This window comes from Streptomyces albus subsp. chlorinus, assembly GCF_013302895.1.
Taxonomy (GTDB): domain Bacteria; phylum Actinomycetota; class Actinomycetes; order Streptomycetales; family Streptomycetaceae; genus Streptomyces; species Streptomyces chlorinus.
The window spans coordinates 4,494,048-4,543,851 of sequence record NZ_VJOK01000001.1 but is presented as its reverse complement, the minus strand read 5'-3'; the positions used below and the strand labels follow the sequence as shown (position 1 = coordinate 4,543,851).

Genomic DNA, 49,804 nt, shown 5'->3' with positions numbered 1-49,804 from the left:
GTCCGCCCCGTGGCCCCGCAGCCGGCCGTGGCGCCGCAACCGGCCGTGGCGCCGCAGCCGCCCGTCGTCTCTAGAGCGCGCAGCCGACCGTGACCGGCTCGTTGGTGAGGGTGACGCCGAACGCCTCCCGTACCCCGTCGCGCACCTCGCGGGCCAGCGCGAGCAGGTCGGCGGTGGTGGCCGAGCCGCGGTTGGTCAGGGCCAGGGTGTGCTTGGTGGAGATGCGGGCCGGGCCGGTGCCGTACCCCTTGGTGAAGCCCGCCTTGTCGATCAGCCAGGCCGCCGAGGTCTTGGTGCGCCCCTCCCCCGCCGGGAACGCGGGCGGCGCCGCCTCGGGACCGAGCCGCTCCCGCACGCGGTCCACGAAGGCGGCGAACTCCGCGTCGTCCAGGATCGGGTTGGTGAAGAAGGACCCGGCCGACCAGGTGTCGTGGTCGTCGGGGTCGAGCACCATGCCCTTCCCGGCGCGCAGCCGCAGCACGGCCTCCCGCGCGGCGGCCGCCGGCACCCGGTCGCCGGGCTCGACGCCGAGCAGCCGCGCGGTCTCCGCGTACCTGATCGGTGCCGAGAGTCCCTCCGCGTCCTCCAGCGCGAACCTGACCCGCAGTACGACATGGCGCGAGGGGTCGGCCTTGAAGCGGCTGTGCCGGTAGGAGAAGCCGCACTCGGCGTTCGTGAGGGTGACGGTCTCACGGGTGTGCCGGTCGTAGGCGACGACCTCGGTGAGGGTGCTGGAGACCTCCTGGCCGTAGGCGCCCACGTTCTGGACGGGCGTCGCGCCCGCCGAGCCGGGGATGCCCGCCAGGCACTCGATGCCCGCCAGGCCGGCCTCGACGGTGCGGGCGACCGCGTCCGACCAGTTCTCGCCCGCCGCCAGTTCCAGAGTGGTGCCGAAGAGCGCGAAGCCCCTCGTGGCGATGCGCAGGACGGTGCCGTCGAAGCCCTCGTCCGCGATGACGAGGTTGCTTCCGCCCGCGATGATCAGCAGCGGGGTGCCGCTGTCGTCGGCCTCGCGGACCGCCGCGATCACCTCGTCGTCGGTGGTCGCGGTGATCAGCCGCTTGGCGGGCCCGCCGAGGCGCAGCGTCGTCAGCGGGGCCAGCGAGACCAGGGGGACACCGGAGTCAACATGGAGTTCCTGCACGCGGTCCAGAGTACGGGGGCGCCGCCACCGCACCCGTCCCAGCCCTCGGACCGGCCACTCCGGCCACTCCGGCTGCTCAGGCCAGCTTCACCACGGCGCGGGACATGCCCAGCACCTTGGTGCCCGCGCTGGTGACCGTCAGGTCGACCTGCACCGTACGGGCCTCGTCGTCCAGCTTCTTGGCGACCTTGGCCGCGACCTCGATGACGGCACCGGTGTCGTCGTCCGGGACCACGACCGGCTTGGTGAAGCGCACGCCGTACTCCACCAGCGCGCCGGGGTCACCCGTCCAGTCGGTGATCACCCGGGCCGCCTCGGCCATGGTGAACATGCCGTGCGCGATTACGTCGGGCAGGCCCACGGACTTGGCGAACCGCTCGTTCCAGTGAATGGGGTTGAAGTCCCCGGAGGCACCGGCGTAGCGCACCAGCCGCTCGCGGTCCACCGGGAAGCTGCGGGCCGGCAGTTCGGTGCCCGGCTCGATGTCGGCGTAGGCGATCCGCGCTGTCATCCCCGTCACTCCCCTTCCACTGTTTCCGCTGTTTCCGCCGCGCGCGCGACCAGCGTGCAGCGCACGGTCACCACGCTCTCACCCGCCTGGTCGTGGACGTCACCGCGGATGTCCAGCACCTCGTTGCCCGCCAGCGACTTGATGGAGTCGATCGTGGAGGTGACCGACAGCACGTCCCCGGCGCGGACGGGACGATGGTGGACGAACCGCTGGTCGCGGTGGACCACCCGGGACCAGTCCAGACCCAGCTTCGGGTCCCGCACCACGCGCTCCGCCTCCTGGAACGTGATGGAGAAGACGAAGGTGGGCGGCGCGATCACGTCCGGGTGACCGAGCGCGGCGGCCGCCTCCGCGTCCGTGTAGGCGGGATTGTCGTCACCGATGGCCGCCGCGAATTCGCGGATCTTCTCCCTGCCGACCTCGTAGGGCCTGCTGGGCGGGTACGTCCGCCCGACGAAGGACTGATCGAGTGCCATCGGCGGCGCCTCCTACGGCAGTGGTGGCGGATTCACGGCGGCCCGGCACGGCGGCCCGTGCGGGGCGGTCACACAAAAGGCTCGCCGGCGGACGACCTTGCTGACAGGTGCCCCTGACAAGCTGACGGGCGTCCCTGACAAGGGGTCACGGCGAGACGATCACGGTGTCGGATCCCGGCGAGGTGAGCTTGGGGCGAGCTTGACGAGGAGACCACGCCGCGGGATCACGGTGAAGAGCTGCGTCCGGTGCCCGGACACAGGACGAGGCCGACCCCGCCGGGCGGGGACGGCCTCTGCGCTCGGGAGAAGTCAGCGCGTCTCGCGGTGCACCGTGTGGCGGTTGTCCCGCGGGCAGTACTTCTTCATCTCGATACGGTCCGGGTTGTTACGCCGGTTCTTCTTGGTGATGTAGTTCCGCTCCTTGCACTCCACGCAGGCCAGCGTGATCTTCGGGCGGACGTCTGTGGCAGCCACGTTGAGTGCTCCTTGACGAACGAACGGATTTAACACAGAAAGAGTAGCCGATCGAAGGACAGACCCCCACAACCGGCTACTGTCGGTGAAGTAGCGGTGACCGGACTTGAACCGGTGACACAGCGATTATGAGCCGCTTGCTCTACCGACTGAGCTACACCGCCACGATGCGGCGACCTCCCGACGGAAGATCTCTCACATCAGAGCCCCAAAACGGAATCGAACCGTTGACCTTCTCCTTACCATGGAGACGCTCTGCCGACTGAGCTATTGGGGCGAGCGATGAAGACATTACACGCCCCGCCGCCAAACGTGAAATCGGTATGGGCGCCGCCCGCGTGGCCCGGCGCCGCCGCGCCGCGCGAGGTCGCACACATGCGCCACGCATACGCCACGCGTGCGCCGGACGGGCGCCGGACGGGCGGCCGGACCGAGCGCCGCACGAGGCCACCGCCTGCCGTCCTACCCGCGTGTGCCCTGCGCCGCACCAGGTCAGCACCGGGTGCTCCGGCCCGGATTCCCGACCCGTCACCACCGCGCTGCGGCCCCTCCGTTCCGGCACCGGCCCCCCTTCCCGGCCCCGCCCGCACCGCGTCCCCGGCCGCCCCAACGGGCCCGGGCACCACACCGGTACGACTATTCGTCTCCTCCCCGCCGCCACTCACCACGCGTCCTACTCTCGTCTCCACATGCGACGTGGGAGCCAGATGACCGACAGCGAGCCGCAGGAGCCGGGGAAAGCGGGACGGGATTCCCCCGACGCCTCCTCCCGGAATTCCGCCCGTCCGGCGCACTCGCTCGTCCTGTGCGGCGCCCGGCTCGTGGACGGCCGCACCGTGGACGTACGGCTCGTCGGCGAGCGCATCGAGGCGGTCGGCACGGCGGGCAGTCTCGGGCACGCCCAAGAGGGCGGCACCCGTATCGACCTCTCCGGCTACCTGCTGCTCCCCGCGCCCGCGGAACCGCACGCCCACTACGACACCGCGCTCACCGCCGACCCGCCCGACCTCGGCCGCCCCGGAAGACCCGGCAAGCACGGCAAGCACGGCAAGCCCGCAAGACCCGACGCCGACCCGGCCGGCGAGGACGTACAGCGCCGCACCACGGAGGCCGCGCTCCTCCAGCTGGGACAGGGCGCCACCGCGGTGCGTACCCATGTGCACATCGGTGACGTCGCGGGGCTGCGGTCCCTCGAAGCGGTGCTCCAGGCCCGCAGGGCGCTGCGCGGACTGGCCGACCTGACCACCGTGGCCGTACCCCGGCTGCTGACGGGGGCCGCGGGCGCCGAGGGGCTGGCCATGCTGCGGGACGCGGTGAAGATGGGCGCCACGGCCGTCGGCGGCTGCCCCGACCTGGACCCGGACCCCGGCGGCTATGTCGAGGCGGTGCTCCAGGTCGCGGCCGAGCACGGCTGCCCCGTCGACCTGCACACCGACGGCTCCGACCCGGCGCGGCTCGCCCGGCTCGCCGCGGCGGCCGGCGGGCTGCGGCCGGGCGTCACCATCGGTCCCTGCGGCGGCCTCGCGCGGCTGCCGCAGCAGGTCGCCCAGCGCGCGGCGGACCAGCTGGCCGCCGCCGGGGTGACCGTGGTGTGCCTCCCCCAGGGCAACTGCGGGGTACTGGAGCGGCCCACCCCCACCGCGCCCTCCCGGACGGCACCCGTACGCGTGCTGTCAGCGGCGGGCGTCGCCGTCGCGGCCGGCAGCGGGGCCCTGCGGGACGCCGCCAACCCGGTCGGCAGGGGCGACCCGCTGGAGGCCGCCTACCTGCTCGCCTCCCACGGCGAGGCCCGCCCGCACCGCGCCTACGAGGCGGTCAGCACGCGGGCCCGGGCCGCGATGGGGCTGCCCGAGGTACGCGTCGAGGCCGGCTTCCCCGCCGAACTGCTCGCGGTACGCGGCACCGAACTGGCCGGAGCGCTCTCGCTCGCCTACAGCCGCATCGTCGTCCACCGGGGGCGCGTGGTGGCACGCACCAGCGCGGTACGCGAGTACTGCGACCTGGTCGGCACCCGCGAACTGGGACTCCCCCGCCAGTCGCAGGGCTGAGACCGGCAGGTTCCCGGAGGGCGCCGGCGGGTTCTCGCAGGGTGCCGGCGCCGGCGGGTTCCCGCAGGGGGCCGGGACGGACCAGGTGCCGGAGGCGCGCGTGCCGGGCGGACGTCCCGGGTGGGCATCCCGGTGCGGGCACGGGGCGGGCGACGGTGGGCATGTGGCCCGCCGCCGGGGGCCGGGCCAGGCATCGTACGGTCTCGCGTGGCCCGCCGCCGGCGACCGGGCGAGGCGTCGTACGGTCGGAGTATGCGCACAGTCATCGCTGGTGGACACGGTCAGATCGCGCTGCGGCTGGAGCGGCTGCTCGCCGGGCGCGGAGACGGAGTGGCGGGCCTCGTGCGCCGCCCGGAGCAGGCGAGCGACCTGCTGGCGGCGGGCGCGGAACCCGTCGTGTGCGACCTGGAGGAGGCGAGCGTCGAGGAGGTCGCACGGCATCTGGAGGGCGCGGACGCGGTCGTGTTCGCGGCCGGAGCGGGACCGGGCAGCGGCAGCGCCCGCAAGAAGACGGTGGACCACGCCGCGGCCGTCCTGTGTGCGGACGCCGCCGAGGCGGCGGGCGTACGCCGCTACCTGATGGTCTCCGCGATGGCGGCCGACGCCTCCCTGGAGGGGACCCCGGAGGGCATGGACCCGGTCTTCGCCGACTACCTGCGCGCGAAGGGCGCCGCCGACGACGACCTGCGCGCCCGCGAGGGCCTCGACTGGACGGTGCTGCGCCCCGGACGGCTCACCGACGGCCCGGGCACGGGCCGGGTGCACCTGGCACCCGGGACCGGACGCGGCGAGGTGACCAGGGACGACGTGGCAGCCGTCCTGATGGCCCTGCTGGACGAGCCCCGCACCGCCGGGCTGACGCTGGAACTGGTGGGCGGCCGCATGCCGATCCCCGAGGCGATCGACGAGGTGGCCGGGGTGGCGGGGAGCTGACGCCACGGGACGCCGCAGGGCATACGAAACGGCCCCTGACCAGCTCTTCCAGCTGGTCAGGGGCCGTTTCCGTCTCCTGTGGCGGCGCTAGGATTCGAACCTAGGAAGGCTGAGCCGGCAGATTTACAGTCTGCTCCCTTTGGCCGCTCGGGCACACCGCCTGGGATTGCTGCCCGACACCCGCCCGGGGCGGTGCGCCGTGGCAACGAGGTAAACCATACCCGATGGCCGGGGGTGGTTCGCCACCCGGTTCGACCGGCCGCGGCGCGGACCTGCGGCAGGTCCCGGGGCTTGGCGGGAACGGTGCGGAAGCCCTGCCGGGCGAGGGTGCGGGGGCCGTACGGGAAGAGCCGGGGCGACGCCGCCGGTGAGGCGCCGGGGGCGCGGTCGCGGGTGGCTAGGCTTTGCGCACGGCCTTCCGGGCCGTTTTCTGCCGGATCTATGTACGAGGAGCCAACTCACCATGGCCGACTCCAGTTTCGACATCGTCTCGAAGGTCGAGCGGCAGGAGGTCGACAACGCGCTGAACCAGGCCGCGAAGGAGATCTCCCAGCGCTATGACTTCAAGGGTGTGGGCGCTTCGATCGCGTGGTCGGGCGAGCGGATCGAGATGCGGGCCAACTCGGAGGAGCGGGTGAAGGCCGTGCTCGACATCTTCCAGTCCAAGCTGGTCAAGCGCGGTATCTCCCTCAAGGCGCTGGACGCGGGCGAGCCGCAGGCCTCCGGGAAGGAGTACCGGATCTCGGCCTCCCTCCAGGAGGGCATCTCGCAGGACAACGCGAAGAAGGTCGCGAAGGTGATCCGGGACGAGGGCCCCAAGGGCGTCAAGGCCCAGGTGCAGGGCGACGAGCTGCGGGTCACCTCCAAGAGCCGCGACAGCCTTCAGGAGGTCATCTCCCTGCTCAAGAGCAAGGACTTCGACTTCGCGCTGCAGTTCGTGAACTACCGCTGAGGACGCCGCGGACGCCGAGGACACCGCGGGCGGTGCCCGCGCGACCGCCGGCCGGAAGGGGCGAGCCCTTCTGTCACCAGCGGTAGTGCGGGTAGGCCGCCGGGGTGCCGGCGGGGACGATCTCGCGGCCGAGCGGCATCAGTGAGACGGGGACCATCTTGAAGTGGGCCAGGCCGAACGGGATGCCGATGATGCTCACGCAGAGGGCCACACCGAGGGTGAGGTGGCCGAGGGTGAGCCAGATGCCCGCGAAGATGAGCCAGATCACGTTCCCGATGCCGGAGGCCGCTCCCGCGTCGTGCCGCTGGACGACGGTTCTGCCGAAGGGCCACAGGGCGTACGCCGCGATGCGGAAACATGCCAGCCCCCAGGGGATCGTGACGATGAGCACACAGCAGACGAGCCCGGCCAGCACGTAACCGAGGGCCATCCACAGGCCGGAGAAGATCAGCCAGACGAGATTGAGAAGGGTCTTCACCCTCGCCAGCCTGCCATCTTCTCGAGCCGGGCGACACGTTCGGCCATGGGCGGATGTGTGGAGAACAGCTTGGTCATGCCACCCTCCCCGCGGCGGAACGGGTTGGCGATCATCAGATGGCTCGCCGTCTCCAGCCGTGGTTCGGGGGGCAGGGGCAGCTGTGCCGTGCCCGCCTCCAGCTTGCGCAGCGCGGAGGCGAGCGCCAGGGGGTCGCCGGTCAGGCGCGCTCCGGAGGCGTCCGCCTCGTACTCGCGGGAGCGGGAGACGGCGAGCTGGATGAGGGAGGCGGCCACCGGCCCCAGGAGCATGATCAGCAGCATGCCGACCAGCCCCGGCCCCTCGTCGTCGTCGGAGCGGCCGACGGGGATCAGCCAGGCGAAGTTGACCAGGAACAGGACCACGGAGGCGAGGGCACCGGCGACGGACGAGATGAGGATGTCCCTGTTGTAGACATGGCTCAGCTCGTGGCCGAGGACACCGCGCAGCTCGCGCTCGTCCAGCAGACGCAGGATGCCGTCCGTGCAGCACACGGCGGCGTTGCGCGGGTTGCGTCCGGTCGCGAAGGCGTTGGGCGCCTGGGTGGGCGAGAGGTAGAGCCGGGGCATGGGCTGCCGCGCGGCCGTGGACAGCTCGCGGACCATGCGGTACAGCTGCGGGGCCTCGAACTCGCTGACCGGGCGGGCCCGCATCGCGCGCAGCGCCAGCTTGTCGCTGTTCCAGTACGCGTACGCGTTGGTGCCCAGCGCGACCAGCAGCGCGACGGCCAGACCGGTCGTACCGAAGAAGCTTCCGATGACGAGGATGAGAGCGGACAGTCCTCCGAGGAGCAGAGCTGTCCTCAGCCCGTTGTGCCGGCGGTGCACGGTGCGCCCTCCAGGTGGTGCTGCGGGGCCCTGAGCCGGGCGGACCTTCCGCCCTCGACAGCCCCGTCCAGTGGACCCTCCCTTCAGCGTCAACGGAGAGCGGGCGTTCCCGGTTCCCCGCCGGCAGGGTGCGCCCGCCGGCGGGGTGCGCTGGGTGGTGGCCGGGGGCCGGCCCAGGTGCACGGACCGCCTCACGGGGGCGAGGGCGGGGTCAGAAGAGTGTGCTGTCCGCGAAGCGGAGGACGAGTTGCGGGGCGCCGGAGACGGCCAGGGCGCACACTCCGGTCAGGGCGATCGTGGCGGTGAGCGGCGCAGGGACCCGTACCCGCGCCGGGACGGCGGAACCCTCGGCGGCCGGACGGAAGAGCAGTGCCGTCCAGGTGAGGTAGTACACAAGGGCGATGACGACGTTCACGGCCATGACCACCGCGAGCCAGCCCAGACCCGCGTGCACGGCGGCCGAGAAGACGGTGACCTTGGCGAACAGGCCGACGATCCCCGGGGGCAGCCCCGCCAGGCACAGCAGGAAGAACCCGAGGGCGCCCGCGGCCCACGGATGGCTGCGCACCAGTCCCCGGTGGTCGTCGAGGCGGCCGTCCCCCACCGCCCCGTCCCGCCGCTGGACGGCGGCCACGACGGCGAAGGCACCCAGGTTGACCACCGCGTACATCAGCGCGTAGGCGACCGTCGCGCCGACGGCCTCACCGCCGTCGTCCGTGTACCCGGCGGCGGCGATGGGGACCAGCAGATAGCCCGCCTGTCCCACCGACGACCAGGCGAGCAGCCGCACCGCACCGTGGGACGTATCACGTCGCTGCCGCAGGGCTCCCAGGTTGCCGACGCTCATGGTGAGCGCGGCCAGCACCGCCAGTGCGGGCCCCCAGGCGTCCGCGTAGGACGGGAAGGCGCGCACGGCCACCAGGATGAGCCCCGAGAAGCCCGCCGTCTTTCCGACGACCGACAGGTAGGCGGCGACCGGCACGGGTGCGCCCACATAGGTGTCGGGCACCCAGAAATGGAAGGGCGCGGCGGCCGTCTTGAAGGCGAAGCCGACGAGAGTGAGGGCGACACCCGTGGCGGCGAGGGTGCCCAGGCGGCTGTCCACACGGGGCAGCGCTTCGGCCACGGCGTCCAGGTGCATGCTGCCGGTGGCGGCGTAGACGAAGCTGACGCCCAGCAGCATCACCGCGGTGGCGGCGACGGACGAGAGGAAGAACTTCAGCGCGGCCTCGGAGGAGAGCCGCTCTCCGCGCCGCAGACCGACCAGGGCGAACGCCGGGAGGGAGGCCACCTCCAGGGCCACCACGAGTGTCGCCAGATCGCGTGAGGCGGGCAGCAGGGCGGCGCCGGAGGCCGAGGACAGCAGCAGAAACCAGAACTCGCCCTCGGGGAGCCGCTCCTGCCGGACGGGCGTCATGGACAGCAGTGCCGTCACGAAGGCGCCGCCCAGGACCAGGAGCTGGATGCTGAGGGCGAACGGGTCCGCCACATAGCTGCACGCCCGCGGTCCCGCGGTCAGACAGAAGGTGGCACGGTCGTCGCCGGCCAGCGGGAGGAGGGCGAGTGCCGCCAGGGCGAGCGCCGCGGCGCTGAACCAGCCGAGCAGGCCCTTGCGGCGGTCCTCCAGGAACAGGTCGGCCACCAGGACGACCAGCGCGGCGACGGCGGCGACGGCGGGCGGCGCGACGGCGGCCCAGTCGACGCTCTGGACGAGCTGGTGCGCGCCCTGGGGGGCGGTGAGCGCGGTCATCGGGTCACTCCTGGCAGGAGGCTCTGCACGGCCGGGTCGGTCAGCCCGAGGAGGGCCGCGGGCCACAGCCCGGCGAGGACGGTGAGGACGACCAGCGGCGTCCAGGCGGCGAACTCCCAGCCGCGCACGTCGGGCACGCTCGCCGGTGTCGCGGTGCCGTCGGCCGCCGGGTCGCCCATGCACACGCGGCGTACGACGACGAGCATGTACGCGGCCGTCAGCAGTGTGCCGAGGGCGCCGAGGGCCAGGAACACCGCGAAGGCGGGCCGGCTCAGCCCGGCCGCCGGGTGGTAGGCGCCCAGCAGGGCCAGCAGTTCGCCCCAGAACCCGGCCAGTCCGGGCAGTCCGAGGGAGGCGACGGCGCCGAAGGCGAGCAGGCCGCCCAGTCGTGGCGCCCTTCCGTAGAGCGCGCCGCCCGTGCTGCCCGCGAGCGTGTCGAGGTCGCTGGTGCCCAGGCGGTCCTTGAGAGCGCCGACGAGGAAGAACAGCAGGCCGGTGATGAGGCCGTGCGCGACGTTCGCGTAGAGGGCTCCGTTGACACCCGTGCGGGTGAGGGTGGCGATGCCCAGCAGGACGAACCCCATGTGCCCGACGGAGGAGTAGGCGATCAGCCTCTTGAGGTCTCCCTTGGCGCCGCCGCGCGAGAGGGCGAGACAGGCGAGCGAGCCGTAGATGATGCCGACGACCGCGAAGGCGGCCAGGTAGGGAGCGAAGGTGTGCGCCCCGTCGGGGACGGCGGGCAGGAGGATGCGGACGAACCCGTAGGTGCCCATTTTCAGCAGCACGCCGGCCAGCAGCACGGAGCCCACGGTGGGGGCCGCCGTGTGCGCGTTGGGGAGCCAGCTGTGCAGCGGCCACATGGGTGCCTTGACGGCGAGTCCGAGGCCGATGGCCAAGGCGGCGGTGACCTGGGTGGTGTGACTCAGGCCCGCGCCGTGCTGCTGGGCGAGCCGCACCATGTCGAACGTGCCCGCGTGCAGGCCGAGCACGAGGAGCCCGAGCAGCATCACCACGGAGCCGAGCAGCGTGTAGAGGACGAACTTCCAGGCTGCCGGGCCCCGGCCCTCGCCGCCCCAGCGGGCGATGAGGAAGTACATCGGGACGAGCACCGTCTCGAACGCCAGGAAGAACAGCATCAGGTCGAGCACCGCGAAGCCGGCGAGCGTGCCGCACTCCAGCAGGAGCAGCAGCGCGGTGAACGCCTTGGGACTCGCCCCCTCGGGCCTCCTCGTGTAGCTGTACAGGGCGCACAGGAACGTCAGCAGCGCGGTGAGGAGGAGCAGCGGCAGGGAGACGCCGTCGGTACCGAAGTGCAGCCGTACGTCCAGCGCCGGGATCCAGCTGGCGTCCGTCTCGGCCTGCATCCTGCCCGGGTGGTCGTGGTCGAAGCCGAGGGCCAGGAGGACGCAGAGCGCCAGGACCGCGCCGGTGACCGTCACGCCGTGCCGCAGCACCGCCTGGTCGGGACCGCGGCCGCGCAGTCCCGGCGGTGCGGGTAGCAGGGCCGCCACCGACCCCAGCAGCGGCAGGACGACGACGGCGACGAGGAGCGCCTGCATGACGGTGTCGTCGAGCGGGATCACGTCACGCCCCTCCGTTTCCGGTCGCGGCCACGACGGCGATGACGGCGAGCACCAGGGAGCCGGTCAGCAGCGCGCCGAGATAGGTCTGCACGTTGCCCGTCTGGGCGCGCCGTACGGCGGCACCGAGCAGGCGCGCACCGCGTCCCGCACCGGTCACGTATCCGTCGACGACCTCCCGGTCCAGGAAGCGCACGAGCCGTGCGGCGCCGTGGAGGGGCCGCACGACGAGGGCGCGGTGGAGCGCGTCCAGGTGGAAGCCCGCGGCGGCGTGCCGGTGCAGCGGTCCGAGCAGCATCACACCGGGGTCGGCGTCGTGACCGGGGCGGAGCGCGGCCAGGGCGGTGCTGTGCCGCCATGTCGCATAGGTGAGCAGGCCGCCCACCAGGGCGACGCCGGTGGCGAGCAGAGAGGTGGCCAGGGTGGGGGTGAGGGAGGCGCCGTCGAACCAGTCGGGCAGGACGGGGAATGCCAGTCCGAGCGCGAGGGAGGGCACGGCGAGCACCCACAGGACGGCCGTCATGACGGCGGGCTCGCGCAGGTGCCCGTGGTGTTCGCGTTCCGGCGCCGGCTGGGCGAGCACCGTCTCCGGTGCCTGTCGGGGCACCTCCTCTGGTACGTGCTCGGCGGCCTTCTCGGGGCCCACGACGAGCGGCGCCCCGGCGCTGTCGGTGCCGGGCTCCACGGTCCCCCCCGCCTGGTCACCGCGGCTGGCCACTCCCCGCAACCGCGCGGGTGCTCCGGCGAGCAGCCACAGGCGCATCGCGTACGCCGCGGTCAGCAGGGCGGTGACCAGACCCGCGACCAGGACGATCCAGCCGGCGCCCGCCGGAGCCGCGTGCGCCCCCTCGAACGGGGGATGAGCGGTGCCGAAGGCGGTGTGTTCCGCCGCCGCGAGGACGGCCTCCTTGGAGAAGAACCCGGAGAACGGCGGGACGGCGGCCAGTGCGAGCAGCGCGACACTCATCGTCCAGAAGGCGTCGGGCGCCCGCCGGGCGAGGCCGCCGGTGCGGGCCATGACGGTCAGCGAGTTGGTGCCGGCCGCGTGGATGAGGACACCGGCGGCGAGGAAGAGCAGCCCCTTGAACGCGCCGTGGGTGAGCAGGTGGAAGACGGCGGCGCCCCGGTCGGCGACGGCCAGCGCCCCGGCCATGTAGGCGAGCTGGCTGATGGTCGAGTAGGCGAGCACCCGTTTGATGTCGTCCTGGGCGAGCGCGGCGAGCGCGGAGCCGGTCATGGTGAGGGCGGCCACCACCGCGAGGACGGTGAGCGCGGCCGCGGAGGCCGCGAAGACGGGCAGCAGGCGCGCCACGGCGTACACACCTGCCGCGACCATGGTGGCCGCGTGGATCAGTGCGGAGACCGGTGTCGGGCCCGCCATCGCGTCGGGCAGCCAGGTGTGCAGCGGGAACTGCGCCGACTTGCCCGCGACCCCGGCCAGGAGCAGCAGCGCGATCAGCGTGGGGTGGGCCGGCTCGAAGCCGGACAGCGGGGAGGTCAGCCGGGTGACGACGGTGCTGATGCGGAAGCTGCCCGCCTCGGAGGCCAGCGCCAGGATGCCGATGAGGAACGGGACGTCACCCAGTTTGGTGACCAGGAACGCCTTGAGGGAGGCCGAGCGCGCGGCCGGGGTCTCCCAGTAGTGGCCGACCAGGAAGTACGAGCAGATGCCCATGACCTCCCAGCCGACGAGCAGCACGATCAGGTCGTCGCTGTAGACGACCAGGAACATCGCGGCCGTGAACAGCGAGACCAGCGCCGCGTACGACGCGTAGCGCGGGTCGTCGCGCAGATAGCCGGTCGAGTACAGCTGCACGCACGTGGCGACGAGCCCCACGAGGACGGCGACGAGAACGGCGAAACCGTCCAGGTTCAGCGCGAGCTGGACGGGCAGCGCGTCGTTGCCGGTGGGGGCCAGCTCCGTCGCGGCGCGCACCGGTTCCCCGCCGCCCTGGCGGACGGCGACGACGACCGCGAGGACAGCGGCGGCGAGGGTGGGCAGGACGGCGAGCGGGCGGACGAACCCCGGGGCGCGGCGGCCGAGCAGCAGCCCGGCGAGCGCGCCGAGGGCGGGGAGGGCCGGGACGAGCGCTGCGAGTGTCGTGGTGCTCACGCTGGCCGCCTCCCTGCGGCGGACTCCGGAACGCCCTGGTCGGGGCCGTTCCCGGTGTCGTTGTCAGTGGCGGGTGTCACGCTGGTCTCCTCGCGTGAACCGCCGCCGGGGTCGCCCGTCGAGGGGCCGCCGCCCTCGCTCAGGTCCCTGAGCCGGTCGATGTCGGAGCTGCCGCGGTTGCGGTGGACGAGCAGCACGATGGCCAGACCGATGCCGATCTCGGCTGCGGCGATCGCGATGGTGAAGAGGGTGAGCGCCTGGCCCGCGTGCAGCGTGTCGCGGAGCCAGGCGTCGAAGGCGACGAGGTTGAGGTTGACGGCGTTGAGCATCAGCTCGACCGCCATGAGCACGAGGACGGCGTTGCGGCGCGCGAGGACGCCGTAGAGGCCGACGCAGAAGAGGAGGACGGCGAGCACGGCGGGATAGGCGAGGTGCATCAGCGCTCACCCGCCTTCTGCCGCCGGGAGAGGACGATGGCGCCGACGAGTGCGGCGAGGAGGAGCACCGAGAGCGCCTCGAAGGGCAGCACCCAGTGCCGGAACAGGGCCGTGCCGGTCACCTCGGAGGAGCCCTTCCCGGGTCCGGTGCGCTGCTCCAGGTCGATCCATGTGGCGCGGAAGGCGTCGATGACGACGGTGACGAGGGTGGCCGCCGCGGCGAGGGCGACGGTGAGCGCGACCCAGCGGTTGCCCGAGTCGGCGTCGGGCGAGCGCCCGATGGGGGCCCTGGTCAGCATGAGACCGAAGAGGAGCAGGACGACGACGGAACCGACGTAGATCAGCACCTGCACCCAGGCGATGAACTCGGCGGTCAGCAGCAGGTATTCGACGGCGATCCCGCCGAGCGCGACCACCAGCCACAGCGCCGCGTGCACGAGCTGCTTGGTGGTGACGGTGACCAGCGCGGCTCCGAGGATGACCAGCCCGACCAGCAGGAAGACGACCTCGACGCCGGTCGCGGAGAGGAAACCGGGGTGCCCGGCGGCGAGCGGCTGAGGGACGACCGGGTTCACTCGTCACCGCCCCGCGGGTGGGGGCCGGACGCGCCGGGGCCCTCGTCCGTCGCCTGGGCGGGCTGTTCGCGGTGGGCGGCGAGGCGGTCGGCGGTGGCCGCCTGGGCGGCCTTGTCGGCCGCCTTGCGGGCCGCTGCCAGCTCCTTGGCCTCCTCGGCGCCCTCGTCCAGCGGGGGCGGCTCGGGCACGGTCCACATCCACTCGCGCAGCTTGTCCCGCTCGTGGGTCAGCTCCCGGATGTCGGTCTCCGCGTACTCGAACTCGGGGGACCAGAACAGCGCGTCGAAAGGGCACACCTCGATGCAGATACCGCAGTACATGCACAGGGCGAAGTCGATGGCGAACCGGTCCAGCACGTTGCGGCTGCGCTCGCGTCCTCCCGGCGCGGCGGGCGGCACCGTCTCCTTGTGGGAGTCGATGTAGATGCACCAGTCGGGGCACTCGCGGGCGCAGAGCATGCAGACGGTGCAGTTCTCCTCGAAGAGGCCGATGACGCCCCTGCTGCGGGGCGGCAGTTCGGGCTGCGCGTCGGGGTAGTGCTCGGTGACCGAGCGCCGGGTCATCGTCCGGAGGGTGACGGCCAGGCCCTTGGCGAGCCCTGAGCCGAAGACCCCGCGCGAGGGGCGGGCGGGCCCGGTGCCCGTCCCGCCGTGGGGGCCGCGCTCAGCGGACGTGGGGGCCACGGTCACATCACCACCTTGACGACACCGGTGAGGGCGATCTGGAAGAGGGCCAGCGGGACGAGCGCGGTCCAGGCCAGCCGCTGGATCTGGTCCTCGCGCAGCCGGGGGTAGCTGACCCGCAGCCAGATGACGCCGAAGGCCAGGACGCCCGTCTTGAGCAGCATCCACAGCCAGCCCAGGCCGCCGGCGAAGGGGCCGTGCCAGCCGCCGAGGAAGAGCACCGCGGTGAGCGCGGACAGGACGACGATGCCCGCGTACTCGGCGAGCAGGAAGAGCGCGAAGCGCAGCCCGGTGTACTCGGTGTACGCGCCGAAGATGATCTCCGAGTCGGCGACGGGCGCGTCGAAGGGCGGGCGCTGCAGCTCGGCGAGGCCGGCCGTGAAGAAGACGGCACCGCCGATGATCTGCCACGGCAGCCACCACCACTCCCATGCACCGAGGATGCCCGGCAGGGAGAGGGTGCCCGCCGCCATGGCGACGGAGGCGGCGGCCAGCAGCATCGGCAGCTCGTACGCCATCAGCTGGGCCGCGGTGCGCAGGCCGCCGAGCAGGGAGAACTTGTTGGCCGACGCCCAGCCGCCCATCAGCGAGCCGAGGATGCCGACTCCCATGACGGCCAGCACGAAGAAGATGCCCGTATCCAGCGCCTGCGCCACGCCCCCACCCGGTGCCACCGGGATCGCGACGAGGACGAGCAGGTAGGGGATCAGCGCGAGGGCGGGCGCGAGCTGGAAGACGCGCCGGTCGGCGCCGTCGGGGACGATGTCCTCCTTCTGCGCGAACTTCACCCCGTCGGCCACGAGCTGGGCCCACCCGTGGAACCCGCCCGCGTACATGGGGCCGACCCGGCCCTGCATATGGGCCATGACCTTGTGCTCGGCCTGCCCCACGAGCAGAGGCAGCAGGAGGAAGGCGAGCAGGACGGCGAGGATCCGGACGGTCACATCGAGGGCGTCCATCAGAGCCCGTCCCCCCTGTCGTCGCCGCCGTCGCCTGCGTCGCTGTCGGAGCCGCCGTCGTTGTCGGAGCCGGTGCCGCTGTCGGAGCCGCCGTTGCCGTCGTGTCGGCCGTCGCTGTCGGCGCTGTCGCGTCCGGCATCGCTGTCGGCGCTGCTGTGGCCGGCGGCACCGGTGCCTCCGGCGTCCGGTACGACGGTGCCGTCTTCGTCCGGTACGGCGGTGCCGTTGTCGTCCGGTACGGCGGTTTCCTCACCGGCCGGACGGGCGTGGTGCCAGGGGGCGTCGGTGGAGCGCGGGGCCCCGCGAGTGCCGCCCGTGGGGCGCCCGCCGCCGGACTGTTCCCTCCGGGAGCGTGCGCCGGTGGCGCGCTCGTCGAAGGAGCGCTCCTCCTCGGTGGTGCCGCTGGTGGTACCGGTCTCGTCCGCCGGACGCTCCTGCTGTGCGGGCGGCTTCCCGGCTGCCGGGGGCTGTCCGGCCGCGCGCTGGGAGGCCGATCCGCCACTGGCCGAACGGGTACGGCGCGGCCTGCGCGGTGCAGCCGCCCCGGGCGGGGTGCCCTCGCGCGGAGCGGCCCCGTCCGGAGCACCCCCCGTACCGGTCGCGCCGCCGCGCTGGGACGCCGAGCCCGCCCCGGCGCCGCGCGTACGGCGCGGAGTGTCCCCCGTGGCACGACGGGTGCGCTCGCGGGTGGGGGCAGGGGGCAGCTGGCCCTTGAGCGGGCCCCACTCGTTGGGGTCGGGCACGCCGGGCGGCAGCATCTGGCGGCGCTTGGGGCCGCCGTGGCCCGACTCGCCGGGCTCCTTGGCGCCGGGCCACGCCTTGGCGACGCGGGCCGCGAGCACGAAGTCCTTGCGGAGCGGATGTCCCTCGAACGTGTCGGGCAGCAGCAGGGGCACCAGGTGCGGATGGCCCGGGAAGTCGACGCCGAACATCTCGTGGGTCTCCCGCTCGTGCCAGGCAGCGCCCGCGTACACCTCCGTGGCGGTGGGCAGGACGGGGGCCTCGTGCGGGACAGTCGTGCGCAGGAGCAGCCGGCGCAGCTGAGTGCCGGGCGCGGGCAGCGCCACCAGGTGTGCGCAGATTTGCAGTCCGGTGCCCGGCTCGTCCACCGCGCTGAGCCAGTCGAAGAAGGTACAGCCCAGTTCGTCGCGGGCCGTGGTCAGCGCGGACAGCCAGGCGTCCGCGGGTACGTCGACGGTGAGCAGCCCGTACGCCTCCTCGGCCGTGGCGCCCTCGCCGAACAGCTCGTCGGCCGCGCGGGGCAGCCGGCCCGGGTGCCGGGACGGCTCGGCCGCGGGGGTCTGGGACGGCTCGTTCCCGGGGTTCCGGGGCGGCTCGTTCCGGGGGTTCTGCGGCGGCTCGTTCCGGGGGTTCTGGGGCGGCGGGGTCACCGTCCGCCCTCCCCGGCGTCACCGTCCGGGTGCCGCTCACGCGCCGGCGCGGGGGACGGGGGCGCGGCCGGCGGGGCCACCAGGCCGCTGGTGAGGGCACCGGCGGAGGGGCCGCCGCTCCGTGCGTACCGGTCGGCCGTGGACTCGGCGGCGATCTTCTCCTGGAGCTTGAGCACCCCCTGGAGCAGCGCTTCGGGCCGGGGCGGGCAGCCGGGCACGTACACGTCCACGGGGATGATCTGGTCGACGCCCTTGGTGACCGCGTAGGAGTCCCAGTAGGGGCCGCCGCAGTTGGAGCAGGCGCCGAAGGAGATGACGTACTTGGGCTCCGGCATCTGCTCGTAGAGACGTTTGACGGCGGGGGCCATCTTGTCGGTGACCGTGCCGGAGACCACCATCAGGTCGGCCTGCCGGGGCCCGGGCGCGAAGGGGATGACGCCGAGCCGGATGAAGTCGTGCCGGGCCATCGACGCGGCGATGAACTCGATCGCGCAGCAGGCCAGGCCGAAGTTGAAGACCCAGAGGCTGTAGCGGCGGCCCCAGTTGAGAACCACCTTCATCGGTTCGGGCGCCAGGCGCGAGAGCAGGCCGAGCTGGGGGCGGCCCTGGGCCTCCGGCGGCGTCGCGGCGGGGCTCGGGGTGTGCGTTACGTCCATTCCAGGACGCCCTTCTTGTACGCGTACAGCAGGCCGACGGCCAGGAAGCCGAGGAAGAGGAACATCTCCGCGAGCGTGATCCCGCCGAAACCGGGCGCGGCGAAGACCGTGGCCCAGGGGAAGAGGAAGACGGAGTCGACGGCGAAGACGACGTACAGGAAGGCGTAGACGTAGTAGCGGACCTGCGTGTGCGCCCAGCCCTCGCCGACCGGGTCGACGCCGCACTCGTACGTCAGCATCTTCTCCCGCGTGGGGACCACCGGCCGCAGCAGCCGGCCGGCCGAGAAAGCCGCGCCGACGAAGAGCACACCGACGACGGCCACCAGCCCGACGACCGAATAGCCGTGGAAGTAGTCCGGCACTTGTCCCGTCCTGTGTCGGTGTAGACGTTCGACGATCTGTACGCACGGAGTGTAGGCCCTGCCGCACTCCCCGAGGACAGCCCCGTCACACTCCGGGACCCCCCCGGCGGGCTCCGTTCCCTCGGCGCCCCGCACGGGGAGGGCCGGCCGCCGAGGGCACGGAGCCCGCCGGCGGTAAGGGCGTGGGGCCAGCACTCGGCCGGGAGCGGAGGCGGTCCGTCGGCCGGGGGCGGAGGCGATCGTCGGCCGAGAGCGGAAGCGGCCGTCGGCCGAGGGTGCGGGGCCGTCGGCCGACAGCGGAAGCGATCCTCGGCCGAGAGCGGAAGCGGCCGTCGGCCGAGGCGCGGAGTCGTCGGCCGAGGCGGAGTCGTCGGGCGAGGCGGAGTCGTCGGGCGAGGGTGCCGGGGGGTAGGGCTAACCCCACCCTGAGGACTCCAGCTGACGCTATTACCGGCCGGTCCGGGGCCGGGGATCCTTGAGTCATGAGCACAGCGATTCCAGTCCGGCACCGGCCCTGGTGGCTCGTCGCCGTGCGGGCCCCGGTGGCCCGGCGGTCGATGCGCGAGCTGGGGTATGTCGCCTCGGGGCTGCCCCTGGCGTGCATCGGCTTCAGCTACGCGTTCTGCGCCCTCCTCTTCGGCTCCGTGCTGCTGGTGACGTTCATCGGGCTGCCCGTGCTGGCGGTGGGGCTGGCGGGCTGCCGGGCGCTGGGGCATCTGGAGCGGGGGCGGGCGCGGGCGCTGCTGGGGCTGGAGGTGGCCGAGCCGGAGCCGGTGCGGACGCTGCGGCGGTCGAGCGGGGCGATGTCGTGGATATCCGCCCTGCTGCGCAGCGGCGTCTCCTGGCGGCACCTGCTCTACACGCTGCTGCACCTGCCCTGGTCGGTCTTCAGCTGCATGGCGGGGCTGTCGGCCTGGGTGGTGGGCTGGGCGATGCTGACCTTCCCGCTGTGGGAGTGGTTCTTCCCCGCTTACGTGGACCATCCGGCGCTCCAGGTCGGCGACGGCATCACCATCGCCTCACCCCGCCAGGAAGGGTCCCGGGTGCTGGACGGCGGCGCCGAACTGGCCGTCATCGCGGCGTGCGGCCTGGTGGTCGTCCTGTTGGCACCGTGGCTGGTACGCGGCCTGGTGCAGGTGGACAAGCTGCTGGTCGGCGGCCTGCTGGGGCCCTCGTCGCTGGCGGCGCGGGTGACGGAGCTGGAGACGGACCGCGGGGTGGTCGTGGACACGGCGGCAGCCGATCTGCGCCGTATCGAGCGGGATCTGCACGACGGGGCCCAGGCCCGGCTGGTGTCCCTGGCCATGGGGCTGGGAATGGCGAAGGAGAAGCTCGACGAGGACCCGCGGGCGGCGGCCGCGGTGGTGGAGGAGGCACACGGCGAGGTGAAGCTCGCCCTGCAGGAGCTGCGGGATCTCGCGCGGGGCATCCATCCGGCGATCCTGACCGACCGGGGTCTGGGGCCGGCGCTCTCCGCCCTCGCCGCCCGCTGCACGGTGCCGGTCGCGGTCACCGTGGAGCTGCCCGGCCGGCCCGCCGCGGCGATCGAGGGGATCGCCTACTTCACCGTCTCCGAGCTGCTCCAGAACATCAGCAAGCACAGCGCGGCCCGGCGGGCGACGGTGGAGATATGGCGCAACGAGGAGCGGCTGCTGATCCAGGTGGTGGACGACGGGAAGGGGGGCGCCTCGGTGGAGGGCGGCTCCGGACTCGCGGGGCTCGCCGACCGGCTCGGCGCCGTGGACGGCCTGCTGGTGGTGGACTCCCCGGCCGGGGGCCCGACGACGGTGACGGCGGAGCTGCCCTGGCGGTGACGGACCGGCCGGTGCCGCGCGCCGCACCCCCGGCCGCCGACGGCACCACTCCGAGCTAGGGCACCGCGCGAGCTACGGGGCCGAGCGAGCTACGGGGCCGAGCGAGCTACGGGGCCGAGCGTCGGAGCCGCCGCGAGCGGCGGGGGCCGGGCGACGGGTGCTGGGTCGCGAGCCGCGACGGGGCCGGGGCCGCGAGCCGCCGCGACAGGGGGGCGGCAGGGGCGCGTCCGCCGCCCCGGGAAGGGAGGTCTGGAATGCTGAGGCGGAGAAGACGGCGGGGCGAGTGGGGAAGGCGCACGTGGGGGAACGAGCAGGGAACGAGGGGGAGCGCACGGTGCGAGTGGTGATCGCCGAGGACTCCGTCCTGCTCCGCGAGGGGCTGAGCCGGCTGCTGACCGACCGGGGGTACGAGGTGGTCGCCGGGGTCTCGGACGGCGACGCGCTGGTCAAGACGGTGGGCGACCTGGCGGCGGACGGCGGGCTGCCCGATGTGGTGGTGGCGGACGTACGCATGCCGCCGACCCATACGGACGAGGGCGTACGGGCCGCCGTACGGCTGCGTGCCGAGCACCCGGGACTGGGCGTCCTGGTGCTTTCGCAGTATGTGGAGGAGCAGTACGCGACGGAGCTGCTGGCCGGATCGAGCCGGGGGGTGGGCTATCTGCTCAAGGACCGGGTGGCGGACGTGCGGGAGTTCGTGGACGCGGTGGCCCGCGTCGCGCGGGGCGGTACGGCGCTGGACCCGGAGGTCGTGGCGCAGCTGCTGGGCCGCAGCCGCAAGCAGGACGTCCTGGCCGGGCTCACCCCGCGGGAGCGGGAGGTGCTGGCCCTGATGGCGGAGGGCCGGACGAACTCGGCGATCGCGGGTGAGCTGGTGGTCAGCCCGGGGGCGGTGGAGAAGCATGTGAGCAACATCTTCGCGAAGCTGGGGCTGCCGCAGAGTGACGCGGATCACCGCCGGGTGCTGGCGGTGCTGCGGTATCTGAACTCATAGGGCCGCGCGGGGGTCTCGCGGGAGGGGCGTGGGCGCTGTCCGGAGGTGGTTCTTCCTGGTCAGGGAGGCCGGGGGTGGCCGGCGGACGGCCTGGGCCGCGGGGGTGGGCGCAGGGCCGTCCTGAGGAACCCTCCGCCGGAAGCGGGGGCTGCGGTACCTCGGCGCGCACAGATGTCTCAGAAATCTGTCCACGATGGGAACAGCCGCGGGAAGGCAACCCTTAGCAACGTACGATGGCTGACGAGCCGCCGCCTTGAGGGAGGTCCGATCCACCGTGACCAGTCAGGTCAGTAGCCCAGCCGGGCGACAGTCCGGTCCCGAGGGGGGCCAGGACAGCGGACGGGACGCCGACAGCAAAGAGGTCCGGCGCCTGGACCGGGTCATCATCCGGTTCGCGGGCGACTCCGGCGACGGCATGCAGCTCACCGGGGACCGCTTCACGTCCGAGACGGCCTCGTTCGGCAACGATCTGTCGACGCTGCCGAACTTCCCGGCCGAGATCCGTGCCCCCGCGGGAACCCTGCCGGGCGTCTCCAGTTTCCAGCTCCACTTCGCCGACCACGACATCCTCACGCCGGGCGACGCCCCGAACGTGCTGGTGGCGATGAACCCGGCGGCGCTGAAGGCGAACATCGCGGACGTGCCGCGCGGTGCCGAGATCATCGTGAACACGGACGAGTTCACCAAGCGGGCAATGGCCAAGGTCGGTTACGAGGCCAGCCCGCTGGAGGACGGTTCGCTGGACGGCTACAGCGTGCACAAGGTGCCGCTGACGACCCTGACCGTGGAGGCGCTCAAGGGCTTCGACCTGGGGCGCAAGGAGGCCGGCCGGTCGAAGAACATGTTCGCGCTGGGTCTGCTGTCGTGGATGTACCACCGGCCGACCGAGCAGACCGAGGCGTTCCTGCGGGCGAAGTTCGCCAAGAAGCCGGACATCGCCGAAGCGAACATCACGGCGTTCCGCGCGGGCTGGAACTTCGGCGAGACGACCGAGGACTTCGCGGTCTCCTACGAGGTCGCGCCCGCCTCCAGCGCCTTCCCGCCGGGGACGTACCGCAACATCTCGGGAAACCTCGCCCTGTCCTACGGACTGATCGCCGCGTCTCAGCAGGCGGACCTGCCGCTGTTCCTGGGCTCGTACCCGATCACCCCCGCCTCCGATGTGCTGCACGAGTTGAGCAAGCACAAGAACTTCGGAGTGCGCTCGTTCCAGGCGGAGGACGAGATCGCGGGCATCGGCGCGGCGCTGGGCGCGGCGTTCGGCGGCTCGCTCGCGGTCACCACGACCTCCGGCCCCGGGGTGGCGCTCAAGTCGGAGACGATCGGTCTGGCCGTCTCCCTGGAGCTGCCGCTGCTGATCGTCGACATCCAGCGCGGCGGCCCCTCCACCGGTCTGCCGACCAAGACGGAGCAGGCGGACCTGCTCCAGGCGATGTACGGGCGCAACGGCGAGGCGCCGGTGCCGATCGTGGCGCCGTCCACCCCCGCCGACTGCTTCACGGCGGCGCTCGACGCGGCCCGGATCGCGCTCACATACCGGACGCCGGTGTTCCTCCTGTCGGACGGCTACCTGGCCAACGGCTCGGAGCCGTGGCGGATCCCCGAGGTGGAGGAGCTGCCCGACCTGCGCGTCCGGTTCGCCTCCGGCCCCAACCACGAGCTGGCGGACGGCACCGAGGTCTTCTGGCCGTACAAGCGCGATCCGCACACGCTCGCCCGCCCCTGGGCGGTGCCGGGCACGCCCGGGCTCGAACACCGCATCGGCGGCATCGAGAAGCAGGACGGCACCGGCAACATCTCCTACGACCCGGCCAACCACGACTTCATGGTCCGCACCCGGCAGGCCAAGGTGGACGGCATCGAGGTGCCGGACCTGGAGGTCAGCGACCCGGGCGGCAACGCGCGGCTGCTGGTGCTGGGCTGGGGCTCCACCTACGGGCCCATCACCGCCGCCGTACGCCGTCTCCGGAAGGGCGGGGACGAGATCGCGCAGGCCCATCTGCGCCACCTCAACCCGTTCCCGCGGAATCTGGGGGAGGTGCTCCGGCGCTACGAGAAGGTCGTGATCCCGGAGATGAACCTCGGCCAGCTCGCCACGCTGGTGCGTGCCCGGTATCTGGTCGATGCACAGTCGTACACGCAGGTCCGCGGCCTGCCGTTCAAGGCCGAGCAGCTCGCGACCGCACTCAAGGAGGCCCTCGCACATGGCTGAGACGTCCCCCGGTCCCGTGCAGGGGACCGCTCCGGCCCGGCCAGCCGGGGCCCCGGTGTCCGAGGCGCTGTCGCTGGTGCCCCGGGCGGTCGGCAAGCAGTCGATGAAGGACTTCAAGTCCGACCAGGAGGTGCGCTGGTGCCCGGGGTGCGGTGACTACGCCGTGCTCGCGGCCGTCCAGGGCTTCATGCCGGAGCTGGGGCTGGCGAAGGAGAACATCGTCTTCGTCTCCGGCATCGGCTGCTCCTCCCGCTTCCCGTACTACATGAACACGTTCGGGATGCACTCCATCCACGGCCGCGCCCCGGCCATCGCGACCGGCCTGGCCGCCTCGCGGCGCGATCTGAGCGTGTGGGTGGTGACCGGCGACGGCGACGCGCTCTCCATCGGCGGCAACCACCTCATCCACGCGCTGCGGCGCAATGTGAACCTGAAGATCCTGCTGTTCAACAACCGGATCTACGGGCTCACCAAGGGCCAGTACAGCCCGACCTCCGAGGCGGGGAAGATCACCAAGTCCACGCCGATGGGCTCGCTGGACGCGCCGTTCAACCCGGTCTCGCTGGCGCTGGGCGCGGAGGCGTCGTTCGTGGCCCGTACGGTCGACTCGGACCGCAAGCACCTGACCAGCGTGCTGCGTGCCGCCGCCGACCACCCGGGTACGGCGCTGGTGGAGATCTACCAGAACTGCAACATCTTCAACGACGGAGCCTTCGAGGCCCTCAAAGCCGCGTCTTCTCCACAAGCGGGGGAAGAGGCGCAGGAGGCCGTCATCCCGTTGGAGCACGGGCAGCCGATCCGCTTCGGCGCGCCCGCCGAGGACGGGCTCGGCGCCAAGGGCGTCGTCCGCGACCCGGCCACCGGTGACCTGCGGATCGTCGATGTCCGGGAGGAGGGCACCGCGGGCGTGCTGGTGCACGACGCCCACACGGCCTCGCCCACGACCGCGTTCGCCCTCTCCCGCCTCGCCGACCCCGACACGCTGCACCACACCCCCATCGGTGTGCTGCGGAACGTGCGGCGGCCGGTGTACGACACCCAGATGGCGGGGCAGCTGGAGAGCGCCGTCGAGCAGCACGGCAAGGGCGACCTGTCCGCGCTGCTGCACGGCAACGACACCTGGACGGTGGTGGGCTGAGGCCCGCAGCTCCGGAGGCGACAGCGACGCAGGCCCGGCACCCTGGTGGTGCCGGGCCTGCGCTGCGTCCTGGGACCGACCGCCGCACGCGGACCCTTGGCGGCTCCGCTGACCACCCGGCCGCACCGGGAGGGCCGGGTGGCCGTGCGCGGAATGACCGAGCGAACCGACCGGTCGGTCTGCCCACACACCACCCCCCGGCCCACTGGTCACCGCCCGGACCCCAGCCGACCCCGGCGACCCCGGCGACCCCGGCCGACAGGACCATAATCCGGTACGGAAATGACAAGAAGCCGGGCCTCCGGATACCTTCGGGGGCCGGTGCACCAGTTCCGGGAACGCAGGCAGGGAGGGCTCATGGGAACAGGGAGTGCGCAGCGCACCGGGCTGCTGTTCGGCTTCGCGGCGTACGGAATGTGGGGGCTGCTTCCGCTGTACTGGCACGCGCTCGCCAAGACCGGTGCCGGTGAGGTGCTCGCCCACCGCATGGTGTGGTCCCTGCCCACCGCCCTGGTGATCGTGGCGCTGCTGCGCCGCTGGTCGTGGGTGACCACGCTGGCGCGCCAGCCGAAGAAGCTCGCCCTGGTGGTGCTGGCCTCGGCGGTGATCTCCCTCAACTGGGGCCTGTTCATCTGGGCCGTGAGCGCCGACATGGTGCTCGAATCGTCCCTCGGCTACTTCATCAACCCGCTGGTCTCCATAGCCTTCGGCGTCCTGCTGCTGCGGGAGCGGCTGCGGCCCGCGCATTGGGTGGCCGTCGGCATCGGCGCGCTGGCCGTCGTCGTGATGACCGTCGCCTACGGAAAGCTGCCCTGGCTCTCCCTCTGCCTGGCCTTCACCTTCGCCACCTACGGGCTGATCAAGAAGCACATCAAGCTGGACGGTGTGGAGGGCTTCAGCGCCGAGACGGCCGTGCAGTTCCTGCCCGCGCTCGGTTACCTGGTCTACCTGGGGTCGCGCGGTGACGCGTCCTTCACCACCGACGGCGCCGGCCACGCGCTGCTGCTGGCCTGCGCCGGAGTGGCGACCGCGCTGCCGCTCATCTTCTTCGGCAGCGCCGCCGTGCGCCTGCCGCTGTCCACGATCGGGCTGCTCCAGTATCTGGCCCCCGCCTTCATGTTCGTCCTGGGCCTCACCGTCTTCCACGAGGAGATGCCCCCGGAGCGCTGGGCGGGCTTCGGCCTGGTCTGGGTGGCGCTGTGCATCCTGACCTGGGACGCGCTCAGCAACGCCCGGCGCGGCCGGTCGGCGCTGCGAGCCGCCGCCGCACGCGCCCGTGAGCAGGGCGAGGAGGGCGCCGCCACCGCCGTCACGGAGGCGGCCGAACCGGCCGCCACCGGCCCCGAGTCCCCCACCCGTCCGTGAACCGCGGGGTTACGCCGTGATGTCCCGGCCGCCGAACCGGGCCCAGGCCGCCGAGGCGAACACGGCGGTGTAGAGCCCCTGGAGGCCGAGGTTCCGCAGCAGGTCGTCCCAGTAGACCGGGTCCCGCAGCAGGTCGGCGAAGCTCAGCCAGTAGTGGGAGAAGAGGAACGGGTGGATCTCGTCCAACTGCGGGATCGTGCCCAGGATCTGCACCGTGATCAGCAGCCCGACCGTGGCGGTCATGGCCGCGATGCCGCTGTTGGTGAGCGTCGAGACGAACAGCCCCAGCGCCGCCAGCCCGGCCAGGCTGAGGGCGACGGTCACGGCGATGGCCAGCGCCCGCAGCAGGCCCTCTCCGAAGGAGACGGTGGTGCCGGACAGCAGGGTGACCTCTCCGGTGGGGAAGAGCAGCGCCCCGGTCACCAGCGCCGAGACGGCCACCGTCACCGTCGCCACCAGGCAGAAGACCAGTACCGTGGTGAACTTCACCAGGAGCAGCCGGGTCCGGCCCGCGGGGGCGACGAGCAGATAGCGCAGCGTGCCCGCGCCGGCCTCCCCCGCCACGGCGTCGCCCGCGATCACGCCGACGGTCATCGGCAGGAAGAACGGCAGGGTGGCCGCCAGTGAGGTGAAGACCAGGAACAGCCCGTTGTTGGTGATCTGGGAGAGGAAGGCGGGGCCGCCCTCTCCCCCGCCCCCGCCGATCGAACCTCCGTCGCTGGTCTCGATCTTCACCGCGATGCCGACGAGGATCGGCACGGCCGCCAGCACCGCCAGCAGGGCCAGCGTCCGCCAGCGCCGGAAGGTGACGACGAGTTCGCTGCGCAGCAGTCCCAGGGACCACAGGGGGCGGGCCGTTCGAGGGGCCGTGTCCGCCGGTACCGGCGCGGCCGTGTCCGCCGGCGCCGGCGCGGCCCCCGCGGCCTGCGCACCCGGTACGTCCCGCGACCGCGCCGGTGGCGGTTCAGCCCGCGACATCGAAGCCCTCCCCCGTGAGCGAGACGAACACGTCCTCCAGCGAGGCGCGCCGCAGTCCGAAGGCGCGGACGCGGACCCCGGCACGGACCAGCGCCGCGTTGAGTTCGGCGAGGTCGCCGGGCGGTGGCTCACCGCTCAGCTCCTCCCCCTCGGTGACCAGATCGGCCACCCCGTGCTCCTTCAGCACCCGCGCGGCCTCCCCCGGATCGGGGGTGGTGACGGCCAGTCTGCCCCGGGCGCCGGCCGCCCGCTCGGCCACCTCCTCGACCCGGCCCTGGGTGACGAGGCGGCCACGGTGCATCACGGCGGTGTGCGTACACACCTGTTCGATCTCGTCCAGCAGGTGCGAGGAGAGGAAGACGGTGCTCCCGTCGCCCGCCAGTTCCCGTACCAGCGCACGGATCTCGCGCATGCCCTGGGGGTCGAGGCCGTTGGTGGGCTCGTCCAGCACGAGGAGGTCACGCGGCTGGAGCAGGGCGGCGGCCAGCCCCAGGCGCTGCTTCATGCCGAGCGAGTAGGCCCGCGCCTTCTTGGCCGCGGCGGCGGACAGCCCGACCCTCTCCAGCGCCCGGTCCACCCGCGCCACCCGGGTCCGCGGGTCGGCGGTGGGGTCGGCCGCGTCGTAGCGCAGCAGGTTCTCCCGCCCGGACAGGAAGCCGTAGAGGGCGGGGCCCTCGATGAGGGCGCCCACCCTCGGCAGGACCCGCCGTACGGAGCCGGGCATCGGCGCGCCCAGGACGTGGGCGCTGCCGCCGGTCGGCTCGATGAGGCCGAGCAGCATGCGGATGGTCGTCGTCTTCCCCGAGCCGTTGGGCCCGAGGAAGCCGAAGACACTGCCGCGGGGTACGGACAGGTCGAGGCCGTCGACGGCGAGCTGACCGCCGCGGTAGCGCTTGGTGAGCCCCTGGGTGAAGATCACGGCGCTGTCGTTCCCCCGTACGGCGGTCGCCTCGCTCAATGGCCTCTTCCTCCCTGATGGTTCCGCTGCCCGGCGCCCGGCTTCCCGGTGTTCCTGCTCGGCGGCCCGGTGTTCCCGCTCGGCGGCCCGCCGCTCTGCTCGGCGGCCGGCCGGTCCACTCGGCGACCCGGCCGCTCTATTCGGCGGCCCGGTCGGCGGCCTTGACGAGGCCCTCCTTGGTGACGGCTCCGACATAGACCTCACCGTCGTCGGTCATCAGGGCGTTCACCAGGCGGGTGGTGAAGACCCGTCCGGTGCCGAAGTCGCCCTTGACCTCGTCGGTGAAGCTGTCCAGCAGCTTCTGGCCGCGCTTGTCGCCCTTCTCGGCACCAGAGGGCGTGTCCCCGCCGAGTCCGCCCGGCATGCCCGTGTCGATCCTGGCGACCTTGCCCCAGTCGCTCGCGGACTCGTTGACGACCTCAAGGCCCGAGAGCCCGGACAGCGCCCGGGGGCCCCGCTGCTTGCCGCCCGCACCCTTCCCCGGTCCGGCCTCGGTGACCTCGGCGCCCTTCGGCGGGGAGAAGTCGAAGGTGCCGGCGTCCGGCTTGCCGAAGTCGACCTTGGTGTAGGCGATGTCGAGGGCCGGCTTGCCGCCCTCCTTCGGGGTGAGCGTGAACTTCAGCGGGGTGCCGTTGTCGGCGTCCACGGCTATGCGGACCGACTCGACGGTGGAGTCCGGGGCGCCCTTGGGCCGCAGGACGAGCTGGTAGGCGTCGCGCCCCGCGATCTTCGCGGTGCCGTCGACCGACACGGAGGTGGACTTGCCGACCGCCTTGAGCGCCTGCCGTGCGGCCTGCTGCGGCGTGGGCGCCTCGGGCAGCTCCGCCCCATCCGGGCCACCCCCCTTGCCGCGTCCCTCCGCCTTGCCGTGCCCGTCCCGCGGGGCCTCGGCGTGCCAGGCGGCGTTGCTCGCGCTGTCGTAGCCCCACAGGTCCCGGCCGTTGTGGACGAGGCTGTACTCGGCGGCGTCCTCGATGACGGAGACGCGCTGCTTGTCGGGGCCGTCGGCGGCGAAGCGGAGGGTGTGCTCGCCGGAGGCCAGCTCCTGGAGCTTCGCCTGCGGGGAGGCGTCCGGCTTCCCGTCCCCGCCGTCCTCCCCGCCGTCACCGGAACCGTGCGGTCCGCCGCCGGAGAAGCCGCCACCGCCACCGCCCCCACCCGCGCCCGGCAGGGTGGGCAGTCCCAGGTCGGTGCTGACCTTGACGGTGCCGGACATGTGCTCGACATCCGCCTTGGCCATCTTGGTGACCAGCTCCTCCGCGCTGATCTTCGGCAGGTCGGGATCGCCCGAGCTGGCCAGCGCGGGCACCAGTCCGACGGTGGCCGCGGCGATCCCGGCGACAGCGACCGGCACGCCGTACCGCGCCGCCTTGCGCCGGGGGTTCCTCGGTTGGATCTGTGCCATCTGTGGGTCCTACCTCCGTGATCGGCGGCGGCTGGAAAGGTCGCACTCGTCCACCCCTCGCCGCCATTCTCACCCGAATCGGTGCGGGGTGGGCTGCTTCCATGGCACCAAATCCCCCGCTCCGGCGCGTCAACCGCCGGAGGCAGATCGTCGTACTCCCCCGGGATGACGGCCCCTCCCCCTTTCGGCCAACCGGTGACCGAGCCATCTCAGGGCCGCGGCACCGCACTTGGGCACCGCGATGGCGGCCTGCGGATTGCTGCCGGGGGACCGCACAGGCCGCGTGGAGCGCGCGGGCCGCGCGGACCACATGAGCCGCATGGGCTCCGCGCGGGCTTGTGGCCACATGAGCCGCGTGGCCCGCAGGGGCTCCGCGCGGACCCGTGGGCCTCAGCCCGCGCGGTCCACCACCGCCGTGCACAGGCCCGCCAGGGCCTCCTTGGCGGCGTTGTCCGGGAGCGGGGCCAGCATCTCGCGGGCCTCGTCGGCGTAGCGGACGGTGGCGCGCCGGGCCTGTTCGAGCGCGGGGTGGACGCGCAGCCGGGCGAGGGCGTCGGCGAGCCGTGCGTCGTCGGTGAGGTCGCCCTCCAGCAGCGCGCACAGTTCGCGGTCCTCGCGGGTGGCGTCCGGGCCCGCGGCACGGGCGCGCAGGTAGAGCACCGGCAGGGTGGCGATGCCCTCGCGCAGGTCGGTGCCGGGGGTCTTGCCGGACTCGTGCTCGTCGCTGGCGATGTCCAGCACGTCGTCGGCGAGCTGGAAGGCGACGCCGATCCGCTCGCCGTACTGGGTGAGCACCGAGACGGTCCGCTCGTCGGCGCCGGACATCATGGCGCCGAAGCGGCCGGCGACGGCGATCAGTGAGCCGGTCTTTCCGGCGATCACCTCGAGGTAGTGGTCGATGGCGTCGTGGCCCTCGGCCGGTCCCGCGGTCTCCAGGATCTGCCCGGTCACCAGGCGTTCGAACGCCTGGGCCTGGATGCGGACGGCCTCCGGGCCGAGGTCGGCCAGTATGTGCGAGGCGCGGGAGAAGAGGAAGTCACCGGTCAGGACGGCGACCGAGTTGTCCCAGTTGGCGTTGGCGCTGGGCACACCGCGCCGCACGTCGGCCTCGTCCATGACGTCGTCGTGGTAGAGCGTCGCCAGGTGGGTCAGCTCCACGACCACCGCCGCGGGGACGATGCCGGGCGCGTGCGGGTCGCCGAACTGCGCTCCCAGCATCACCAGCAGCGGCCGGAACCTCTTCCCTCCGGCACGCACCAGGTGCTGGGCGGCCTCCGTTATGAACGGCACGTCGCTCTTGGTGGCCCCGATGAGGCCCTCCTCGACGGCCGCCAACCCGGCCAGGACATCGGCTTCCAGAGCCTGGTCCCGCACGCTCAGCCCGAAGGGCCCGACGACGGTCACGAGGGGTACTCCTGTCTGCGTACGTGGAACGAACGGGTACGGGTGGGGCCGGACGCCGGTCCGCGGCGCCGGGTGGTGCGGTGCGGGTGGTGCGGTGTCGCTGTCTGTCGTCCTGTCGGCTCTCTGTCTGCGCTGGTGGCGCCTCTTGCGGGCCGAGTGCCACCTCTTCTGTCACCGGCGGCACCCGTCGCGGGGGCCGCCCTCTCCTGGCAGCGTAACCGGTCACATAACGATCACGGTCGGCGCCTGCCCAGCAGACCTCACTTGGCGCGCCATGCCGGGATTTACGGGATATGGTGCATGTCACCTGTTCGGTGTGGTTTGCACGGGAGCTGGCGGGACAGCAGAGGCACTCGAACCGCCGAACGCGTCAGGAGCAGCACCCGTGTCCCCCAGCCCCAGCCAGGACTCCCCGCCGGACGGAAGGGACGGGGGCGCACACCCTACGGCCCCCACCCGCCCCGTGAACACCACGGACCCCGCAGAGGGTGCGGGTTCAGGGACCACGGGAGCCGTCGCGGCCCGCGGGCCGGCCGATGCCGCGACGTCCCCCGACGGCCCGGGCGCCGCGACGTCCCCCGATGACACCGGCACCGCGGTGTCCCCCGACGGCACCGGAGCCGGCGGACGCGACGTCCTGGGCCAGCCGCGCGGGCTGCTGCCCCTCTCCGGGCTGGAGGTCTGGGAACGCTTCTCGTTCCTGGGCATGCAGGCCATCCTGGTGCTGTTCTTCTCCGCCACCGCGGCCGACGGCGGCCTGGGGATGGAGCCGGGAGCCGCCGCCTCGGTCGCCGCCGGCTACAGCACGCTGGTCTACCTGCTGTCGGTGGCCGGCGGCTGGATCGCCGACCGCATGCTCGGCTCGTACCGCGCGGTCCTCTACGGCGGTCTCCTCATCGCCTGCGGCCACTACGCGATGGCCGTCCCGCTGCCCGCCTTCACCTGGATCGGACTCGGCCTGATCAGCGCGGGCACCGGTATGCTCAAGCCGAACGTCGCCGCGATGGTGGGCAAGCTCTACTCCGCCACCGACGAGCGCAGGGACGCCGGTTTCTCGCTCTACTACATGAGCATCAACATCGGCGCCTTCCTCGGCCCGATCGTCACCGGACTGCTGGGCGAGGGCATCGACTGGCACTGGGGCTTCTCGGCCGCCGCCGTCGGCATGACGCTCGGCATCGTCCAGTACGTCGCCGGGCGCCGTCATCTGGCCGGCCGCCGGGACGGCGCCGAGTTCCCGCTGCCGCCCGCGGCCATGCGACGCGCGGTGTGGCTGCTCGTGGGCGGCGCGCTGGTGGTGGCCGCGGCGTGCGTGGCGCTCTCGCTGCTCGGCGCGCTGACGCTGCCGGGGTTCGTGGACACGCTCACGTACGTGTCCATGGCGGCGCCGGCCGTCTACTTCGCGGTGCTGTGGCGCAGCCCCCGGGTGACGGCGGCGGAGCGCGGCCGGCTGCGCCCTTTCCTGGTGCTGTGGCTGGCGTCCGTCGCGTTCAACTTCGTGCTGTTCCAGTCGTACACGGTGCTCGTCCTGCTCACGGACGCGCATGTGAACACCAGCGTCTTCGGCTACCACGCGCCCTCCAGCTGGATCAGCTCAGCGCTGGGCGCCGTCTCCGTCCTCTCGGCGCCGTTCATCGCGGGACTGTGGCAGCGGATGGGGCGCCGGCAGCCGCACGCCTCGACCAAGCTGGCGTGCGGAGTACTGCTGGGCGGCCTCGGCTTCCTGGTGCTCGTGCCGACGCTGCTGGGCACCTCCGGTGACGGCTGGCGGATCGGTCTGGTGTGGATCGTGCTGGCGGTGCTGTGCATCGGCGTCGGCGACGTGCTGCTGGAGTCCACCGGCCTGTCCGCGACGAGCAAGCTGGCGCCCGCCGCCTTCAGCAGCCAGGCGCTCGCCCTGTGGTTCCTCTCCCTCGCTCTGGCGACCGGCATCCAGGCGCAGACGGTGAAGTTCTACGGGCGGATCGCCGACAGCCTCTACTTCACCCTCAACGGGGCCGTCGCCGTCGTCGCCGCGCTGGCCGTCCTGGCCGTGGCGCCGTGGCTGCGCCGCACCATGCACCCGGTCCGCTGACCCGCACCGCACCGCCCCCTCCCGCACCGCACCGCCCCCTCCCACACCACACCGCACCGCCCCGCACCGCGTCCGAGGATTTCCGTCATGCGCATCCGCACCCCCGACCAGTTCCCCCACCGCGTCGTCCGCGAGGACATGTGGATCCCCACCCCGACGGGTGAGCGGCTCTACGCCCGCGTGTGGCGGCCCGTCACCGACGAGCCGGTCCCGGTGCTCCTGGAGTACCTGCCCTACCGCCTCAGCGACTGGACGGCCCCGCGCGACGCCCAGCGCCACCCCTGGTACGCGGGGCACGGGTACGCCTCCGTCCGCGTGGACGTACGGGGCCACGGCAACTCCGAGGGGCTGCCCGGCGACGAGTACGACGAGCGCGAGCTGGCCGACGGCGAGGCCGTCATCGCCTGGCTCGCCGCACAGCCGTGGTCCAGCGGCAGGGTCGGGATGTTCGGCATCTCCTGGGGCGGCTTCAACAGCCTCCAGCTCGCCGCCCGCGCGCCCGAGGCGCTCAAGGCGGTCGTCACCGTCTGCTCCACCGACGACCGCTACGACAACGACGTGCACTACATGGGCGGCTCCGTCCTCGCCGTGGACATGCACGCCTGGGCCTCCACCATGCTCGCCTTCGCCTGCCGCCCGCCGGACCCGGCGCAGGTGGGCGACGCCTGGCGGGACATGTGGCTGCGCCGCCTGGAGGCCGTCGAACCGTTCCTCCACACCTGGCTCGGCCACCAGACGCGGGACGACTACTGGAAGCACGGCAGCGTCTGCGAGGACTACTCCGCCGTCGGCGCCGCCGTGCTCGCGGTCGGCGGCTGGCACGACCCCTACCGCGACACGGTGCTCAGGCTGGTGGAGCACCTGCCGCGCCGGAGCGGTGCCCCGGTGCGCGGGCTGATCGGCCCCTGGTCGCACCAGTACCCCGACCGGGGCCTGCCGCCGGGACCGGCCATCGGCTTCCTCCAGGAGACGCTGCGCTGGTGGGACCAGTGGCTCAAGGACGAGGACACCGGCGTCATGGACGAGCCGCCGCTGCGCTCGTGGATCAGTGAGTCGCACCCGCCGGCCACGGTGTACGACCAGCTGCCGGGCCGCTGGGTGGGCGACCCCTCCTGGCCCTCCCCCCACGTCACCATGACCGCGTACGGACTCCCCGGCAGCGGTCCGTTCACGGTGCGCTCGCCGCAGCACACGGGGGTGGACGCGGGGCGCTTCTTCCCGTTCGGCAACGACGCCGACCTGCCGCCCGACCAGCGCGAGGAGGACGGCCGCTCCGTCTGCTTCGACTCGGCGCCGCTCCAGGACCGCGTCGAGGTGCTGGGACGGCCCCGGGTGCGGCTGCGCATCACCTCGCACGTGCCGCGCGGCCAGGTCAGCGCGCGGGTGTGCGACGTGGCACCGGACGGGTCCTCCACACTGGTCACCCGCGGCGTGCTGAACCTCACCGCCCGGCACGGCCGCGACCAGGTCGTCGCGTGGGAGCCGGGCACGACGGAGGAGGTGTCCTTCGAACTGAACGGCATCGGTCACGCGTTCCCGCCCGGACACCGCATCCGGCTCGCCCTCTCCTCCGCCTACTGGCCCTGGATCTGGCCACAGCCGGGAAGCGAGCACGGCTGGGAGCTGGACCCCTCGCACAGCGCCCTGGAGCTGCCCGTACGGGACGCGGGCGCCGACACCGGTGCCCCCGCGATCCGCTTCGCGGAGCCCGAGCAGGCCGAACCGCTGGGCGTGCGCTTCCCCGAGGCCGGTGAGGGGCGACCCGAACGGGCCGTCGTACGGGACGTCGCCGCCGGGGAGTGGCGGCTGGAGGTGGACCCCCGCTACGGCGGCACCCGCGTCTACCCGGACGGGCTGGAGTTCACCGAGAACGCCCTGGAGACGTATGTGATCCGCGAGGACGATCCGCTCAGCGCCCGCGCCCTCTCCCGGTGGGAGATCGGACTGCGGCGGCCCGCGCTGGGCTGGAGCACGCACATCGAGACCCGCTCCGAACTGCGCGCCGAGCCGGACGCGTTCGTGGCCACGAACGCCGTGGTATGCCGGGAGGAGCGGAGGGGCGAGGTGGTCTTCCAGCGGACCTGGGAGCGCCGCATCCCCCGCACCGCGGGCTGAGGCGCGCCGCGCCGTGCGCGCCGCCACCTGTGAAGGCCCGGGGCGCCTCCCTTCCCCGCCGCGACGACGCACCCCCACGGCCTGACCGGCGGTGCGGACCGGGCACCAACGGACCCCCGGTGAGGGCCGGGTGGCGGTGAGGTCTCGATCACCGGCACCCGGCACCCTAACCTGACCGCATGAGTGACACTCTCTTCGGCCCGGACAACCTCCCGTACGGCCTCTTCAGCACCCCGGACCGGCCCGGCCACCGCCGGCTGGGAGTGCGGTTCGGTGACGACGTGCTCGATGTGGGCGCCGCGGCCGCCGCCTTCGGCTCGGCGCACGCGGAGGTGCTGCGCGCGCCCTCGCTCAACCCGCTGCTGGCGGCGGGCCGTTCCGTCTGGCGGGCCGTACGCGCCGAGATCCGCGCCTGGCTGACGGAGGACGCCCACCGGGGGACGGCGGCCGGCCATCTGCTGCCGCTCTCCGGGGTGCGGCTCCACCTCCCGTTCGAGGTCGCCGATTACGTCGACTTCTACGCCAGCGAGCACCACGCCACCAACGTCGGCCGGATCTTCCGCCCGGACAGCGACGCACTCACCCCCAACTGGAAGCACATGCCCATCGGTTACCACGGCCGGGCCGGGACGGTGGTGGTCTCGGGGACGCCCGTCGTACGGCCCCGGGGGCAGCGCAAGCCGCCGAACGAGACGGCTCCGGTGTTCGGTCCGACACGGCGGCTGGACATCGAGGCCGAGGTGGGCTTCGTCGTCGGAACCCCCAGCGAACAGGGCAGCCCGGTCGGGCTGGAGGGGTTCCGCGACCACGTGTTCGGGGTGACGCTGCTCAACGACTGGTCGGCGCGGGACATCCAGGCCTGGGAGTACGTGCCGCTGGGGCCCTTCCTCGGCAAGTCGTTCGCGACCTCCGTCTCGCCGTGGATCACCCCGCTGGACGCGCTGGACGCGGCACGGGTGGCGCCGCCCGCGCGGGACTTCCCGCTGCTGCCCTACCTGGACGACGGCGCCGCCGGGGGCGAGCCGGGCGGCTTCGACCTGCGGATCACGGTGCGGCTCAACGGGCACGTCATCGCGGAGCCGCCGTTCTCCACCATGTACTGGACGGCCGCGCAGCAGCTCGCCCATATGACGGTGAACGGCGCGTCCCTGCGCACGGGTGACCTGTACGCGTCCGGCACCGTCAGCGGGCCCGAGCGCGCACAGCGCGGCTGCCTGCTGGAGCTGACCTGGGGCGGACGCGACCCGCTGGAACTCCCGGACGGGGAGCGGACGTTCCTCAAGGACGGCGACGAGGTCACCCTCAGCGCGTGGGCGCCCGGCCCGGACGGTTCCCGGATCGGCCTGGGCGAGGTCACCGGCCGGGTGGCCCCGAGCGTCTGACGCCGCGGGCATCCGCCGCCGCGGCCCCGCCCTCCCGGAGCGGCCTGGCGGGCCGGGCCCCTCACTCCTGGGGCCCGCCCGCCAGGACGGCCAGCAGCCCCTCCCCGTAGGTGGCGAGCTTCTTCTCACCGACGCCCGTGATGCCGCCCAGCGCACCCAGCGTGGCCGGGCGCTGGACGGCGATCTCGCGGAGCGTGGCGTCGTGGAAGACGACGTACGCCGGGACGCCCTGCTCCCGGGCCTGCTCGGCCCGCCAGGCACGCAGCGTCTCGAACAGCGGCCGGGCCTCCTCCGGAAGGTCCACGGGAGCGGCGCCCTTGCCGCCCCCGGTGGCCGCACGGGCGGTCTGGCGGGGCGGCCGGACGGGCTTGGGGTCCTTGCGCAGCCGCACCTCCCGCTCGCCGCGCAGCACCGTGGCGCTGGCGTCCGTGAGGTGGAGGGTGCCGTGCTCGCCCTCCACCTCCAGCAGGCCCTGGGCGATCAGCTGCCGGATGACGCCCCGCCATTCGGCCTCGCCCAGCTCTTCGCCGATGCCGAAGACGGAGAGCCCGTCGTGGTCGAACTGGATGACCTTGGCGGTCCTGCGGCCCAGCAGGATGTCCACGATCTGGCCGGAACCGAACTTCTGGCCGCGCTCCCGCTTGAGCCGGACGACGGTCGAGAGCACCTTCTGCGCCGGGACGGTGCCGTCCCACAACTCGGGCGGCGTCAGACAGGTGTCGCAGTTGCCGCAGGACACCTCGGCGGCGCCCTCCTCGGGTTCCTGTCCGAAGTAGGCCAGCAGCTGGCCGCGCCGGCAGCGCACCGTCTCGCACAGGGAGAGCATGGCGTCCAGGTGGGCGCGGGCGCGCCGCTGGAAGGCGGGGTCGCCCTCGCCGTTCTCGATCAGCTTGCGCTGCTGGACCACGTCCTGGAGGCCGTAGGCGAGCCAGGCCGTCGACGGCTGCCCGTCCCGGCCGGCGCGGCCCGTCTCCTGGTAGTAGCCCTCCACCGACTTGGGCAGGTCGAGATGGGCGACGAAGCGGACGTCGGGCTTGTCGATGCCCATGCCGAAGGCGATCGTGGCCACCACGACCAGGCCCTCCTCGCGCAGGAAGCGCGCCTGGTGCGCGGCGCGGGTGCCCGCGTCCAGACCGGCGTGGTAGGGCACCGCCTCGATGCCGTTGCGGCACAGGAACTCGGCGGTGCGCTCGACCGCGTTGCGCGACAGGCAGTAGACGATTCCCGCGTCGCCGGGGTGCTCCTCCCCAAGAAAGCGCAGCAGCTGCTTCCTGGGGTCGTTCTTGGGGACGATGCGGTACTGGATGTTGGGCCGGTCGAAGCTGGCGACGAAGTCCCGCGCGGTGCTCAGCCCGAGCCGCTGGACGATCTCGCGGTGGGTGGCGCGGGTGGCGGTGGCGGTCAGCGCGATCCTCGGCACCTCGGGCCAGCGCTCGCCGAGCATCGACAGTTCGAGGTAGTCGGGGCGGAAGTCGTGCCCCCATTGGGCGACGCAGTGCGCCTCGTCGATCGCGAAGACGGAGACCTTGCCGCGCTCCAGCAGCGCCTTCGTCGCCTCCAGGCGCAGCCGCTCGGGCGCCAGGTAGAGCAGATCCAGCTCGCCCGCCAGGAACTCGGCCTCGACCACGCGCCGCTGGTCGAGGTCGAGCGTGGAGTTGATGAACCCGGCGCGCACCCCCAGCGCCCGCAGGGCGTCCACCTGGTCCTGCATCAGGGCGATGAGGGGCGAGATCACCACACCCGTGCCCGGTCTGACCAGGGCCGGGATCTGGTAGCAGAGTGACTTGCCGCCGCCGGTCGGCATCAGCACGACGGCGTCGCCGCCGCCGACGACGTGCTCGATGGCGGCTTCCTGCTGCCCGCGGAACGCGTCGTAGCCGAAGACCTTGCGCAGGACACGCAGCGCCGCCGTCTCGGATGTCCCACCGGGCTGCTCGGCACTCTCTAGAAGCATGCCGCCACGATAGGCCCGCCCGCCGACATCCGCGGCCGCCTGTGGACAGCCGCGGTCCCGGCCCCTCCCCGGAGACGGAGCCCGGCCCCCCGGCAGGACTTCGCACTCAGCGCCAACCTGCACCCGGATCACACCTTTTGCCCCGTTTCGACCGCTGACGGATTGCTACCTTGCCGTCACCCTGCACGCACACCAGAGCGACCGACCGGCGGCAGGGACAGGAACCGGCAGAAGGAGAAGGACGTGCGCACGTCAGCGCGGAGGACGGGGGCGGTGGCCGTGGCAGCGGCCGTCGCACTGCTGGTGGGCGGCTGCGGCGGGGACGACGACGGGGGCGGGGACGGCCGGCCCGACCCCGGTGAGCACAAGCCCGGCCTCGACGGCGAAGGCGGCACGGCGGGCCCCGGCGACGAGGGGGCCGGCGACACGGGCGGCACGAGTGGCTCCGGCGGCACGAGTGGCTCCGGCGGCGGCCCCTCCGACATCGGGACGATCAAGGGCTCGTGGACGACGCACCCGATGGCCGACGGCGACTCCGTCGTCCTGCAGATCCTGTCCAGCCAGCGCGTGGTCATGACGCTGCCCGACCGGTGCGACGGCAAGGTGAGCGGAACCACACTGGACCTCACCTGCGACGGCGGCGAGAGCGACTACGCCCACGGCACCATCAAGAGCGCCTCCGGGCCGGGCCTCACCGTCTCCTGGGACAGCGGCCGCACGGTGAAGCTCCAGCGGATGAAGGACGAGCTTCCGCCCCCGCCGCCCAAGCAGCCCACCGGCTTCCCGTCCGCCGAGGACCCCTTCTGAGGCGACCGGCGCCGAAGCCTGCTGTTAGGTTGTCGTGGCCCTGATGAACGCCAGGGTGACAACGATCGAGGAGGGACAGTGCGCTGGTCAGCGCGGAGGACGGGGGCGGTGGCCGCGGCGGCGGTCGCCGCGCTGCTGGTGGGCGGCTGCGGCAGCGGCGGCGACGACGGCAAGGGCGACAAGAGCGAGGCGAAGGACGGGAAACCGGCCCGGTCCACGCCCACCAAGAGCGAGCGGCCCGCGGGAAAGGCGGGGCTGCCGGGCGTGTGGACAGCCGCCGCCGACGGCCAGAAGCTGACGCTCACGGTCGTCGGTGACGCCGCCTCCCTGCTGCGCGGCAAGGAGAAGAAGGTGTGCACCGGCCGCGTCATGACGGCCGGCGCCGACAAGTCGCTGGTCCTCAAGTGCCCCGCCGGAGTCGGTGAGGAACGCGCTACCGGCAAGGTGGACGCGGTGACGGCGAACTCGCTGAAGGTCACCTGGAACGGCGGCGAGAGCGACACCTACACCAAGGCCGCCGACGCCCCGGCCAAGCTGCCCAAGGACCCCGGGCAGCTCCGCGATCTGGACCTCCCCGACAAGCTGGACGAGGTCGCCAAGAAGCCGGGCGAGAAGGTGGAGGACAGCGAGAAGGGCCGCAAGGTCCGCGAGTACCCGGGCGGCTGAGCCGGAAGGCCGGAAGCAGGGCGCCGGCGGACCCGTCGCGGGCCCGCCGGCGCCTCGCCGCTCCTCGCGCGGCGCGTCGCCTCCTCAGGGGTCGCGCGGCGAGAGCAGGTGCACCGACTCCTGTTCGCGGGGGTCGGTGCGCGCCACCACCACGGTGACGGGCTCCACGCCGGTGACCGGCATGTGCGGCATGTTCGGCGGGACGTAGACCATGTCGCCGGGGTGCAGGGTGTCGCGGTTCTCCAGATCCTCGCCGTGCCAGATCTCGTGCACGCCGTTGACCACATAGATCGCCGACTCGTGCCCCGCGTGCAGATGGGGCTCCCCCCGGGAGTTGGCCGGAATGTGCAGGACGTGCAGACACAGACCCTTGGCTCCCACCGACTCGGCGGAGACGCCCTCGGTGAAGGTGCCGCCCTGCTTTCCTTGGTATCCGCTGTTTTTCTTGCGGAGAATCACACAACCCATGCTTGGAGTTCCTACCGTTTCCGCGTACTTGTTGTCACTGGTACATCACCGGTGCATCAAGAAGCGCCGCCGGAGACGCTCGGTGAGTGGCTCCGGCGGCGCTTGGTACTGCTGTGACGGGGAACTGACGGGCATTCAGCGCATCACCGTACGAACACCCCCGCGTGCCCCGCCAGATCAAGGAAGTACTGCGGTGCGACACCGAGTACGACCGTCACCACCACGCCGATCGCGATGGCCGAGGTCGTCATGACGCTCGGCACGGCCACGCTCGGCCCGTCGGTCTGCGGCTCGCTGAAGAACATCAGGACGATGACCCGCAGATAGAAGAAGGCCGCGATGGCGGAGGCGATCACACCGACCACCACCAGCGCACCGGCCCCGCCCTCGGCCGCCGCCTTGAACACCGCGAACTTCCCGGCGAAGCCCGAGGTGAGCGGGATGCCCGCGAAGGCCAGCAGAAAGACGGCGAACACGGCCGCCAGCAGCGGCGAACGCCGCCCCAGACCCGCCCACTTGGACAGGTGCGTCGCCTCGCCGCCCGCGTCCCGTACCAGCGTGACCACGGCGAACGCGCCCAGCGTCACGAACGAGTAGGCGCCCAGGTAGAACAGCACCGAGGAGATGCCGTCCTGCGAGGTGGCGATGACGCCCGCCAGCAGGAAGCCCGCGTGGGCGATGGAGGAGTAGGCCAGCAGCCGTTTGACGTCCGTCTGGGTGATGGCCACCACGGCACCGGCCAGCATCGTCAGGATCGCCACGCCCCACATCACCGGGCGCCAGTCCCAGCGCAGCCCCGGCAGCACGACGTACAGCAGCCGCAGCAGCGCGCCGAAGGCCGCGACCTTGGTGGCCGCCGCCATGAAGCCGGTCACCGGCGTGGGCGCGCCCTGGTAGACGTCGGGGGTCCACATGTGGAAGGGGACGGCGCCGACCTTGAAGAGCAGCCCCATCACCACCAGGGCCCCGCCGATCAGCAGCAGCGCGTCGTTGCCCGCGGTCTGGGCGAGCACCGGGTCGCTGACCGCGTCGGCGCCGGAGACGACCCGGGCGATGCCCGAGTAGCCCACCGTGCCGGCGTAGCCGTACAGCAGCGCGGTGCCGAACAGCAGGAACGCCGAGGAGAAGGCGCCGAGCAGGAAGTACTTGACCGCAGCCTCCTGGGACAGCAGCCGCCTGCGGCGGGCCAGCGCGCACAGCAGGTACAGCGGGAGGGAGAAGACCTCCAGCGCGATGAAGAGGGTCAGCAGGTCGTTGGCGGCCGGGAAGAGCAGCATGCCGCCCACCGCGAACATCAGCAGCGGGAAGACCTCGGTGGTCGTCCAGCCCGCCTTGACCGCCTGCCGCTCGCCCTCGCCGCCGGGCACCGAGGCGGGCTGCGCGGCGAACGAGTCCACCCGGGACCCGTGCGCGGACGGCTCCAGTCTCCGCTCGGCGAAGGTGAAGACGCCCACGATGCCCACCAGCAGCAGGGTGCCCTGGAGGAAGAGGGCGGGGCCGTCCACCGCGAGGGCACCCATCCCGGCGATCTGCGCGTCGGAGGTGCCCGCTCCGGACGCCGCCAGCCCGACGACGGCGGCGAACGCCGCGGCCAGCCCCACCAGCGCGACGAACACCTGCGCGCCGTAGCGGACCTTGCGCGGCGCGAACGCGTCGATGAGGACACCGAGCGCGGCGGCCCCCAGCACGATCAGTGTCGGGGACAGCTTCCCGTACTCGATGCTGGGCGCCTGGAGCTTGTCACCCGCCTCCGCCGCGACTGTCCACAGGCTGTGGACACCGCCCGTCGCCTCCACGTCTGCCATCCCGGTCACTCGTGGTCACCTCCGCCGTGCCCCGCAGGCTTGTAGTCGAACCAGGTCGTCCGGTCGGCGACCGGGTGCTGCGGCTTCGGGTCCTTCTTCCGTACGTCCGAGAGGGTGTGCTCCACCGCCGGGTTCACGATCTCGGTGAGCGGCTTGGGGAAGACGCCGAGGAAGATCAGCAGCGCCACCAGCGGCGCCACCACGGCCACCTCGCGCACCCTCAGGTCCGGCATCCCCTCGATCTCCGGCTTGCGGACCGGGCCCGTCATCGTGCGCTGGTAGAGCACCAGCACGTACAGCGCGGCCAGAATGATGCCCGCGGTCGCGATGATCCCGGCGACCGGGTAGCGGCTGAAGGTGCCGACCAGGACGAGGAACTCGCTGACGAACGGCGCCAGTCCCGGCAGCGACAGCGTCGCCAGGCCGCCCACCAGGAAGGTGCCCGCCAGCACGGGCGCCACCTTCTGCACCCCGCCGTAGTCCGCGATCAGCCGCGAGCCGCGGCGCGAGATGAGGAAGCCGGCCACCAGCATCAGCGCGGCCGTCGAGATGCCGTGGAAGACCATGTAGAGCGTCGCCCCGCCCTGGCCCTGGCTGGTCATCGCGAAGACGCCCAGGATGATGAAGCCGAAGTGCGAGATGGACGCGTACGCCACCAGCCGCTTGATGTCCCGCTGCCCGACCGCGAGCAGCGCCCCGTAGAGCACGCTCACCAGCGCCAGGCCCAGCACCACCGGGGTGGCCCAGTCGCTGGCGTTCGGGAACAGGCCCAGGCAGAAGCGGAGCATCGCGAAGGTGCCGACCTTGTCGACCACCGCCGTGATGAGCACCGCGACCGGCGCCGTGGCCTCCCCCATCGCGTTGGGCAGCCAGGTGTGCAGCGGCCACAGCGGCGCCTTGATGGCGAAGGCGAGGAAGAAGCCACCGAACAGCAGCCGTTCGGTGGTCGCCGACATCGTCAGGTCGCCGCTCGCGCGGGCCCTGAGCAGCTCCGGCAGCGAGAAGGTGCCCTCGCCCAGGCTGTCGGAGCTGACGACGAACAGCCCGATGACGGCGGCCAGCATGACCAGCCCGCCGGCCAGGTTGTAGAGCAGGAACTTCACCGCCGCGTAGGAGCGCTGCTTGGCGCCCTCCTCCTCACCGGCCGCGTGCGCCCGGTCCCCGAAGCCGCCGATGAGGAAGTACATCGGGATGAGCATGGCCTCGAAGAAGACGTAGAAGAGGAAGACGTCGGTGGCGGCGAAGGAGACCAGCACCATCGCCTCGACGGCGAGGATCAGCGCGAAGAACCCCTGGGTGGGCCGCCAGCGGCTGTGGGGCCGCTCCTCCCCCGCCGCGGGGTCGGCGTCGTGCCAGCCGGCGCCGATGACGAACGGGACCAACAGCGCGGTCAGCGCCATCATCGCGGCGCCGATGCCGTCCACGCCCAGCTCGTAGCGGACCCCGAAGTCGGAGATCCAGGCGTGCGACTCGGTCAGCTGGTAGCGGGCGCCGTCCGGGTCGAAGCGGATCAGCACCGCCGCGGCCAGCACCAGGGTGGCCAGGGAGACCAGCAGCGCCAGCCACTTGGCCGCCGTGCGCCTGACCGCCGGTACGGCCGCGGTCGCGATGGCGCCGACGGCGGGCAGCGCTGCCGTGGCCGTCAGCAGAGGAAATCCTGTGTTCGCTACAGACATGTCTCAGACCGCCCTCATCAGCAGGGTCGCCGCGATCAGCACCGCCGCGCCGCCGAACATGGAGACCGCGTACGAGCGGGCGAACCCGTTCTGGAGCCGCCGCAGTCGCCCCGACAGCCCGCCGAAGCCGGCGGCCGTGCCGTTGACGGCGCCGTCGACCAGCTTGTGGTCGAGGTAGACCAGGCTGCGGGTCAGATGCGTACCGCCGCTGACCAGCACCACGTGGTTGAAGTCGTCCTGGAGCAGATCGCGGCGGGCCGCCCGGGTCAGCAGGCTGCCGCGCGGCGCGACGGCGGGCACCGGCCTGCGCCCGTACTGGAGCCAGGCCGCGCCCACGCCGATGACCAGCGCCACGACGGTGGCCGTCGTCACCGTGGTGGCGGAGACCGGGGAGTGCCCGTGCTCGAACCGGGTCACGGGCTCCAGCCAGTTCACGAAGGAGTCGCCGGCCTTGAAGAGGCCGCCCGCGAAGACGGAACCGAAGGCCAGCACGATCATCGGGATCGTCATGACCTTCGGGGACTCGTGCGGGTGCGGCTCGGCGTGCTCGCCCCGGGTCTCGGCGGCGGGCTCCACGTCGGGCTGGTCCGGCGAGGGGGTGGGCGCCTGGCGCCAGCGTTCCTCGCCGAAGAAGGTCATCAGCATCACGCGGGTCATGTAGTACGCGGTGATGGCCGCGCCCAGCAGGGTGACCGCGCCCAGGATCCAGCCCTCGGTGCCGCCCTTGGCGAAGGCCGCCTCGATGATCTGGTCCTTGGAGAAGAACCCGGACAGGCCGGGGAAGCCGATGATGGCGAGGTAGCCCAGGCCGAACGTCACGAAGGTGACGGGCATGTACTTCCGCAGGCCCCCGTAGCGCCGCATGTCGACCTCGTCGTTCATGCCGTGCATCACCGACCCGGCGCCGAGGAAGAGGCCGGCCTTGAAGAAGCCGTGGGTGACCAGGTGCATGATGGCGAACGCGTAGCCGATCGGGCCGAGCCCGGCGGCCAGGACCATGTAGCCGATCTGCGACATGGTCGAGCCCGCCAGGGCCTTCTTGATGTCGTCCTTGGCGCAACCGACGATCGCACCGAACAGCAGCGTGACCGCGCCGACCACGACCACCACCAGCTGCGCGTCCGGCGCCCCGTCGAAGACCGCGCCCGAGCGGGTGATCAGGTAGACGCCCGCGGTCACCATCGTCGCCGCGTGGATGAGCGCCGAGACCGGGGTGGGGCCCTCCATCGCGTCCCCGAGCCAGGACTGGAGCGGCACCTGCGCCGACTTGCCGCACGCGGCGAGCAGCAGCATCAGCCCGATCGCGGTCAGCTTGCCCTCGCTCGCGTGCCCGGCGTCGGCGCCGCCGAGCACGGGCGCGAAGGCGAAGGTGCCGAAGGTGGTGAACATCAGGAAGATGGCGATGGCCAGTCCCGCGTCACCGACGCGGTTGACCAGGAACGCCTTCTTCGCCGCGGTGGCCGCGGTCGGCTTGTGCTGCCAGAACCCGATCAGCAGGTAGGAGGCGAGGCCCACGCCCTCCCAGCCGACGTACAGCAGCAGGTAGTTGTCGGCCAGGACGAGCAGCAGCATCGCCGCGAGGAAGAGGTTGAGATAGGCGAAGAAGCGGCGGCGGTTCGGGTCGTGCTCCATGTAGCCGACCGAGTAGAGGTGGATGAGGGTGCCCACGCCGGTGATCAGCAGGACGAACGTCATCGACAACTGGTCGAGCTGGAAGGCCACATCCGCCTGGAAGCCCTCCACCGGCACCCAGGAGAACAGCTTGCTGTGCATCGCCCGGTGCGCGACGTCCTCCCCCAGCATCGAGGAGAACAGCGCCGCGCCGATCGCGAAGGAGGCCGCGGCCAGCAGGGTCGCCAGCCAGTGCCCCGCCTTGTCCAGGCGCCGCCCGCCGCACAGCAGCACGGCGGCGCCGAGCAGGGGCACTCCGACGAGCAGTCCGATCATTGACTCCACTGGTTCGTACCCCTTACAGCTTCATCAGGCTGGCGTCGTCGACCGAGGCCGAGTGGCGGGAGCGGTAGAGCATGACGATGATCGCGAGGCCCACCACGACCTCGGCGGCGGCGACGACCATGACGAAGAACGCCATGATCTGGCCGTCGAGGTTGCCGTGCATGCGGGAGAAGGCGACCAGCGTCAGGTTGGCGGCGTTGAGCATCAGCTCCACGCACATGAACACCACGATGGCGTTGCGCCGCAGGAGGACCCCGGTGGCGCCGATGGTGAACAGCAGCGCCGCCAGGTAGACGTAGTTGACCGGGCTCACTGGGCGGCCTCCTCGCGCTCGGTACGACGGTCGGCCGGCGGCTCGCCGTCGGCGTCCCGGCTGCGTTCGACCGCGCGCACACCCGGGTCCTTGGGGCCCGGATAGGTGGAGCGGCCGTGGTACTCGGCGGTGCGCTGCTCGATCGCGGCGAGACGGGCGACCTGCTCGGCGCTCACCTCGCGGATCTGACCGCGCTTGCGCAGCGTGGAGTTGACGCTCAGCTCGGAGGGGGTGCCGTCGGGCAGCAGCGCCGGGCGGTCCACCGCGTTGTGGCGGGCGTAGACGCCGGGGGCGGGCAGCGGGGTGACCTGCTTGCCGTCGCGGATCCGCTCCTCGGCCTGCTCGCGCTGCGACTTGATCTTCTCGACGCGCTCGCGGTGGGTCAGCAGGGTGGCGCCGACGGCGGCGACGGTCAGCAGCGCGCCGACCACCTCGAAGGCGACGACGTACTTGGTGAACAGCAGCGAGGCCAGCGCCGGGACGTTGCCCTGCGCGTTGGCGGCGCCCAGTCCGTTGAAGCTCTTGACGGTCACCTGGCCGATGCCGGAGATCAGCAGGACGCCGAGTCCCAGGGCGCAGCCGGCGGCGAGCCACCGCTGGCCCTTGAGGGTCTCGGTGAGGGAGTCGGCCGTGCTGACGCCGACGAGCATCAGCACGAACAGGAACAGCATCATGACCGCGCCGGTGTAGACGACGATCTGGACGACGCCGAGGAAGTAGGCGCCGTTGGCGAGGTAGAACACCGCCAGAATGATCATGGTCGTGGCCAGGCAGAGCGCGCTGTGCACGGCACGGCGCATCAGCACGGTGCCCAGCCCGCCCAGGACGGCGACGGTGCCCAGCACCCAGAACTGGACGGCCTCGCCCGTGGAGGTGGCGGTCGCGGCGGCGAGCAGCATCGTCTCGGACGGCACGGTCATCGGTCGCCCTCCCCGCTGGCCGTCACGGTGCCGTGCGTCATGGGGCCCACCCCGGCCGACTCGCCCGTGTAGGCCTCGCCCGCGGCCGGCTCGTCGGCCCCGTAGGTGTCGGCGGACTCCTGCGGCGCACCGGTGTCGGTGGGCGTCTGCCGTACGGTGCCGGGTGCCGCCTCGGTGACCCGGCCGCGGTAGTAGTCCTTCTCCGTGGTGCCGGGGTAGAGGGCGTGCGGCGTGTCCACCATGCCGTCCTCCAGGCCCGCGAGCAGCTCCTCCTTGGTGTAGATGAGGGACTCGCGCGAGGAGTCGGCCAGTTCGTACTCGTTCGTCATCGTCAGCGCCCGGGTGGGGCACGCCTCGATGCACAGCCCGCACAGGATGCAGCGCAGGTAGTTGATCTGGTAGACGCGGCCGTAGCGCTCACCCGGCGAGTAGCGCTCCTCGTCGGTGTTGTCGGCGCCCTCGACATAGATGGCGTCGGCCGGGCAGGCCCAGGCGCACAGCTCGCAGCCGACGCACTTCTCCAGCCCGTCCGGGTGCCGGTTGAGCTGGTGGCGGCCGTGGAAGCGGGGTGCCGTCGGCTTCTTGTACTCGGGGTACTGCTCGGTCAGCCGCTTCTTGAACATGTCCTTGAAGGTCACGCCGAAGCCGGCCACGGGGTTCTCAGGCACCGTCAGCCCCCTTGCTCTCGGTGGTTGCGTCAGTGGCGGTGGTCGTGCCGCCGGGCCCCGCCTGGGCGCCGACCGGCTCGCGCTCCCGGTCGCGCGCCGCCCGCGAGGGCCGCCGTGGCACCGGCGGCAGCGTCTGCCCGGGCAGCGGCGGTACGGGGAAGCCGCCCGCCATCGGGTCGAACGGCTCTTTCTGCTTCGCCTGCTCCGGCTGCTCGTCCTCCTCGGGCCCGCGGCGGAAGAAGTCCACGACGAAGGAGATCAGCAGCAGCGCCAGCGCGCATCCGGCGACCCAGTAGACGACCTCGCTGTAGTCCCAGCCCTCGTTGCGCATGGCGCGGACGGTGGCCACGAGCATCAGCCACACCAGCGCGACGGGGATGAGCACCTTCCAGCCGAGCTTCATGAACTGGTCGTAGCGCACCCGGGGGAGCGTGCCGCGGATCCAGATGAAGAAGAAGATCAGCACGGCGAGCTTGGCGGCGAACCACAGCAGCGGCCACCAGCCGTGGTTGGCGCCCTCCCACCAGGTGGACAGCGGCGCCGGGGCCCGCCAGCCGCCCAGGAAGAGGGTGACCGCGAGCGCGGAGACCGTCACCACGTGGATGTACTCGGTCAGCATGAACATCGCGAACTTGATCGAGCTGTACTCGGTCTGGAAACCCGCGACCAGGTCGCCCTCGGACTCCGGCATGTCGAACGGGGCGCGGTGCGCCTCGCCCACCATCGACAGCAGGTAGATCAGGAAGGAGACCGGCAGCAGGTACGCGAACCAGCCGTCCGCCTGCTCCCCCACGATGGTCGAGGTGGACATCGAACCGGAGTAGAGGAAGACCGCGGCGAAGCTGAGGCCCATCGCGATCTCGTAGCTGATGATCTGGGCCGTGGCCCGCACGCCGCCCAGCAGCGGATACGTCGAGCCGGACGACCAGCCGGCCAGCACCACTCCGTAGGAGGCGATGGAGGCGGTGGCCAGGATGTAGAGGACGGCGACGGGCATGTCCGTCAGCTGCATCGCCGTGCGGTGGCCGAAGACCGAGATCTGGTTGTCGGCGGGCCCGAACGGGATGACCGCGATCGCCATGAAGGCGGGCACGGCGCCGATGATCGGAGCCAGCAGGTAGACGAGCTTGTCGCTGCCCTTGACGACGATGTCTTCCTTGAGCATCAGCTTCACGCCGTCGGCGAGCGACTGGAGCATCCCCCAGGGTCCATGCCGGTTGGGGCCGATGCGCAGCTGCATCCAGCCGACGATCTTCCGCTCGAAGACGATGGAGACGAGCACGGTCACCATCAGGAACGCGAAGCAGAAGACGGCCTTCAGCGCCACCAGCCAGAAGGGGTCCGTGCCGAACATCGACAGATCCTCGGCGGCGAGGACGCTCCGCTGGGACGGGGCGGCCATGACGAGGTCACTCATGCGGCGCCTCCCTCCTCGGGGTGGGGGTCGTGGGCGGGCACATCGGCTCCGGGCGCGCGGCGCGCCCGCGGGGCGCGGACACGGCGGTGTCCGCGCCGTCCGGTCGGTCGCTCATGCCTCCACCTCCTCGCGGTCGCGGCCGGTGGCACCCGCGCTCCCCGGCGCGATGCGCACCAGGTCGCCGGGGACAGCGCCGGTGTCGGCCGCGACGCCGGAGCCGACGGTGTTGAGCGGCAGCCACACCACCCGGTCGGGCATCTCGGTGATCCGCAGCGGCAGCCGTACCTCGCCGCGCGGACCGGCGACGGCCAGCGTGTCGCCGTCGGCCGCGCCGATCTCGGCGGCCGTGGCCGCCGACAGCCGGGCGGGCGCCGGGTGCCGGGTGCCGGCCAGGGCCTCGTCGCCCTCCTGGAGCCGGCCCTGGTCGAGCAGCATCCGGTGGCCCGCGAGCACGGCCTCACCGGGCCCCGGCTGGGGCAGCGAGCGCACCCCGGGGAGGGGCGCGGACAGCCGGGCGCTGCCCCGGCCGCGGCCGAGGCGGTCGAGTTCGGCGCGGATCGTGCGCACGTCGGGCAGTCCCAGATGGACGTCGAGCGCGTCCGCGAGCATGTGGAGCACCCGGGCGTCGGGCTGCACGTGGCGGCGGGTCATCTGGTCCGGCTTGAGCGCGGCCTCGAACATGCGCACCCGGCCCTCCCAGTTGAGGAAGGTGCCGGACTTCTCGGCGGTGGCGGAGACGGGGAAGACCACATCGGCCCGCTCCGTGACGGGACCGGGCCGCAGCTCCAGGCTGACGAGGAAGTCCACCGCCTCCAGCGCCTGCCGGGCCCGCGCCGGGTCGGGCAGGTCCTCGATGCCGACGCCGCCCACCACCAGCGCGGACAGCTCGCCCCGGGCGGCGGCCTCGATGATCTGGGCGGTGTCGCGGCC

The 49,804-nt window shown here is 72.5% G+C and carries 43 protein-coding genes and 3 tRNA genes; 13 read left to right on the top strand and 33 right to left on the bottom strand.

All coding sequences use genetic code 11. The features are described from left to right. Positions 1-70 precede the first annotated feature (70 nt). From FM076_RS19825 to FM076_RS19800, 6 genes are all read right to left on the bottom strand, one after another. The gene (locus tag FM076_RS19825; protein WP_173872339.1) at positions 71-1,144 is read right to left on the bottom strand and encodes a UDP-N-acetylmuramate dehydrogenase; all 1,074 of its coding nucleotides are present in this window, start codon (positions 1,142-1,144) and stop codon (positions 71-73) included. A gap of 76 nt (positions 1,145-1,220) precedes the next feature. After that, a complete protein-coding gene (locus tag FM076_RS19820) occupies positions 1,221-1,655 on the bottom strand; it encodes a MaoC family dehydratase (RefSeq protein ID WP_173872338.1) in 435 nt (144 codons plus the stop codon). A gap of 5 nt (positions 1,656-1,660) precedes the next feature. Next, complete coding sequence (locus FM076_RS19815; protein ID WP_173872337.1) at positions 1,661-2,131, bottom strand: FAS1-like dehydratase domain-containing protein; 471 nt, start codon at positions 2,129-2,131, stop codon at positions 1,661-1,663. A 309-nt stretch (positions 2,132-2,440) separates the two neighbouring features. Then, complete coding sequence (rpmG, locus tag FM076_RS19810; protein WP_019547103.1) at positions 2,441-2,605, bottom strand: 50S ribosomal protein L33; 165 nt, start codon at positions 2,603-2,605, stop codon at positions 2,441-2,443. Between the two features lie 91 nt (positions 2,606-2,696). Then, positions 2,697-2,769: transfer RNA gene (locus tag FM076_RS19805), tRNA-Met, on the bottom strand. 40 nt (positions 2,770-2,809) lie between these two features. Further along, positions 2,810-2,882: transfer RNA gene (locus FM076_RS19800), tRNA-Thr, on the bottom strand. Positions 2,883-3,312: 430 nt separating this feature from the next. On the opposite strand from FM076_RS19800, the gene FM076_RS19795 reads away from it, so the two are divergent. Together FM076_RS19795 and FM076_RS19790 are read left to right on the top strand one after the other, a co-directional pair. Further along, on the top strand, positions 3,313-4,653 hold the full coding sequence (locus tag FM076_RS19795) for an amidohydrolase family protein (protein ID WP_173874876.1): 1,341 nt from the start codon (positions 3,313-3,315) through the stop codon (positions 4,651-4,653). Positions 4,654-4,905: 252 nt separating this feature from the next. Continuing rightward, positions 4,906-5,586: an SDR family oxidoreductase gene (locus FM076_RS19790; RefSeq protein WP_173872336.1), complete on the top strand. Its 681-nt coding sequence runs from the start codon at positions 4,906-4,908 to the stop codon at positions 5,584-5,586. 79 nt (positions 5,587-5,665) lie between these two features. On the opposite strand, the gene FM076_RS19785 is transcribed toward FM076_RS19790, so the two are convergent. After that, positions 5,666-5,747: transfer RNA gene (locus tag FM076_RS19785), tRNA-Tyr, on the bottom strand. A 302-nt stretch (positions 5,748-6,049) separates the two neighbouring features. On the opposite strand from FM076_RS19785, the gene FM076_RS19780 reads away from it, so the two are divergent. Further along, positions 6,050-6,538 (top strand): YajQ family cyclic di-GMP-binding protein, encoded by a 489-nt coding sequence (locus FM076_RS19780; RefSeq protein ID WP_173872335.1) that lies wholly within the window; start codon positions 6,050-6,052, stop codon positions 6,536-6,538. Positions 6,539-6,611: 73 nt separating this feature from the next. Here FM076_RS19780 and FM076_RS19775 read toward each other — a convergent pair whose 3' ends face one another. The 12 genes from FM076_RS19775 to FM076_RS19720 all read right to left on the bottom strand — a co-directional run bounded on the left by FM076_RS19775 (position 6,612) and on the right by FM076_RS19720 (position 18,385). Then, entirely contained in the window at positions 6,612-7,016 is a 405-nt protein-coding gene (locus FM076_RS19775; RefSeq protein ID WP_173872334.1) for a YccF domain-containing protein, read from the bottom strand. Next, positions 7,013-7,879 carry a zinc metalloprotease HtpX gene (gene htpX / locus FM076_RS19770; protein WP_173872333.1) on the bottom strand — a complete coding sequence of 289 codons (867 nt, stop codon included), beginning with the start codon at positions 7,877-7,879 and terminating at the stop codon, positions 7,013-7,015. Before htpX ends, FM076_RS19775 begins: the two co-directional genes overlap by 4 nt. A 211-nt stretch (positions 7,880-8,090) precedes the next feature. Further along, positions 8,091-9,629: an NADH-quinone oxidoreductase subunit N gene (locus FM076_RS19765; protein WP_173872332.1), complete on the bottom strand. Its 1,539-nt coding sequence runs from the start codon at positions 9,627-9,629 to the stop codon at positions 8,091-8,093. Beyond that, positions 9,626-11,188 (bottom strand): complex I subunit 4 family protein, encoded by a 1,563-nt coding sequence (locus tag FM076_RS19760; protein WP_173874875.1) that lies wholly within the window; start codon positions 11,186-11,188, stop codon positions 9,626-9,628. Before FM076_RS19760 ends, FM076_RS19765 begins: the two co-directional genes overlap by 4 nt. 25 nt (positions 11,189-11,213) lie before the next feature. Continuing rightward, on the bottom strand, positions 11,214-13,322 hold the full coding sequence (locus tag FM076_RS19755; protein ID WP_173872331.1) for an NADH-quinone oxidoreductase subunit L: 2,109 nt from the start codon (positions 13,320-13,322) through the stop codon (positions 11,214-11,216). Beyond that, the gene (gene nuoK / locus FM076_RS19750; RefSeq protein WP_173872330.1) at positions 13,319-13,759 is read right to left on the bottom strand and encodes an NADH-quinone oxidoreductase subunit NuoK; all 441 of its coding nucleotides are present in this window, start codon (positions 13,757-13,759) and stop codon (positions 13,319-13,321) included. Before nuoK (FM076_RS19750) ends, FM076_RS19755 begins: the two co-directional genes overlap by 4 nt. Next, complete coding sequence (locus FM076_RS19745) at positions 13,759-14,334, bottom strand: NADH-quinone oxidoreductase subunit J (protein WP_173872329.1); 576 nt, start codon at positions 14,332-14,334, stop codon at positions 13,759-13,761. The genes nuoK (FM076_RS19750) and FM076_RS19745 overlap by 1 nt, the downstream gene beginning before the upstream one ends. Continuing rightward, a complete protein-coding gene (locus FM076_RS19740; RefSeq protein ID WP_173874873.1) occupies positions 14,331-14,897 on the bottom strand; it encodes a 4Fe-4S binding protein in 567 nt (188 codons plus the stop codon). Before FM076_RS19740 ends, FM076_RS19745 begins: the two co-directional genes overlap by 4 nt. A 122-nt stretch (positions 14,898-15,019) precedes the next feature. After that, the gene (locus FM076_RS19735) at positions 15,020-15,976 is read right to left on the bottom strand and encodes a complex I subunit 1/NuoH family protein (protein WP_428814933.1); all 957 of its coding nucleotides are present in this window, start codon (positions 15,974-15,976) and stop codon (positions 15,020-15,022) included. Next, positions 15,976-17,367, bottom strand: a complete 1,392-nt coding sequence (locus FM076_RS19730) for an NADH-quinone oxidoreductase subunit C (protein WP_173872328.1) — start codon at positions 17,365-17,367, stop codon at positions 15,976-15,978. Before FM076_RS19730 ends, FM076_RS19735 begins: the two co-directional genes overlap by 1 nt. Next, positions 17,364-18,023, bottom strand: coding sequence for an NADH-quinone oxidoreductase subunit B (locus tag FM076_RS19725; protein ID WP_173872327.1), 660 nt, complete (start codon positions 18,021-18,023; stop codon positions 17,364-17,366). The genes FM076_RS19730 and FM076_RS19725 overlap by 4 nt, the downstream gene beginning before the upstream one ends. Next, positions 18,014-18,385 carry an NADH-quinone oxidoreductase subunit A gene (locus FM076_RS19720; RefSeq protein WP_173872326.1) on the bottom strand — a complete coding sequence of 124 codons (372 nt, stop codon included), beginning with the start codon at positions 18,383-18,385 and terminating at the stop codon, positions 18,014-18,016. The genes FM076_RS19725 and FM076_RS19720 overlap by 10 nt, the downstream gene beginning before the upstream one ends. A gap of 482 nt (positions 18,386-18,867) precedes the next feature. Between FM076_RS19720 and FM076_RS19715 the strand changes: the two genes are divergently transcribed. From FM076_RS19715 to rarD, 5 genes are all read left to right on the top strand, one after another. Continuing rightward, positions 18,868-20,199, top strand: a complete 1,332-nt coding sequence (locus tag FM076_RS19715; RefSeq protein ID WP_173872325.1) for a sensor histidine kinase — start codon at positions 18,868-18,870, stop codon at positions 20,197-20,199. Positions 20,200-20,533: 334 nt separating this feature from the next. Further along, positions 20,534-21,193 carry a LuxR C-terminal-related transcriptional regulator gene (locus FM076_RS19710; protein ID WP_173874872.1) on the top strand — a complete coding sequence of 220 codons (660 nt, stop codon included), beginning with the start codon at positions 20,534-20,536 and terminating at the stop codon, positions 21,191-21,193. Between the two features lie 274 nt (positions 21,194-21,467). After that, on the top strand, positions 21,468-23,405 hold the full coding sequence (locus tag FM076_RS19705; protein WP_173872324.1) for a 2-oxoacid:acceptor oxidoreductase subunit alpha: 1,938 nt from the start codon (positions 21,468-21,470) through the stop codon (positions 23,403-23,405). Beyond that, positions 23,398-24,543, top strand: coding sequence for a 2-oxoacid:ferredoxin oxidoreductase subunit beta (locus tag FM076_RS19700; RefSeq protein ID WP_428814932.1), 1,146 nt, complete (start codon positions 23,398-23,400; stop codon positions 24,541-24,543). The genes FM076_RS19705 and FM076_RS19700 overlap by 8 nt, the downstream gene beginning before the upstream one ends. 357 nt (positions 24,544-24,900) lie before the next feature. Further along, a complete protein-coding gene (gene rarD, locus FM076_RS19695; RefSeq protein WP_173872323.1) occupies positions 24,901-25,908 on the top strand; it encodes an EamA family transporter RarD in 1,008 nt (335 codons plus the stop codon). A 9-nt stretch (positions 25,909-25,917) separates the two neighbouring features. Here the strand turns inward: rarD and FM076_RS19690 are convergent, their stop codons facing one another. The 4 genes from FM076_RS19690 to FM076_RS19675 all read right to left on the bottom strand — a co-directional run bounded on the left by FM076_RS19690 (position 25,918) and on the right by FM076_RS19675 (position 30,653). Further along, a complete protein-coding gene (locus FM076_RS19690; RefSeq protein ID WP_173872322.1) occupies positions 25,918-26,886 on the bottom strand; it encodes an ABC transporter permease in 969 nt (322 codons plus the stop codon). Beyond that, the gene (locus tag FM076_RS19685) at positions 26,873-27,844 is read right to left on the bottom strand and encodes an ABC transporter ATP-binding protein (RefSeq protein ID WP_173872321.1); all 972 of its coding nucleotides are present in this window, start codon (positions 27,842-27,844) and stop codon (positions 26,873-26,875) included. The genes FM076_RS19690 and FM076_RS19685 overlap by 14 nt, the downstream gene beginning before the upstream one ends. A gap of 136 nt (positions 27,845-27,980) precedes the next feature. Beyond that, positions 27,981-29,249, bottom strand: coding sequence for a LolA family protein (locus tag FM076_RS19680; protein WP_173872320.1), 1,269 nt, complete (start codon positions 29,247-29,249; stop codon positions 27,981-27,983). Between the two features lie 390 nt (positions 29,250-29,639). After that, on the bottom strand, positions 29,640-30,653 hold the full coding sequence (locus FM076_RS19675; protein WP_173872319.1) for a polyprenyl synthetase family protein: 1,014 nt from the start codon (positions 30,651-30,653) through the stop codon (positions 29,640-29,642). Between the two features lie 598 nt (positions 30,654-31,251). Between FM076_RS19675 and FM076_RS19670 the strand changes: the two genes are divergently transcribed. The 3 genes from FM076_RS19670 (at position 31,252) to fahA (ending at position 36,224) form a co-directional block, all read left to right on the top strand. After that, entirely contained in the window at positions 31,252-32,727 is a 1,476-nt protein-coding gene (locus FM076_RS19670; RefSeq protein WP_345945438.1) for a peptide MFS transporter, read from the top strand. A gap of 87 nt (positions 32,728-32,814) precedes the next feature. After that, positions 32,815-34,842, top strand: a complete 2,028-nt coding sequence (locus tag FM076_RS19665; RefSeq protein WP_173872318.1) for a CocE/NonD family hydrolase — start codon at positions 32,815-32,817, stop codon at positions 34,840-34,842. Positions 34,843-35,021: 179 nt separating this feature from the next. Beyond that, entirely contained in the window at positions 35,022-36,224 is a 1,203-nt protein-coding gene (gene fahA / locus FM076_RS19660) for a fumarylacetoacetase (protein ID WP_173872317.1), read from the top strand. Between the two features lie 61 nt (positions 36,225-36,285). Here fahA and recQ read toward each other — a convergent pair whose 3' ends face one another. Then, positions 36,286-38,178, bottom strand: a complete 1,893-nt coding sequence (recQ, locus tag FM076_RS19655) for a DNA helicase RecQ (protein WP_173872316.1) — start codon at positions 38,176-38,178, stop codon at positions 36,286-36,288. A gap of 243 nt (positions 38,179-38,421) precedes the next feature. Between recQ and FM076_RS19650 the strand changes: the two genes are divergently transcribed. Both FM076_RS19650 and FM076_RS19645 read left to right on the top strand, forming a co-directional pair. After that, positions 38,422-38,985, top strand: coding sequence for a hypothetical protein (locus tag FM076_RS19650; RefSeq protein WP_173872315.1), 564 nt, complete (start codon positions 38,422-38,424; stop codon positions 38,983-38,985). A gap of 78 nt (positions 38,986-39,063) precedes the next feature. Further along, a complete protein-coding gene (locus tag FM076_RS19645; protein WP_173872314.1) occupies positions 39,064-39,651 on the top strand; it encodes a hypothetical protein in 588 nt (195 codons plus the stop codon). An 84-nt stretch (positions 39,652-39,735) separates the two neighbouring features. On the opposite strand, the gene FM076_RS19640 is transcribed toward FM076_RS19645, so the two are convergent. From FM076_RS19640 to FM076_RS34015, 9 genes are all read right to left on the bottom strand, one after another. Then, entirely contained in the window at positions 39,736-40,119 is a 384-nt protein-coding gene (locus tag FM076_RS19640; protein ID WP_173872313.1) for a cupin domain-containing protein, read from the bottom strand. A 143-nt stretch (positions 40,120-40,262) separates the two neighbouring features. Beyond that, a complete protein-coding gene (nuoN, locus tag FM076_RS19635) occupies positions 40,263-41,924 on the bottom strand; it encodes an NADH-quinone oxidoreductase subunit NuoN (protein ID WP_173874869.1) in 1,662 nt (553 codons plus the stop codon). A gap of 5 nt (positions 41,925-41,929) precedes the next feature. Next, positions 41,930-43,600, bottom strand: a complete 1,671-nt coding sequence (locus tag FM076_RS19630) for an NADH-quinone oxidoreductase subunit M (RefSeq protein ID WP_173872312.1) — start codon at positions 43,598-43,600, stop codon at positions 41,930-41,932. 3 nt (positions 43,601-43,603) lie between these two features. Next, positions 43,604-45,556, bottom strand: a complete 1,953-nt coding sequence (nuoL, locus tag FM076_RS19625) for an NADH-quinone oxidoreductase subunit L (protein WP_173872311.1) — start codon at positions 45,554-45,556, stop codon at positions 43,604-43,606. A 13-nt stretch (positions 45,557-45,569) separates the two neighbouring features. Next, positions 45,570-45,869 carry an NADH-quinone oxidoreductase subunit NuoK gene (nuoK, locus tag FM076_RS19620; protein WP_173872310.1) on the bottom strand — a complete coding sequence of 100 codons (300 nt, stop codon included), beginning with the start codon at positions 45,867-45,869 and terminating at the stop codon, positions 45,570-45,572. Then, positions 45,866-46,768 (bottom strand): NADH-quinone oxidoreductase subunit J, encoded by a 903-nt coding sequence (locus FM076_RS19615; protein ID WP_173874868.1) that lies wholly within the window; start codon positions 46,766-46,768, stop codon positions 45,866-45,868. Before FM076_RS19615 ends, nuoK (FM076_RS19620) begins: the two co-directional genes overlap by 4 nt. A gap of 17 nt (positions 46,769-46,785) precedes the next feature. After that, the gene (nuoI, locus tag FM076_RS19610; RefSeq protein ID WP_180218472.1) at positions 46,786-47,412 is read right to left on the bottom strand and encodes an NADH-quinone oxidoreductase subunit NuoI; all 627 of its coding nucleotides are present in this window, start codon (positions 47,410-47,412) and stop codon (positions 46,786-46,788) included. A 37-nt stretch (positions 47,413-47,449) separates the two neighbouring features. Then, on the bottom strand, positions 47,450-48,874 hold the full coding sequence (gene nuoH / locus FM076_RS19605; RefSeq protein ID WP_173872308.1) for an NADH-quinone oxidoreductase subunit NuoH: 1,425 nt from the start codon (positions 48,872-48,874) through the stop codon (positions 47,450-47,452). A gap of 111 nt (positions 48,875-48,985) precedes the next feature. Then, the coding region (locus tag FM076_RS34015; RefSeq protein ID WP_243274574.1) for a molybdopterin-dependent oxidoreductase at positions 48,986-49,804 on the bottom strand (819 nt) is incomplete at its 5' end.

Bases quoted from the DNA above. Each gene is read 5' to 3' on its own strand.
- FM076_RS19820 (WP_173872338.1), bottom strand. From the start codon at position 1,655: ATGACAGCGCGGATCGCCTACGCCGACATCGAGCCGGGCACCGAACTG.
- FM076_RS19815 (WP_173872337.1), bottom strand. From the start codon at position 2,131: ATGGCACTCGATCAGTCCTTCGTCGGGCGGACGTACCCGCCCAGCAGG.
- FM076_RS19795 (WP_173874876.1), top strand. From the start codon at position 3,313: ATGACCGACAGCGAGCCGCAGGAGCCGGGGAAAGCGGGACGGGATTCC.
- FM076_RS19790 (WP_173872336.1), top strand. From the start codon at position 4,906: ATGCGCACAGTCATCGCTGGTGGACACGGTCAGATCGCGCTGCGGCTG.
- FM076_RS19780 (WP_173872335.1), top strand. From the start codon at position 6,050: ATGGCCGACTCCAGTTTCGACATCGTCTCGAAGGTCGAGCGGCAGGAG.
- FM076_RS19765 (WP_173872332.1), bottom strand. From the start codon at position 9,629: ATGACCGCGCTCACCGCCCCCCAGGGCGCGCACCAGCTCGTCCAGAGC.
- FM076_RS19760 (WP_173874875.1), bottom strand. From the start codon at position 11,188: ATGCAGGCGCTCCTCGTCGCCGTCGTCGTCCTGCCGCTGCTGGGGTCG.
- nuoK (WP_173872330.1), bottom strand. From the start codon at position 13,759: ATGCACCTCGCCTATCCCGCCGTGCTCGCCGTCCTCCTCTTCTGCGTC.
- FM076_RS19740 (WP_173874873.1), bottom strand. From the start codon at position 14,897: ATGACCCGGCGCTCGGTCACCGAGCACTACCCCGACGCGCAGCCCGAA.
- FM076_RS19735 (WP_428814933.1), bottom strand. From the start codon at position 15,976: ATGGACGCCCTCGATGTGACCGTCCGGATCCTCGCCGTCCTGCTCGCC.
- FM076_RS19725 (WP_173872327.1), bottom strand. From the start codon at position 18,023: ATGGACGTAACGCACACCCCGAGCCCCGCCGCGACGCCGCCGGAGGCC.
- FM076_RS19715 (WP_173872325.1), top strand. From the start codon at position 18,868: ATGAGCACAGCGATTCCAGTCCGGCACCGGCCCTGGTGGCTCGTCGCC.
- FM076_RS19700 (WP_428814932.1), top strand. From the start codon at position 23,398: ATGGCTGAGACGTCCCCCGGTCCCGTGCAGGGGACCGCTCCGGCCCGG.
- rarD (WP_173872323.1), top strand. From the start codon at position 24,901: ATGGGAACAGGGAGTGCGCAGCGCACCGGGCTGCTGTTCGGCTTCGCG.
- FM076_RS19690 (WP_173872322.1), bottom strand. From the start codon at position 26,886: ATGTCGCGGGCTGAACCGCCACCGGCGCGGTCGCGGGACGTACCGGGT.
- FM076_RS19680 (WP_173872320.1), bottom strand. From the start codon at position 29,249: ATGGCACAGATCCAACCGAGGAACCCCCGGCGCAAGGCGGCGCGGTAC.
- FM076_RS19665 (WP_173872318.1), top strand. From the start codon at position 32,815: ATGCGCATCCGCACCCCCGACCAGTTCCCCCACCGCGTCGTCCGCGAG.
- fahA (WP_173872317.1), top strand. From the start codon at position 35,022: ATGAGTGACACTCTCTTCGGCCCGGACAACCTCCCGTACGGCCTCTTC.
- recQ (WP_173872316.1), bottom strand. From the start codon at position 38,178: ATGCTTCTAGAGAGTGCCGAGCAGCCCGGTGGGACATCCGAGACGGCG.
- FM076_RS19640 (WP_173872313.1), bottom strand. From the start codon at position 40,119: ATGGGTTGTGTGATTCTCCGCAAGAAAAACAGCGGATACCAAGGAAAG.
- nuoN (WP_173874869.1), bottom strand. From the start codon at position 41,924: ATGGCAGACGTGGAGGCGACGGGCGGTGTCCACAGCCTGTGGACAGTC.
- FM076_RS19630 (WP_173872312.1), bottom strand. From the start codon at position 43,600: ATGTCTGTAGCGAACACAGGATTTCCTCTGCTGACGGCCACGGCAGCG.
- FM076_RS19615 (WP_173874868.1), bottom strand. From the start codon at position 46,768: ATGCTGCTCGCCGCCGCGACCGCCACCTCCACGGGCGAGGCCGTCCAG.
- nuoI (WP_180218472.1), bottom strand. From the start codon at position 47,412: ATGTTCAAGAAGCGGCTGACCGAGCAGTACCCCGAGTACAAGAAGCCG.
- nuoH (WP_173872308.1), bottom strand. From the start codon at position 48,874: ATGAGTGACCTCGTCATGGCCGCCCCGTCCCAGCGGAGCGTCCTCGCC.